48 protein-coding genes (1 of these 48 running past the window's edge) are annotated in these 57,671 nt (G+C 39.2%); 24 read left to right on the forward strand and 24 right to left on the reverse strand.

Translation table 11 applies throughout. The features are described from left to right. From IQ264_RS03605 to IQ264_RS03615, 3 genes are all read right to left on the reverse strand, one after another. Positions 1-1,038: serine/threonine-protein kinase (locus tag IQ264_RS03605; RefSeq protein ID WP_193978702.1), on the reverse strand; the 1,038-nt coding region annotated here is incomplete at its 3' end. Positions 1,039-1,225: 187 nt separating this feature from the next. Further along, on the reverse strand, positions 1,226-1,771 hold the full coding sequence (locus tag IQ264_RS03610; protein ID WP_193978704.1) for a GIY-YIG nuclease family protein: 546 nt from the start codon (positions 1,769-1,771) through the stop codon (positions 1,226-1,228). Positions 1,772-1,811: 40 nt separating this feature from the next. Beyond that, positions 1,812-2,549 carry a Uma2 family endonuclease gene (locus tag IQ264_RS03615; protein ID WP_193978706.1) on the reverse strand — a complete coding sequence of 246 codons (738 nt, stop codon included), beginning with the start codon at positions 2,547-2,549 and terminating at the stop codon, positions 1,812-1,814. Positions 2,550-2,834: 285 nt separating this feature from the next. Between IQ264_RS03615 and IQ264_RS03620 the strand changes: the two genes are divergently transcribed. Further along, the gene (locus IQ264_RS03620) at positions 2,835-3,464 is read left to right on the forward strand and encodes a Uma2 family endonuclease (protein ID WP_193978708.1); all 630 of its coding nucleotides are present in this window, start codon (positions 2,835-2,837) and stop codon (positions 3,462-3,464) included. A gap of 286 nt (positions 3,465-3,750) precedes the next feature. On the opposite strand, the gene IQ264_RS03625 is transcribed toward IQ264_RS03620, so the two are convergent. Further along, a complete protein-coding gene (locus tag IQ264_RS03625; protein WP_193978710.1) occupies positions 3,751-6,243 on the reverse strand; it encodes a caspase family protein in 2,493 nt (830 codons plus the stop codon). Between the two features lie 75 nt (positions 6,244-6,318). Here IQ264_RS03625 and IQ264_RS03630 point away from each other — a divergent pair, with 75 nt between their 5' ends. The 17 genes from IQ264_RS03630 to IQ264_RS03710 all read left to right on the forward strand — a co-directional run bounded on the left by IQ264_RS03630 (position 6,319) and on the right by IQ264_RS03710 (position 22,858). Beyond that, a complete protein-coding gene (locus IQ264_RS03630; RefSeq protein ID WP_193978712.1) occupies positions 6,319-6,687 on the forward strand; it encodes a CU044_2847 family protein in 369 nt (122 codons plus the stop codon). A gap of 313 nt (positions 6,688-7,000) precedes the next feature. After that, on the forward strand, positions 7,001-7,831 hold the full coding sequence (locus tag IQ264_RS03635) for an ABC transporter permease (protein WP_193978714.1): 831 nt from the start codon (positions 7,001-7,003) through the stop codon (positions 7,829-7,831). Between the two features lie 21 nt (positions 7,832-7,852). Further along, positions 7,853-8,731, forward strand: a complete 879-nt coding sequence (locus IQ264_RS03640; RefSeq protein ID WP_193978715.1) for a glycosyltransferase family 2 protein — start codon at positions 7,853-7,855, stop codon at positions 8,729-8,731. A 6-nt stretch (positions 8,732-8,737) separates the two neighbouring features. Next, the gene (locus IQ264_RS03645) at positions 8,738-10,024 is read left to right on the forward strand and encodes an ABC transporter ATP-binding protein (RefSeq protein WP_193978717.1); all 1,287 of its coding nucleotides are present in this window, start codon (positions 8,738-8,740) and stop codon (positions 10,022-10,024) included. A gap of 2 nt (positions 10,025-10,026) precedes the next feature. Continuing rightward, positions 10,027-10,800, forward strand: coding sequence for a glucose-1-phosphate cytidylyltransferase (gene rfbF / locus IQ264_RS03650; RefSeq protein WP_193978719.1), 774 nt, complete (start codon positions 10,027-10,029; stop codon positions 10,798-10,800). Further along, complete coding sequence (locus tag IQ264_RS03655; RefSeq protein WP_193978721.1) at positions 10,797-11,783, forward strand: GDP-mannose 4,6-dehydratase; 987 nt, start codon at positions 10,797-10,799, stop codon at positions 11,781-11,783. The genes rfbF and IQ264_RS03655 overlap by 4 nt, the downstream gene beginning before the upstream one ends. Beyond that, complete coding sequence (gene rfbH / locus IQ264_RS03660) at positions 11,750-13,123, forward strand: lipopolysaccharide biosynthesis protein RfbH (RefSeq protein WP_228061268.1); 1,374 nt, start codon at positions 11,750-11,752, stop codon at positions 13,121-13,123. The genes IQ264_RS03655 and rfbH overlap by 34 nt, the downstream gene beginning before the upstream one ends. Next, positions 13,120-13,686, forward strand: coding sequence for a dTDP-4-dehydrorhamnose 3,5-epimerase (gene rfbC / locus IQ264_RS03665; RefSeq protein ID WP_193978723.1), 567 nt, complete (start codon positions 13,120-13,122; stop codon positions 13,684-13,686). Before rfbH ends, rfbC begins: the two co-directional genes overlap by 4 nt. Next, positions 13,676-14,599 (forward strand): NAD-dependent epimerase/dehydratase family protein, encoded by a 924-nt coding sequence (locus tag IQ264_RS03670; RefSeq protein ID WP_193978725.1) that lies wholly within the window; start codon positions 13,676-13,678, stop codon positions 14,597-14,599. The genes rfbC and IQ264_RS03670 overlap by 11 nt, the downstream gene beginning before the upstream one ends. Before the next feature lie 40 nt (positions 14,600-14,639). Further along, on the forward strand, positions 14,640-15,734 hold the full coding sequence (locus IQ264_RS03675) for a glycosyltransferase family 2 protein (protein ID WP_193978727.1): 1,095 nt from the start codon (positions 14,640-14,642) through the stop codon (positions 15,732-15,734). Positions 15,735-15,768: 34 nt separating this feature from the next. After that, on the forward strand, positions 15,769-16,812 hold the full coding sequence (locus IQ264_RS03680) for a glycosyltransferase family 2 protein (RefSeq protein ID WP_193978729.1): 1,044 nt from the start codon (positions 15,769-15,771) through the stop codon (positions 16,810-16,812). A 144-nt stretch (positions 16,813-16,956) separates the two neighbouring features. Next, positions 16,957-18,063, forward strand: coding sequence for a glycosyltransferase family 4 protein (locus IQ264_RS03685; RefSeq protein ID WP_193978731.1), 1,107 nt, complete (start codon positions 16,957-16,959; stop codon positions 18,061-18,063). Positions 18,064-18,101: 38 nt separating this feature from the next. Further along, positions 18,102-19,010 carry a glycosyltransferase family 2 protein gene (locus IQ264_RS03690; RefSeq protein WP_193978733.1) on the forward strand — a complete coding sequence of 303 codons (909 nt, stop codon included), beginning with the start codon at positions 18,102-18,104 and terminating at the stop codon, positions 19,008-19,010. A 69-nt stretch (positions 19,011-19,079) separates the two neighbouring features. Next, a complete protein-coding gene (locus IQ264_RS03695; protein ID WP_228061269.1) occupies positions 19,080-20,069 on the forward strand; it encodes a glycosyltransferase family 2 protein in 990 nt (329 codons plus the stop codon). Between the two features lie 36 nt (positions 20,070-20,105). Continuing rightward, positions 20,106-20,816: a class I SAM-dependent methyltransferase gene (locus IQ264_RS03700; RefSeq protein WP_193978737.1), complete on the forward strand. Its 711-nt coding sequence runs from the start codon at positions 20,106-20,108 to the stop codon at positions 20,814-20,816. 15 nt (positions 20,817-20,831) lie between these two features. Continuing rightward, on the forward strand, positions 20,832-21,998 hold the full coding sequence (locus tag IQ264_RS03705) for a glycosyltransferase family 4 protein (RefSeq protein WP_193978739.1): 1,167 nt from the start codon (positions 20,832-20,834) through the stop codon (positions 21,996-21,998). 20 nt (positions 21,999-22,018) lie between these two features. Beyond that, positions 22,019-22,858, forward strand: a complete 840-nt coding sequence (locus IQ264_RS03710; RefSeq protein WP_193978741.1) for an FkbM family methyltransferase — start codon at positions 22,019-22,021, stop codon at positions 22,856-22,858. A 60-nt stretch (positions 22,859-22,918) separates the two neighbouring features. Here IQ264_RS03710 and IQ264_RS03715 read toward each other — a convergent pair whose 3' ends face one another. From IQ264_RS03715 to IQ264_RS03805, 15 genes are all read right to left on the reverse strand, one after another. After that, a complete protein-coding gene (locus IQ264_RS03715) occupies positions 22,919-24,349 on the reverse strand; it encodes a PP2C family protein-serine/threonine phosphatase (protein ID WP_193978834.1) in 1,431 nt (476 codons plus the stop codon). Positions 24,350-24,426: 77 nt separating this feature from the next. Beyond that, positions 24,427-24,600 (reverse strand): hypothetical protein, encoded by a 174-nt coding sequence (locus tag IQ264_RS03720; RefSeq protein ID WP_193978743.1) that lies wholly within the window; start codon positions 24,598-24,600, stop codon positions 24,427-24,429. 167 nt (positions 24,601-24,767) lie between these two features. Next, positions 24,768-25,187 (reverse strand): ATP-binding protein, encoded by a 420-nt coding sequence (locus tag IQ264_RS03725; RefSeq protein ID WP_193978745.1) that lies wholly within the window; start codon positions 25,185-25,187, stop codon positions 24,768-24,770. 74 nt (positions 25,188-25,261) lie between these two features. Continuing rightward, positions 25,262-25,594: an STAS domain-containing protein gene (locus IQ264_RS03730; RefSeq protein WP_193978747.1), complete on the reverse strand. Its 333-nt coding sequence runs from the start codon at positions 25,592-25,594 to the stop codon at positions 25,262-25,264. 85 nt (positions 25,595-25,679) lie between these two features. Continuing rightward, positions 25,680-27,803, reverse strand: coding sequence for a glycogen debranching protein GlgX (gene glgX, locus IQ264_RS03735; protein ID WP_193978749.1), 2,124 nt, complete (start codon positions 27,801-27,803; stop codon positions 25,680-25,682). Positions 27,804-27,835: 32 nt separating this feature from the next. After that, on the reverse strand, positions 27,836-29,332 hold the full coding sequence (locus IQ264_RS03740) for a PP2C family protein-serine/threonine phosphatase (RefSeq protein WP_193978751.1): 1,497 nt from the start codon (positions 29,330-29,332) through the stop codon (positions 27,836-27,838). A 160-nt stretch (positions 29,333-29,492) separates the two neighbouring features. After that, complete coding sequence (locus tag IQ264_RS03745; protein ID WP_193978753.1) at positions 29,493-29,885, reverse strand: anti-sigma factor antagonist; 393 nt, start codon at positions 29,883-29,885, stop codon at positions 29,493-29,495. Positions 29,886-29,966: 81 nt separating this feature from the next. Further along, positions 29,967-31,790 (reverse strand): AGE family epimerase/isomerase, encoded by a 1,824-nt coding sequence (locus IQ264_RS03750; RefSeq protein ID WP_193978755.1) that lies wholly within the window; start codon positions 31,788-31,790, stop codon positions 29,967-29,969. 65 nt (positions 31,791-31,855) lie between these two features. Next, complete coding sequence (locus IQ264_RS03755; protein WP_193978757.1) at positions 31,856-32,482, reverse strand: DJ-1/PfpI family protein; 627 nt, start codon at positions 32,480-32,482, stop codon at positions 31,856-31,858. A 37-nt stretch (positions 32,483-32,519) separates the two neighbouring features. Then, complete coding sequence (locus tag IQ264_RS03760) at positions 32,520-32,933, reverse strand: nuclear transport factor 2 family protein (RefSeq protein ID WP_193978759.1); 414 nt, start codon at positions 32,931-32,933, stop codon at positions 32,520-32,522. A gap of 91 nt (positions 32,934-33,024) precedes the next feature. Beyond that, positions 33,025-33,786, reverse strand: coding sequence for a nuclear transport factor 2 family protein (locus IQ264_RS32665; RefSeq protein ID WP_228061270.1), 762 nt, complete (start codon positions 33,784-33,786; stop codon positions 33,025-33,027). 58 nt (positions 33,787-33,844) lie between these two features. Continuing rightward, positions 33,845-36,268, reverse strand: coding sequence for an EthD domain-containing protein (locus IQ264_RS32670; protein ID WP_228061271.1), 2,424 nt, complete (start codon positions 36,266-36,268; stop codon positions 33,845-33,847). Between the two features lie 101 nt (positions 36,269-36,369). Next, entirely contained in the window at positions 36,370-37,944 is a 1,575-nt protein-coding gene (locus IQ264_RS03795) for an EthD domain-containing protein (RefSeq protein ID WP_193978761.1), read from the reverse strand. Positions 37,945-37,989: 45 nt separating this feature from the next. After that, positions 37,990-38,346 carry a carboxymuconolactone decarboxylase family protein gene (locus IQ264_RS03800; RefSeq protein WP_193978763.1) on the reverse strand — a complete coding sequence of 119 codons (357 nt, stop codon included), beginning with the start codon at positions 38,344-38,346 and terminating at the stop codon, positions 37,990-37,992. 86 nt (positions 38,347-38,432) lie between these two features. Beyond that, positions 38,433-39,095 carry a nitroreductase family protein gene (locus tag IQ264_RS03805; RefSeq protein ID WP_193978765.1) on the reverse strand — a complete coding sequence of 221 codons (663 nt, stop codon included), beginning with the start codon at positions 39,093-39,095 and terminating at the stop codon, positions 38,433-38,435. A gap of 1,650 nt (positions 39,096-40,745) precedes the next feature. Between IQ264_RS03805 and IQ264_RS03810 the strand changes: the two genes are divergently transcribed. The 4 genes from IQ264_RS03810 (at position 40,746) to IQ264_RS03825 (ending at position 49,822) form a co-directional block, all read left to right on the forward strand. Further along, the gene (locus tag IQ264_RS03810; protein WP_193978767.1) at positions 40,746-44,555 is read left to right on the forward strand and encodes a PAS domain S-box protein; all 3,810 of its coding nucleotides are present in this window, start codon (positions 40,746-40,748) and stop codon (positions 44,553-44,555) included. Positions 44,556-44,574: 19 nt separating this feature from the next. After that, on the forward strand, positions 44,575-45,906 hold the full coding sequence (locus IQ264_RS03815; protein ID WP_193978769.1) for a sensor histidine kinase: 1,332 nt from the start codon (positions 44,575-44,577) through the stop codon (positions 45,904-45,906). Positions 45,907-46,263: 357 nt separating this feature from the next. Next, on the forward strand, positions 46,264-49,290 hold the full coding sequence (locus IQ264_RS03820; protein WP_193978771.1) for a plasmid replication protein, CyRepA1 family: 3,027 nt from the start codon (positions 46,264-46,266) through the stop codon (positions 49,288-49,290). Between the two features lies 1 nt (position 49,291). Continuing rightward, positions 49,292-49,822 carry a DUF29 domain-containing protein gene (locus IQ264_RS03825; protein WP_193978773.1) on the forward strand — a complete coding sequence of 177 codons (531 nt, stop codon included), beginning with the start codon at positions 49,292-49,294 and terminating at the stop codon, positions 49,820-49,822. A 59-nt stretch (positions 49,823-49,881) separates the two neighbouring features. On the opposite strand, the gene IQ264_RS03830 is transcribed toward IQ264_RS03825, so the two are convergent. Together IQ264_RS03830 and IQ264_RS03835 are read right to left on the reverse strand one after the other, a co-directional pair. Continuing rightward, positions 49,882-50,829 (reverse strand): alpha/beta fold hydrolase, encoded by a 948-nt coding sequence (locus tag IQ264_RS03830; protein WP_228061272.1) that lies wholly within the window; start codon positions 50,827-50,829, stop codon positions 49,882-49,884. A 114-nt stretch (positions 50,830-50,943) separates the two neighbouring features. After that, on the reverse strand, positions 50,944-51,123 hold the full coding sequence (locus tag IQ264_RS03835) for a hypothetical protein (RefSeq protein WP_193978775.1): 180 nt from the start codon (positions 51,121-51,123) through the stop codon (positions 50,944-50,946). A 594-nt stretch (positions 51,124-51,717) separates the two neighbouring features. Here IQ264_RS03835 and IQ264_RS03840 point away from each other — a divergent pair. Together IQ264_RS03840 and IQ264_RS03845 are read left to right on the forward strand one after the other, a co-directional pair. Continuing rightward, positions 51,718-52,350 (forward strand): HPF/RaiA family ribosome-associated protein, encoded by a 633-nt coding sequence (locus tag IQ264_RS03840; RefSeq protein ID WP_193978777.1) that lies wholly within the window; start codon positions 51,718-51,720, stop codon positions 52,348-52,350. 62 nt (positions 52,351-52,412) lie between these two features. After that, a complete protein-coding gene (locus IQ264_RS03845) occupies positions 52,413-53,297 on the forward strand; it encodes a hypothetical protein (RefSeq protein WP_193978779.1) in 885 nt (294 codons plus the stop codon). 119 nt (positions 53,298-53,416) lie between these two features. On the opposite strand, the gene IQ264_RS03850 is transcribed toward IQ264_RS03845, so the two are convergent. The 3 genes in view from IQ264_RS03850 to IQ264_RS03860 are tightly spaced (at most 59 nt apart) and all read right to left on the reverse strand, a layout consistent with a single transcriptional unit that may run on beyond the window. Next, positions 53,417-55,129 carry a putative bifunctional diguanylate cyclase/phosphodiesterase gene (locus IQ264_RS03850; protein ID WP_193978781.1) on the reverse strand — a complete coding sequence of 571 codons (1,713 nt, stop codon included), beginning with the start codon at positions 55,127-55,129 and terminating at the stop codon, positions 53,417-53,419. Next, positions 55,122-55,589: a response regulator gene (locus IQ264_RS03855; protein ID WP_193978783.1), complete on the reverse strand. Its 468-nt coding sequence runs from the start codon at positions 55,587-55,589 to the stop codon at positions 55,122-55,124. Before IQ264_RS03855 ends, IQ264_RS03850 begins: the two co-directional genes overlap by 8 nt. 59 nt (positions 55,590-55,648) lie before the next feature. Then, positions 55,649-57,671, reverse strand: the end of a protein-coding gene (locus IQ264_RS03860; protein WP_193978785.1) for a PAS domain-containing sensor histidine kinase. Its footprint extends 3,092 nt past the window's final position; only the last 2,023 of its 5,115 coding nucleotides appear in the window; its start codon lies off the right edge, out of view; the stop codon is at positions 55,649-55,651.

Consider the following 57,671-nt stretch of genomic DNA (forward strand, 5'->3'; position numbering starts at 1 on the left):
CTGCTCCCCTGCTCCCCTGCTTACTTCTGGAGCGCGAGATTTTGCTAGTACAATGCCGAGAATAGATGCTGCGAGTATAGCTGCTGCGATCGCCACTTTCGCCCCTGTTCCCCAACCAGAGGAAGTATTGGGCAATGGCACAGTTTGTTTAGATGCCCTGCCGGGGGAAACTGCTACAGTTGCTTGTTGGGAAAGATTGTTGGGATTAACGGGGGTGGGGGAAGTTTGTAAGGCATCGAGCATTTGACGGGCGGTAGAATAGCGATCGCTGGGATGGGATTTGATCGATCGATCCAAAACTGCTGCTAAATTGGGATTAATATTTGCTGCATAGTGATGCCAAATAAGCTCATTTGTTTTGGGATCGATTGGTAATTCTTGCGGCAATTTTCCCGTCAGCAAATAGATAATTGTTAGCCCTAAACTATACAAATCACTAGAATAAATTGGTTTACCAGCTGCTTGTTCAACAGACATAAATCCCGGCGTTCCAATTACCATTGAGTTAGTTGGATTGCCTTGAGAATTTATCGTTGTCATCATAGTTTCTTTGAGTGCGCCAAAATCAATTAATACAGGTTTGTTATCCCGTTGACGCAAAATTATATTCTCTGGTTTAATATCTCGATGAATAATGCCTTGACTATGAATAAAATCGAGGACTGGCAGAAGATCGATGAGGATTTTTTGGACAGTGCGATCGCTTAATTTCCCGTCTTTTTGGATTTTTTCGGTTAAAGTTTCTCCCTCAATGAATTCTTGAACTAAATAAAACTCTTGATTTTCTTCAAAGTAAGCGTATAACTGCGGAATTCGATCGTGAGATGCGCCCAATTTCTCTAAAATAGTTGCTTCTCGCTGGAAACGCTGTTTAGTGAACTGATAGACTTGGGCGTTTTGTGCGATCGGTTTAAGTTGCTTGATTACGCAGCGGCGGCGGGAAGGTAAATGAGTATCTTCTGCTAAAAAAGTATGACCAAATCCGCCAGTAGCCAGCGATTGAATAATTTGATAACGATTGTTTAAAAACGTTGACATAATTGTAATTTACTTACTTTAATTGATTTATTTTTAGCAATCTTCTGTGCTTCTTTACTCTAACTTTAGATTTAAAACCCCAGATATAGTAAATCTCTAAAAAGGGAACAAGAAACTTTTTCTCTGTTTTTTAATCAAAGCAATAATATTGCCCAGTCCCTAGTCCCCAGTACCCAGCCCCCGCTCCCTACTTCAAATCAAGCAAACCGTTATCTTTTAACTTGGGATTAAAACGAATTTCCTCTTGACAACCGCGAGATTTGAGAGTTTCTAAAATTTCTGCTTCTACTCTGCGGGCGATATTCTTTAAAACTTTAGATTGTGCTAATTCTTCACCTGCGACTTTTTCATAATTCTGTTTTTCTTCTGCTGTCATTAATGGTTTAACATCAATAGCTTCTGTCCATTTTACTTTGTCTGCATCATTACCAACCGGAGTTGTAGCATTTTCCGCAATCCAAGAATTCATAGTATTTTCGAGGATGGTTCGATTAGGCTTTTCAATTGTTTGGACTTTTAACCAATAACAACTTTCTGGTTGACGAACAAGATGCTGTTTTAAACTGAGATAAACATCGCGAGAGTAACCGACAAATTGGAGAGTTTTTGCTCGATCAAAAATTGCATAAACCCCTATTTTACCCGATAAACTTGTCGGTAATTGGCCATTTTCATCGAGATAGCTAATTTCTGTTAAATTGGCGAGAGATGGCGAATCTGTTTGAGTAGACATAGTTGTTTACAAAAGAGAAAAGCAGAATTTTCCCGTTTAATTATAACTGTTCTGGGTCAATTCCTTGTTGGCGCAGTTTTTCGATTAAAGCTTGGTAACGCTGTTGTTCTTGTTCGAGTTGGGCGATCGCATTTTCCGCCCTTTGCCTTTCTTGTTCTGCTCTTTGCCTTTCTTGTTCCGCCCTTTGCCTTTCCACTTCTCGCAATCGATCCAACTCCACAGGAGTAAGAAACTTTTGTCCATCGGGGCGATAAATTAAGAGAGTATCTTCTTTTAGTTCAAATCGAATCCCTAAAAGAGGACTTACCCAACCGTTAATTTGTTCAATTGGTTCTAACAAATCGCCAGAACGGAGAAAGCCTGTTAATTCTATATCATCAGGATCATAAATGTAATATTCTTCTACTCCATAGCGTTGATAAAATATCGCTTTTTGTAACATTTTTCCAGTACGATTTCCTGGAGAAAGGATTTCAAAAACCACTTGGGGAGGAATGTTGTTTTCTGTCCATTGTTTGTAGGAACCTCTGTCACCTTTTGGTCTACCAAAGACTACCATTGCATCAGGCGCTTGACGAAGTTTATTATTTCCTTCGACGGGATACCAAAGCAGATCTCCAGCAACGAATACATCATCATTATTGGCAAACAAAATTTCGAGATTTTCTTTAATTACAACGATCCAGCGAAATTGTTTGGTATTGTCTGACATTGGTTGTCCGTCGCTGTCTGGGTAAATGATTTCTGGGGTAGTTTCGGTGGGGAGTTGTTGTACCATAGCCGTTTAATTTGTTGGGTTGGCTGGGTTTAATATCTTTTATTTTATCTGGCATTTATAGGTGATTATCATCTTAAAATTAATAGGTTAAGTTTAACTCAAATATTGTCCCAAGAGGCAGATCCTCTGTCTTTCGTTGCCAGGTTGAACCTGGCAACGAGATTTGGGAGCTTCTATCTCCCCTTCTGCAAGATTTGAGTTTAATAAGCTAAAACATAATAGGAGATAGTGTAGGCAAAATTGGCAAAAAATAATTTTACAAAGGCTCAAAATTATCTAAAAAAAATGACTCAATCTCAAGCTGAACTCAAATTATACAGCTTTGATGAATTTATAAGCTGGTATCCCGAAAACTCAGAAGTCCGGTACGAACTGCATGAGGGAGTAATTATTGAAATGCCCAAGCCAAAGGGAAAACATTCAAATCTAACAGGTTCCCTAATCGAGCAACTATTAATAATTATCAGGCAGATGGGCAAAGGCGGCATTTGGACTATTCCTAGAGAATCGATTGTTAAACCAAAACGGGAACAATCCGGTTATGAGCCGGATATTATTGTTTTAAACCAAGAAGTTCTGGAAGCTGAACCGCGATGGGAAAGCGAATCGATTATCCAAAATCCTGATTCAGTTAAATTAATTGTTGAAGTTGTTTCTACTAATTGGCGTGACGATTACTATAATAAACTTCGAGATTATGAGGAGATGGGTATTGAGGAATATTGGATTGTTGATTATGCAGCATTAGGGCCGAAAAAGTTCATCGGCAACCCGAAAAAACCTACATTTTTTGTTTGTAATTTGGAGGATGGGGAATATCAGATGAATCGATTTACGGGAAATACTGTGATTAGTTCTCCAACTTTTCCTCAGTTCAATTTATCGCCACAGCAGATTTTTGCTCTCGTTCTATAGGAAAGCTTTAATATGTAATATTGCTATGACTGAATACCTTAGATAATTATTGAAGTTTCGAGTGCCGCTGGTGAAGAAAATTTATTCGTTGACGAGGCTTTTTTCTTCATCGATGAGGTTAAAAGGCTCGTTTGAAAGTTTCAAAGACTCATCGATGAGATTCTGAGGTTGATGGTTGAGAGAAAACTTATTGAACTGGATTATTTTTGCTCCAAACATATTTTTTGCAGACTTCGCAGGCTGCTTTTTGTTCTTCGATTCGACTTCTGTGTAGATGAATAGTTAATTAAACTTTTGATTTTGTTTCATCCACTGGCTCAACTAATAGGGTAATACCTTTTCTTCCAACTACGAAAGCACTATCGCCAGGAAGCAAAGCAATTTCTTGTAAACACTGGGCATTCCAGTATGAATTCATAAAACGGACTCGTCCAATTTTACCAGGTTCTATTACTTCTTCTATAATTACTCTCCTTCTCATAGTAAAAAATTCATCTGCCCTACCTTGTAGCTGATAGGAAGTATTTTCTGGCTGTCCTCCCCATTGCTCATTTATTATATTACTCACCCAAGATAAGATATCTTTATTTATTTGTTCTCTAGCATCCTCTGACTGATTAAATAACTTATCTATAATTTTTGCCACTCGCTGTAAAACACTAACATCAGCTTTTTCTTTAGCATCGCTTTTCTTATAAAATTCTTTACTTAAAGAATCTAAATAGGGTTCAATTTCTGACCATCGCTTTCGTATATGAACTAAAAGTCCCCCCATTATCAAGAACTTTTCATCTTTCTGATTGTTCTTCCATTCACGATAAGCATCATCAATTTTGGTAACTAATCGACGTAGTTCTCGATTTTTTTCACGCCATTGTGTAAATTTTAACCATCCTTCTATTAAAGCTTCATGTGCTAAATCAATCCAAGCTTCTTCTTGCTGATTTTCTTTACCAGTGACTAACAATCGTCCGCAAATCAACTCATCTAAAACATCATTAATAACTTTCCCATCCGCTAAATTATCCTTAGCAATACCCAACAATTTAGCTTTCGGTTGCCTTTGCCTAGTATCCTTCTCCCCCTCACCCGTTCGCACCAACCTTAAAAATATCCGCTTTATCCATTCCTGTTCTTCCGCCGTTCTCTCCAACTGCGGCAAATCTTTCTGAAAATCCTTATATCTATAAACCTTTTCCGCGTGACGGTTCAGCGCCCCAGTTACTCCCCCCAGCACTTGATACTGTTCTAAAGTTAGCTGATGCTTTTGGTTATCACGTTTTTCCCAAAGTTCCGTCAGCGCAAACTGCAACAAAGGTAAACAGTCTTTCTCCTTCCCCACTTCATCCAAAATCGCTCCCAGCAAACCAGTTTCCAGATGATAACCTTGAAGATTAGCAGGTTTTGCGATTGCCTCTTCTAATTCTGCCCCCAACAAAGGCGGCATATACACCGCTTGATTTTGAATCAACCGAGTCAGCGACTCATAACTCAAACAATATTCCAGAAAATCCGCCCGCATTGTCGTCACAATTGCCAACCGCGAATCGGGAATTTCTGCTACCTTGGTGAGCAATTCAATAAATCGGCGTGTCTGTTCATCTTTATCCGAAGAACGAAGGGTAAACACCTCTTCAAATTGATCCACCACTAACAACAACCGCTTAGAACCGGGTAATCTTTCAATTACCGCAGGTAAACCAGCCGTTTCCATGAGAGAATAGATTTCTGGCAATTGCGATCGATCAAACCAACCATTAAAAGCCCGCTTCAATTCCGCCAACGGTTCCACCCCAGGCAAAATCGGTTCCGCTAACAATTCCCAGCCATTTTCCTTTAATTTAGGAATCAAACCTGCGCGAACTACGGAAGATTTGCCACTCCCCGACGCGCCAATTATCGGCACAAAATTCGCTTGTCCCAGCTTTTGCCATAGCAGCTGGATGACTTTCTCCCGTCCAAAAAAGAATTCCTTCTGTTCTTCCCCAAAATACCTTAATCCTTGATAGGGACAATCTTCCTTAACAACTTTTTCCTTCTGTTTTGGCAGATATTGAACTAAAGTAATCGATCGTCCCCACCCCATGCGAATCGGTTCTTGACCGCTACCCTTGAGTTCTGATGCGATAAAATCGAAAAGGCGATCGCCACTAACTCGCCCATCCTCATCAGCATTATCATCCCCCAATCCCTGCAAAACTGCCCCCGTAAAAACCCCGTGTTCCTTAGCTTCCAATGCCTTTTCAAACTCACGACAAGCAGTAATCAGGTAATAATCTTTTTGCCCAATAGCTTTCAAACTATCATTCAGAAGTTTTCGTTCTAGCGCATATCCAGCATGACAGCAATCTAACAAAATCACCAAATTGCTGAATTTTGACTTGCTAATCAACACATTCAAATCATCCAACAAAATCCCATTGCGTCCGTCGCTGCTACAATCTGAAGTTGCCAGAAATCCTTTCTTCTCATCCGTCCAACTGGCAACCTCTAAACCATGTCCGGCAAAATAAATTAGCGCCTCGTGGTTTTCCGCCTTCTTTAGCAAAAAGTCTTTCAGCGCCTCACCCAAATCTTTCCCCGTCAGTTTTTTATCCAGCGCCACTTCCCAACGGTTTTCCTCCTTTATCCACCGTCTTGGTAAGCGTTCCACATCCTGAAAATTGCCCTGTTTTTCGAGAATTTGGGCAATTGCCTCAGCATCAGTCGCAGCTTTGGGTAGATTTGGGCTAATCTTCTCATAGTTAGCAATACCAATCACCAGCGCATATCGAGCCATGAAACCTGATCTGGGATACGGGGATTTTAGAGTATCCTATCCAACATAGCAGTTACCAAATTACCAAAATTACTCATGTCAGAAGTAGAACGCCTGAGAATTAAAGATAATGGTCAAGAATACGACCTCTACATCCAGTCCAAAACTGATATCGATATCCCAGAACGAGAAGACGATGAACCTGTAACTCGCGGTGTAATGCCTATAGCTACAGTCAACATCCAAGACGTTCACAATCAGATTCGCAGTTACACCAAATTTGCGCTAGGAGCCTTCAAAAATTTTACTGAAGCGGAAATAGAAGAAGTCACAATTAAATTTGGCATCAAACTGGGTGGCAAAGCAGGCATACCTTTTGTAACAGAAGGTTCGGCAGAAAGCAACTTTGAAATAGAAGTTAAATGCAAATATCCTCAATCCCCACTAAATCAAAATCAACCTTAAGATAGATGTGTCAATTTCTGATGACTTAATAGAGGAGTCAAGGGAGATAATTTTCTGGGTGAATAGCTTGCGCCACGAAAATAAGTTTAGTTTCTCTCAACTTATGCTCAGTTCTGCTATCTTATTGTGGGATACGGACAGCAAGTAGGTTAACAAAGGAGCAAAACTATACAGAGCTTAATAATTTGTAGCTGGAACTGACTACTACGATCGGGTAGTAAAACTAGGGTTAACAGAGCGATCGCTTTTCCTACATACCCAGTGAATACACGCCTATACTTGAAAAAAGTGTTACTTATAATTCTTTACATTTATGGGTTCTCAAGCTAAAACAGAGTTGATCATCGAAGCAGGTCGTACCGAAAAGCAATATTGGAAAGACCTCTGGAGTTATCGGGAATTATTTTATTTCCTGGCATGGCGCGATATATTAGTCCGTTATAAGCAGACTACGATCGGTATTGCTTGGGCATTAATACAACCTTTTTTAACAATGATTGTATTTACCGTAGTATTTGGACAATTAGCCAAATTACCTTCCCAAGGTGTACCCTATCCCATATTAGTTTTTGCGGCAATGTTACCTTGGCAATTTTTTGCTAACTCCCTTTCTGGATGTAGTAACAGTTTAATTAGCAATGCTAACTTGATTTCTAAAGTTTATTTTCCGCGCTTAATTGTCCCTGCTTCGGCTGTAATTGTTAGTTTTGTCGATTTTATGATTGCTGGCATGATCTTGCTAGCATTGATGATTTGGTATAATTTTGTCCCTAGTTGGCGAATTCTGACGTTACCGATGTTTATTGCGATCGCATTTGCCGCAGCAATGGGAGGAGGATTATGGTTAGCCGCCTTAAACGTAAAATACCGTGATTTCCGCTACGTAGTTCCATTCATCGTTCAATTTGGTTTATATATCTCACCAGTTGGTTTCAGTAGTAGTATCGTTCCCCAACAATGGCGCTTACTCTATTCTTTAAATCCAATGGTAAGTGTAATTGATGGCTTTCGCTGGGCTATCTTGGGAAATACCAAACTTTACTTGCCGGGATTTACTCTTTCTCTAGCATTAGTTACGATATTAATCACTAGTGGGATCTGGTATTTTCGCAAAACAGAGCGCAATTTTGCTGATGTAATTTAGCCAGGATAGAAAGTTAAAAAAATGAACAACTCAAGCTATGACTTAGCAATTGCCTATAGAATATATCCAAAAGTGTCAAAAACACCTATAGTTTTTACTGATAACAAATATAAATTAGCCGAATTATGTTTAAGTTCCTTTAGAAAATGCTTGGGCAATCTAAAATTTAAAATGTGGGTTTTGTTAGATGCTTGCCCACCAGAATATAAAGATTTATTTAGAAAATATTTCGCTTCTAAAGATTTAGAATTTATTGAATTGAACGGAATTGGAGATGGAGGCACTCTTGGGTTACAATTAAAAATATTATCAGAACAAAATTTATCAGAAATAGTATACTTAGCTGAAGATGATTACTTTTATCTTGATACAGCATTTGAAAAAATGATTAATTTTTTACAAGAAAATGAAGATGTTGATTTTGTTTCTCCTTACGATCATTTAGATTATTATATAACAGATTTACACGCTCATAAATATAAAATAAAAATTTTTGGTAACAAGCATTGGAGAACAGCTAATTCTACTTGCCATACTTTTATTACTACTAGAAGTAATTTAATTGATACTAAAAATATATTTAACAAATATGCTATGGGAAGTTTAGATTCTTCAAACTGGTTGAGCTTGACAAAAGCTAAAATATTCAATCCATTAGAAATATACAAATTTTACTTAAAGAAAGATAATGAATGGTTATTTGAGTTTGTCAAAAGAGCGTGGATTTATAATTGGAATCAAATTTTATTTGGAAAGAAATGGAATTTGTGGGTTCCTATTCCATCTATAGCTACTCATCTAGAAAAAGTATGTTTAGCTCCTACGATCAACTGGGAAATTGTTATACAAAAAGAAATAGAAGAAATAGAAGCAAAACTAAGTAATTTGAATAGGAGCTAAAGTTAAGTGTCAGATAGTATAATTCGTGCAGAAAATGTAGGAAAAAAATATATTTTAGGACAAAACAAACAAGAGCGATATAAAGCTTTGCGCGATACCCTTGCCAATGGAGCTAAATCTTTAGGTCAATTACTATTTAAATCATTTGCTAAAAGGAATGTCAATTCAATTAATGAAGAGTTTTGGGCTTTGAAAGATGTGTCCTTTGAAATTAAGCCAGGAGAAGTTATAGGGATAATCGGGCGCAATGGAGCTGGGAAATCAACTCTTCTGAAAGTCTTGAGTCGGATAACTGAACCTACTACAGGACGTATTACTCTCAAAGGGCGGGTAGCAAGCCTTTTAGAAGTGGGAACTGGTTTTCATCCAGAGTTGACAGGACGAGAAAATATATATCTCAATGGTGCAATTCTCGGCATGAGTAAGATAGAAATTAAAAATAAATTTGATGAGATTATTGCTTTTGCTGAAGTAGAGAAATTTTTAGATACTCCCGTAAAGTATTACTCTTCTGGTATGTATGTTCGCCTAGCTTTTGCTGTTGCTGCCAACTTAGAACCAGAAATTTTAGTAGTAGATGAAGTACTCGCTGTAGGAGATGCTGCATTTCAAAAAAAATGTTTAGGTAAAATGGAAAATGTAGCAGCCCAAGAAGGTAGAACAGTATTATTTGTCAGTCATAATATGTCAACAATTAGTTTGTTATGTAATAAATGTATTTATTTATCTAATGGTCAAATACGCCAATTTGACATAACAGAAAAAGTTGTAAATACTTATTTGTCAGAAGTCTTGCAAAATGATAATCAAAACCTAAATCAAATCCGAAATTATGGGGTTGGTAAACATACCAGATTTACTGACATTAAAATTTTGTCCGATCGGGGAGAAAACACAATTATTTTTGGTCATTCGATTAAATATAAAATAATTATTGAATCAGACAAAAATGAAAATGATTTAACTATTGGAGCAACTATATTTAGCAGCCTAAACAATATTATTGGTACTTTAATTACCAGTCAAGTTTTCTCTATAAAAGCAAACCAAGAAATTACATTAGAATTAGTTATGAATCATCTAAATTTAGCCCCAGGGCTATATTATACTGGTCTAAGTATAGGAAGAGGTTTTGACCCTGCTAACAGACAGGATTTAGATAGTATTGTTGGTCAACCAAGTTTTCAAATTCTCCCGAATCCGGAGCAATATGAAACTATAACCAACTGGCACCATAGCTGGGGAAATATTGTTTTTAGAGATGTCAATTTAGAAGTTGTAGAAATTAAATAACTATGCAAGTAGCTATTCTCGCAGGTGGCTTGGGTACTCGTCTTCAGGAAGAAACAACTGTAAAACCTAAACCGTTAGTTGAAATTGGTGGTCGTCCAATTCTCTGGCATATTATGAAAATTTATGCTGCCAGCGGCTTTAAAGAATTTACTATTGCTTTGGGTTACAAGGGCGAACTGGTAAAAGATTACTTCATTAATTATTACTATCGTGCCAACAGTCTGTCTGTTAAGTTGAAGACAGGGGAAGTAGCTGTTCGCAACAATAATTGTGAAGATTGGACAGTAAACTTGCTTGACACAGGACTAGCTACTCAAACTGGTGGGCGAGTAAAACGATTAGCAGAGTCTATAGGTAATGAAACTTTTATGCTCACCTATGGTGATGGAGTAGCAAATATAAACATTAACAAGCTGCTAGAGTTTCACTACAGTCACGGATGTGTGGCTACAGTAACAGCGGTACGCCCGCCTGCTCGCTTTGGTGGTATTAGTTTTAATGGCGATTTAGTAGACCGCTTTGAAGAAAAGCCTCAAATTGGGGAAGGCTGGATTAATGGCGGTTTTTTTGTCTTAGAACCGGAAATTGCTAACTACATTGATGGAGATGACATAATCTTTGAAAAAGAGCCTCTAGAGCGACTAGCCGAAAAAGGTCAGTTGGTAGCCTATCGGCATGAAGATTTCTGGCAGTGCATGGACACTTTGAGGGATGTACGTCTATTAGAAAGTTTATGGCAGGAAGGGAAAGCACCTTGGAAAGTTTGGCAAGAATGAAGTTTAAATCTTGGCAAGGTTGCCGAGTTTTTGTAACTGGGGCAACTGGGATTGTTGGTTCCTCGTTAGTTAAAGAACTATTAATAAAAGGTGCCTATGTGGTAGCGTTAATTCATGATGGCGATCCACAATCAGAACTTTATCGTAGCGGCACTATTCAACAAGTCTCTGTAGTCAACGGAAGTCTTGAGGATTTCAGTGTTCTGGAAAGAGCTATTAACGAACACGAAATAGATACGGTCTTTCACTTAGGGGCACAAACTATTGTTGGTGCAGCTTATCGGAGTCCCTTGCCTACTTTTGAAGCCAATATCCGAGGAACATACAACTTGCTGGAAGCTTGCCGCATACATCGAGACTTAGTAAAGCGGGTAGTAATTGCTTCAAGTGATAAAGCTTACGGTGAGATTGATGTGTTACCCTATACCGAAGATCTGCCGCCCTTGGGAAGGCATCCTTATGATGTATCGAAATCTTGTACAGATTTAATTGCCCAGTCTTACTACTATACATTTGGCTTGCCAGTGGTAATTGCCCGTTGTGGTAACATCTATGGAGGTGGAGACTTAAACTGGAGCCGAATTATACCTGGCACGATCCGCAGCTTATTTTATGGCGATCGGCCCATCATTCGCAGTGATGGCACCTTTACCCGCGATTATGTTTATGTAAAGGATGCGGTAAATGCTTATATGGTTATGGCTGAAGCATTAGAGGAAAAACAGATCCAAGGGGAAGCTTTCAACTTTGGCCCCAAACAGCCGCGTACCGTGCTAGAAATCGTAGATGCGCTAAGACATCTGATGGGAAGAGAAGATATAGAACCCCTGATTCTCAACCAAGCAAAAGCGGAAATTCGGGATCAATACCTATCTTCTCAGAAAGCGGAACAAGTTCTGGGTTGGGTACCCCTCTATTCCTTGGAAAAGGGTTTGGGGGAAACGATCAAATGGTACAAACAGTTCTTAAAAAGGGAAAAATGAAGCCAGAAGAGTTACGCCAGCAAATCCTGGAATTAACCCGTCAATATTACCAAATGCAATGGCCTGGTAAACCGTTTACTCCGGGTAAAGATCCGGTACCAGTCAGTGGTAAAGTTTTTGACGAAGAAGAACTGGTACACTTGGTTGATGCCTCTTTGGACTTTTGGCTGACTACCGGGAGATATGCAGAGCAGTTTGAGCGCGAATTTGCCCGCTTTATGGGAACTCGCTTTGCTTTGCTGGTAAATTCAGGCTCTAGTGCTAACCTGTTAGCTGTTTCTGCTTTGACATCACCTCTGTTAGGCGATCGCCGCCTCCAACCTGGAGACGAAGTACTCACAGTAGCGGCTGGTTTTCCAACCACAGTTAACCCGATTATCCAGAATGGTTTAGTACCTGTGTTTCTGGATGTAGACATCCCCACCTACAATATTGATGTTACTCGTCTGGAAGAAGCTATTTCTCCCCGCACCAAAGCAATTATTTTAGCTCACACCCTTGGTAATCCTTTTAACTTGGATGCCATTAAAGCAGTTGTCCAACAACACAATCTTTGGCTAATCGAAGATAGCTGCGACGCGGTAGGCGCAGAATATCAAGGTCAAAAAGTAGGTACTTTTGGCGATCTGGCTACAGTAAGTTTTTACCCAGCCCACCATATCACAATGGGTGAAGGCGGTTGTGTATTAATCAACAGTCCACTATTGAAACGAATAGTAGAATCTTTGCGGGACTGGGGACGCGATTGCTGGTGTGCCCCTGGTGTGGATAATACTTGCGGTAAGCGTTTCAATTGGCAGTTAGGAGATTTGCCCCCTGGGTACGATCACAAGTATACCTACAGCCATATCGGTTATAACCTCAAGCTTACAGATATGCAAGCGGCAGTTGGTGTGGCACAACTGAAAAAATTGCCCAAATTTATTGAACAGCGACGGCAAAACTATGCTTATCTTTATACTGCCCTCAAGCCGCTAGAAGAATATTTGATTTTGCCGGAAGCTACAGCCAATAGCACTCCCAGTTGGTTTGGATTTCCGATTACGGTGCGCGAAGAGGCACCAATTAGCCGCAACCAGCTGATTCGACATCTGGAAAGTCATAAAATTGCCACTCGTTTGTTATTCGGAGGTAACTTGCTCCGTCAACCTGCCTATGAGGAGATTAAATATAGAGTGGTAGGAGAAATGAAACAAACAGACAGAGTGATGAATCAAACTTTTTGGGTGGGGACTTATCCTGGTTTAGATGAACCTAGACTAAATTATATAGTCGATCGCATTCACCAGGCTCTCACTGGCAGCATACAAGATTTTATTTCTTCTGGGGCAGGAGCGTGAACATCCAACCAACTTCTCTACCAGGTTGTTACGAAATTCAGCCTAATATTTTCGAGGACGATCGAGGAAAATTTGTCAAAATCTTTCATCAAGAAGTATTTGCTGAATATAAATTAGAAACACATTTTGCCGAGGAATATTATTCAGTTTCACACCAAAGAGTTTTGCGGGGATTGCATTTTCAATTACCGCCTTATGAACATACAAAATTGGTGTATTGTGTGGTTGGTCAGGTAATGGATGCTGTAGTAGATTTGCGAGTCGGTTCGCCTACCTACGGGAAATATGCCACCTTTGAACTAAGCGCCCAAAAAGCAAATTTGATTTACATCCCTCCTGGTTTTGCACACGGTTTTTATGTGTTGAGCGATCGGGCCGTATTAATATATAAAGTGACTACTGTATATTCCCGCGAACATGATGCTGGCATACTCTGGAACTCAGTCGGTATTCCTTGGTCAGATAAGCAGCCAATTATTTCAGCACGGGATAGTAGTTTTGTAACTTTTGCTGATTTTTTAACTCCTTTTCGTTACTCAGAGGAAGCTACTGATGGTTGCTAACCAGTCATCCCTGACTGCGCTCGTAACAGGTGCTACTGGCTTTGTGGGATCGCATTTAATAAGTCGATTGGTTTCTATTGGCTGGCAAGTACATATAATCATCCGTCCCAACTCTAAGCTACAACTGTTAGAGTCTGTCCGGGATAGAATTACTATTCACACTCATGACGGTACTACAGAAGACTTGTTTAGGATTATGGAATCCGCCAAGCCAACAGTTGTCTTTCATTTAGCATCTATATTCCTGGCACAACATACTCCAGAGGATATAGCACCGATGCTGCAAAGCAACATTACCTTTGCTACTCAGTTAGTTGAAGCAATGGTAGCCCAGAAAATTTACTATTTGATCAACACAGGCACTTCATGGCAGCATTACGAAAACAAAGAGTATAGTCCTGTTTGTTTGTATGCTGCTACTAAACAAGCTTTTGAAGCAATTATTCAATTTTATATAGAAACAACACCCTTGCAAGTAATCACTCTCAAACTATTTGATACTTACGGGCAAAATGACCCGCGCCAAAAATTATTCGCCTTGCTAGAAAAAACCGCTAACCAAAAAGAACTATTAGCAATGTCTCCTGGAGAACAGCTAATTGAACTTGTGTATATTGATGATGTTATTGATGCTTACATTCTGGCACTTGAGCGTCTGTTATCTGGAAAAGTTCAGGGGCATGAAAAATATCAAGTATCAACTGGTTCTCCGATAAAGTTAAAGGAGATAGTAGAGGTTTATGAGCAAGAAACTGGTACAAACTTGCCTATTCAATGGGGAGGTAGACCTTATCGGCCTCGCGAGGTAATGGTACCTTGGAACCAAGGTAAACTATTACCGGGATGGAAAACAAAAATAAGCATAAGAGAAGGCATTAGAAAAGTAAAGGGTAGTGTAAAACCAGCTTCATAGAGTAATTAGTAAAATAAATACTATTTGAGCGAGAAGTTTAATGACATTAAAAAACACTAAGTTCCAACAAATAGAACATCAAAATTTTGCTCCTCCCTCAATCAACTCTGTAGCAGAAAATTTTAACAGACCATTTTGGTCAGTGATGATTCCCACTTATAACCCAAAGAAATATCTTGAAGAAACTTTACGGAGCGTCATAGAACAAGCTCCCAGCTACGATCAAATGCAGATTGAGGTAATAGACAATTGTTCTTCTGAAGTGGATACGGAAGCAATTGTTAAAGAGATAGGTAAAGGAAGAGTTGCCTTCTATCGACAATCCTATAATGTGGGCATGGCGGGGAACTGGAATACGTGCATAAATCGTGCTCGCGGTCATTGGATTCACATATTACACGATGACGATCTAGTTCTCCCTGGATTTTATAGCTATTTAAGATCGGCTTTAGAAAAAGATGAATCGGCAGGAGCAGCTTTCTGTAGGCATATTTATATAGATTATGATGGTCATTGGACAAACTTCTCGCCACTGGAAATGAAAACAGCAGGAATTTTTCTTAATAGCTTAGAGCGTTTTGCTGGAGGTGTTTCGGTTCAATGTGCTTCTATAGTAGTCAAGCGTAGTGTATACGAAAAACTAGGCGGATTTGATGAAGAATTAAAATATATGCCTGATAATGAGATGTGGAAGAGAATAGCAGTACATTATCCAATTTGGTATGAGCCTCAACCCTTAGCCTGCTACCGTTCCAACCCTTACTCAGTTACGGCTTCGTTATTTAAAACTAGGCTGATTATCGCTGATGGATTTAAGGTAATCGCCAAGTTTAATTCTTATCTTCCTGAGACAATAGCTCCCCAATTAATAGAAAAAACCAAAGAAGAAATGGCATCATTATCTATTTCTCAAATCCGATGCACAATTGCCATGTGGGATCTTGGGGGGGCAATGGCTCAAATTCAAGAATTGCTCAGATCGAATCATTCTTGGAAAGCAATTAAGCAAACAATTCCTCTGATTGTTTGGATTGGGATACGGTGGTTGCGTAGCTCAATTTTACCTAGTTGGCTAAAACAAAAGATTCGGCGAATAATTTCGCGGGCAAAAACTCAACTACATGATATAGCTTGACTTTAGTTCGTATTTAAATAAAACTATTAAACCGATGTCCAAAAGTTCAGCATCTTTGCCGATCGCATATCCACAAATTCATCCAGTTACAGAAGGAACTACCAGGCCACTTTGGTCAGTGATGATTCCGACATACAACCGCACTCTGTATCTAGAACAAACAATTAAAAGTGTCCTAGCTCAAGGTTATAGTCCTGATGAAATGCAAATCGAGGTAGTAGACAACTGTTCCACAGAAAATGACATAGAAAGACTAGTAAAAGAAATAGGCAATAATCGAGTTTATTTTTATAGGCAACCGCAAAATGTTGGGATGAATGCTAACTGGAACACTTGCCTAAACCACGCTCGTGGTCATTGGGTTCATATTTTACATGATGATGATGTTGTGCTGGATGGTTTTTATAGATATTTGCAATCTGCTATTCTCCAAAAACCGACTATTGGATTAGCATTCAGTCGCTACATTTTCATGGATGAAGAAGGTCATTGGCAATCTTTATCACCTCTAGAAAGTAGAACACCTGGTATTCTTACTAACTTGCTAGAACGCCTTGCAGTGGAAAGTGTAATATATGCTCCTGCTGTGGTAGTTAGAAGGGATGTTTACGAGAAATTGGGTGGCTTTTGCTCAGAAGCACGTACTGCTACTGATTGGGAAATGTGGAAAAGAATATCGATACACTATCCTGTTTGGTATGAGCCTAAACCTTTGGTATGTTATCGCCAACATTCCTCTTCATATACTTCTGATAGCATGAAATCAGCAACTAACTTTGCTGACGCAAGGAGAGCTATAGAAATATCTCAATCTTATCTACCTGAAAATATTGCTGTTGAATTATCCAACAAAGCCAGAGAAAATTATGCGATGTCTGCTCTTGATTTAGCATATTATAATCTTGCTGTGGGTGAGGTCAATGTGGCATCTGCTCAAATTAAAGAAGGGCTTTTGTGCAGTCGTTCGTTTAGAGTTATTAGAAGGGTAGCTTACATATTTATCTGGTTTATTATGCGATCGGTATGGCACAGCTTACGAAATGCTGTATCTATGGCAAGTAAAAATGATAAAATCTAGAGATATTTTAGGAGAATTCACTGGTTATATTTGGCTGTGATAATAAACTTAAATGCTGAAGAAAGTTTAATTCAGAAACAGTGGTTTTTGATTTTTATTAAATAATTATCCAAACTGACTAAGTAAGATTTTGATTAATAATTTATGCGAATTCTTTATGATGGACAAATATATACTTTCCAAGTAGCTGGTGGGATTAGTCGTTACTTTGCTAATCTAATTGAGGGGTTGCCAGAAAATTTTATGCCTTGCTTAACTACGTTAAGTAACTACCACAAGCATAAAATTACTTATCCAGTTCATCCAAATCTAAGGATTTTCCAGTATAAAAGATTCGGATTTCGCCCAGGACGATTATCTTATTGGCTGGAGAAATATTACTTTGAAGCAATTAGTGTCTTGAATAAGTTTGATGTAGCCCATCCTACTTATTATTCATTACTAAGTAGACAAGAAATCGACAATTATCGTTGTCCGGTTGTCATTACTGTTCATGATATGCTCCATGAACTTTTTCCTACTAAATTTGAATTACATGATAACTCAGCCGCAGCGAAAGAAAAAGCTATTTTGAAAGCACAGGCAATTATTTGTGTGTCTCAAAATACCAAAAAAGATTTACTCCAAATGTATAGCATTCCTGAAGATAAAATAACTGTCATATATCATGGTTCGGATATTAATGCTAGTAAATCATACGGGGATGAACCAGTTCCTTCCTGTCCATATTATCTTTACGTAGGTAGCCGCTCTAGTTATAAAAATTTTGATGGTTTATTATCAGCATTTGCCAAAGCTGTCTCTGTTGTGCCAGAAATTGCCCTATGTGTTGCTGGGCTACCATTTAATGATGCAGAAACAAAATTGATTGAAGATTTAAATTTAACCAACCATATCATACAATACTCTTATGTTACAGATAGGCATCTAGCAAAGCTTTATCGTTGTAGTATCGCTCTGGTTTATCCTTCTCTATACGAAGGGTTTGGTATTCCTCCTTTGGAAGCCATGTCTTGTAGAACTGCTGTGATTGCTTCTAATACTTCCAGTATTCCAGAAGTGGTGGGTGATGCAGGATTGCTATTTAATCCGTCATCAACAAATGATTTAGTAGATATGTTGCTATTACTACTCAATTGTCCTACAGAACGCGATCGCCTAATCGAAAAAGGATATCAGAGAGCTAAACTATTTAGTTGGGAGAACACAGTAGCTCAGACTGTTGAACTTTATCGATCGCTATGTAATTAATACCATATTTTTTTGTTGATTATCTGGGGAAATTTGTAGTGAATAAAAACATACCTAAAATCTCAATTGTCACGCCTTCTTTTAATCAAAGTGAATTTATTGAAGCCACTATCGAAAGTGTTTTGGGGCAAAATTACCCAAATCTTGAATACATTATTATTGACGGAGGCTCAACAGACAAAAGTATAGAAATTATTAAAAAGTATGAGAAATATCTGCACTATTGGTGCAGCGAACCAGACCAAGGGCAATATGATGCTATTAACAAAGGTTTTGTCCATTCTACAGGTGAAATTATGGCATGGTTAAATAGCGATGATATGTATTATCCTTGGACTTTTAAAACCGTATCTAGTATATTATCTCAACTTCACGAAGTAGAATGGTTAACTACTCTGCAACAGGGTGCCTGGGATTGGGATGGATTCTGTGTAGGATTTAGTTTAGTTCCTGGGTATTCTAGAGAAGCATTTCTGGATGGTTGTTACCTTCCTTGGAATAGATGGGGCAAGGGAGGAATCAGCTGGATTTCCCAAGAGTCTACCTTTTGGCGGCGCAGTTTATGGGAAAAAGCGGGTAGTCATGTTCGCACTGAGTTTAAGATAGCAGGTGATTTCGATCTTTGGTCGCGCTTCTTTTTGTATGCTGATTTATACGGAACAGCCACGCCTTTAGGTGGATTTCGGATTCAACAAAATCAAAAAAGCCGTCAAATGGAAGAGTATGTCATGGAAGGAGAAAAGTCACTAGCTATAATGCGAGAAACATTAAAATGGTCGCCCAACCTTCTGAGAACTATGGTGTTGCAGTTAAAATTATATAGACTTCCCAAAGTAAGGGAGATGGTGCAATCAATATGCGGCTATGAGAGTAAATCAATCAGTAAAAATAAAATAGACTCACCCGATGGATGCTGGGAAGTCAAAAAATACAAGTTTTGTTGGTAATATAAACACCAATCAATAAGCTCCTATCTCTTATTTATTATTATGTCGATCGCCTACCAATCTTTGACCATGAAAAACTTACCCTCTCCGCCACCAGACAAAACTGGATGGCCGTGGACAGAGGACAATCAGCCTCTACCGCAACGAATGACAGATGGTTCTGAATGGCCTAAAATTAGCATTGTTACACCCAGCTACAACTACGGACGCTTTATTGAAGAAACCATTCGTTCTGTTCTATTACAAGGCTATCCTAATTTAGAATATATCATTATTGATGGTGGTTCTACAGATGAAACAATTAACATCATTAAGAAATACGAAAAATATCTAAGTAACTGGGTAAGTGAACCAGACAAAGGTCAGACAGATGCTATTAATAAAGGGTATGAACACTGCTCTGGTGATATCTTCGTTTGGTTAAATGCAGATGATGCTTATGCTATCTCAAATTGCTTACAAAGAGTAGCAGAATTTTATATGCAAGGCTACCAGTTAATTTGTGGAGAGTTCTGTGCTTTAGATTTAAATGGCAACGAAATTATTGAATATAGAGATTTTGGCAAATCTTATCCAGTTAACTTTGATAAATATTTAAAATTCTGGTCATGTAGGCACTTGCCGCAGCCAGCAGTATTTGTTGCCACTGAACTTGCTAATAAATGCTTTCCTCTAGATATAAAGTTGCAAGTAGTCATGGATTATCAATTTTTTTTAAGAGTTCTCAGCCAAAAACCAAAGGTAATTTCGGTAAATCAAAAATGGGTAAACTTTAAATATCATGGTCAAAATAAATGTTTAGGCAATTTATCGGAAGATTTTAATGAATTATCTGAAATTAGTCATGTAGCTTTATTAGAGGCTTCCCAGCTGCCTTGGGTTTTCAGAAAAAACTTTGAAATTGATACAGGCGACTATAAAATAATCCACTCTTTAATTCGTAGCACTAAACCACTAACATTCTTTCAATTTTTCTTTCAGTTAATCTCTAGACCCACATTAGCTCGTTGGCCGCTCTTTTGGAAGACATTTGCCAAAAATTTGCTTGGAAAAAGATGATGTTTTATAAAAGTATTTAATAGACTTGATATAAAAATGACAATTCCACTACACAAATTAAAACCAGATAATTTTCTTGTTGTTCCCAATACCCAATGGAATGCTATTTATTTTCAGAGAAAATTACTTCTAGAAGCATTATTAACTATACAACCTTTAGTTAAAGGCGATCTGATAGACATTGGCTGTGGCACTCAACCATACCGTTCCTTATTTACGCAAATAAAATCATACAAAGGTGTAGATGTCTCCAATAGTTGTCACACCTTGCCTCCTGACACAGTGTTATATGATGGTGAGTCGATCCCTTTTCCTAATAATTCCTTTGATTGGGCTATGGCTACGGAGGTACTAGAACACGCCCGCCGTCCCGAAATACTACTTTCTAGCATTTATAATGTCTTGCGTCCGGGAGGTGGTTTTTTTCTAAGTGTGCCTTTCTTAGCAGGCTTACACGAAACACCGAATGATTTTCGCCGTTGGACTAATTTCGGTTTAATAGATGAGTTAGAAAAAGCAGGATTTGAAAGAATCGAAGTTCTTCCCTTGGGAAATTGGCACACTGCTGCTGCTCATTTCTTGGGAGCTTACGTGGCACATTGTAAAATGCCTTGGTGGACTAAATACTGGTTGCCTCGTTTAGTATGGTTGGTGAAAAATTTAATTGCCCAATCAAATTTAGAAGTACCACCAACCATGTGTATTGGTTGGTTTGCTATTGCTTATAAGCCACTGATAACTAACTAAGTGGAATTTGGAATAATGAATCGACCTTTAAAAATACTAATGGTTCTACACATGAATTGGAATCGCAATTTTGGCGGTTCGCGAGTGCAATTAGAATTAGCAGATGAATTTCGGGCAATGGGGCATGAAGTAGAAAAATTTGATTATGGTGATGCCTTTCCTAAAGCCAATACCTCTGTGTTAGAAAATTTCACTCGCCCCAGCTTTTCAGCCAAAGCAAAATCTTTTGTGCAAGCAAATGCCCATAGATTTGATATTATTGATGCTCATCAAGGTAACTTACCTTTTTCTAAACAAGAACTGGGAATTAAGGGTTTATTGGTTGCTCGTTCTGTAGGTTTATATGCCTTTTATAATGAATTTGCTCATTTGGAAAAGACTAAATGGCCTCCGAAAAGAAAGAGAACTCGGATTAAAAATTGGTTGCAGTCTTGGCAATCCAAGAAAGGAAATTATGAATGTCTGCGTAGTTTGCAAACCTGTGATTTAATCAATTTACCTAATCATGATGAACTCTCTTATGCCCGTGATGTTCTGGGTTTAGGTGAGAAAAGTTTTGTTTTTCCTTTTGGACTTTCTCCGGAACGACAACAGGCATTTGCTGAAGTTATACAACCTGCTGCGGTGCGTTTAAATAACAAACAAGTAGTTTTTATTGGTACTTGGGGAACACGCAAAGGTTCTAGAGATTGGGCAGAAATTATTAAGAGTGTTAAAGCAAAAGTTCCTGATGTTCGTTTTTTGTTTCTAGGTACAGGTTTTAGTGCTAAATTTGTTTTAGAAGATCTGAATTTAACAGCAAATGAAGATATCAAAGTAATACCGGAATTTACCAGTGATGAATTGCCTAAATTGTTAAGTGGTGCCACTGTAGGTGCATTTCCTAGCTATATCGAAGGTTTTGGTTTTGCTGTACTGGAAAAACTAGCTTGTGGTCTTCCTACTGTAGCTTATGATGTACCAGGGCCAAGAGAAATGCTGGGTAATTTTGAGGAAAAGTTTATGGTTGTACCTGGAGATAGGGCAGGTTTTAGTAATCAAATAGTTAAGCTACTGACTTTGGACGAAAGTAGATATTCTCAGCTTTCTCAACGCTGTGTGGAAGTGGCGCAAATGTTTTGTTGGCGAAAGATTGCTCAAGATACTTTAAAGGTTTACATTGATTTTTGGGAAAGGTTGTAGTCACAAAAAGGTGAAATAGTATGAGAATAAAGCAAGAATTGATTAAAGGATTTATTAAATTAAATTATTATATTTTAGGTAAGAACAATACTCTTTTTGGACTAAAGTATTTGCTGCATATTCTACCTATCAAATATGCTGCTCCAATTAATTGGTTAGCTTTGGCTGAAATTCCTTTAGATTCTGCAACAGAATTATTGTACACTTACGGTTCTCCTCGTGAATTTCCTCAGACTAAAATTAAGGTTAACCCTCTTTGTTTACACGCTAGATTTTTTGTGATGAGTGGGTACTATGAAGAGTCTCTCACTCAAGAAATTTTATCGAAAGAACGGAAGGGGCTGCTAGTTGATATTGGGGCAAATTTTGGTTATTACTCAGTTTTGTGGTTGCAAAAAGAGGGAACTAGAGTTATTGCTGTTGAACCAGTTACAGAATATGTGGAATTATTGCATGAGAATTTAAAAGATTATCAGTCGAGATATGAGATTTTTCCGGGGTGTATTGGCGATCGCAACGGTACGGCATTATTAGATACCTTCGGCGATCCCACGATGTTAACTAAAGTAGTTACAGATGAACATCAAGAGGGTGTACGTCGATCGGAAATGTTAACCCTAAACTCCCTTTTAGAAAAATATAATGAAACCAGAATCGATGTTTTAAAAATTGATGCCGAAGGATACGATTTAAAAATTCTAGAAAGTTGTAAATCTCTATTTGCTGCCAAAGCGATCGAAACAGTTTTTTGGGAAACAGCGAACTCTCCCGAAGAAACAGAAATGATGCAATTCTTAGAAAGTTTAGGCTATGTGAAAATATTATCTCAAGGCGCAACAGGTTATCAATTAATTAATTGAGGTACTACGCACCCAGATCCTCGACTTTTTAGAGAAGTCGGGGATCTAGAATCAGCGCAACTATTTAAGCCAATGTATTGACAACATCGTAATATCATCAAATTGTGTTGCCTCTCCAATGTGTAGCCGCAAATTTTCTTCTATGCGATTAAGTAAAGCATTAGCTGAAGGTGCTTGTTGTTCTACCAAAGCTAATAAGTTTTTTTCCTTAAAAAACTCTCCTGTGGGGCTATGGGCTTCTGGGACACCATCTGTGTAGGCTAAGAGAATATCACCTGGTTCTAGTTGTACTTGTTCAATTTTAAACTTCACATTTGGCATCATGCCTACGGCTGGCCCTGTTTTTGAAAGCCGTTTCTTAATTCCCTCTTTGCCAATAATTATGGGGAATTCATGACCGCCATTAATATATGTTAGTACCCCTGTAGTCGGATTTAATACTCCAAAAAACATGGTAGCAAACATACACAATTGACAGTGAATTTTGGCGATATAATTGTTAGTTAAAGATACCGCTTTTAAGGCATCAATTTCTGCTGAATAATCAGCTCTGTGCGGGTTAATTGGACAATTTTCTAAGGCTTCAGAAGTTAGTACATCTGATTCTTGTAATTGAATTTGACCAGAAAAGATGCGAATTAAGCTGCGGAACAAGGCCATAAATAGTGCTGCACCTACGCCTTTATCGCAGACATCAGCGATTACTAAACCTACATATCCGCCCGGAAGTTCAAAGGCATCATAGAAGTCACCAGCTACATCTCGTGCTGGGGAAAAGTAAGCTGCTATTTCCCAACCAGAAGGTTGAATTAATTTTTCAGGTAAAAAATCGTTTTGTATTTGTTTACCTTTTTCTAATTCATTTTCCAGTGCTTTTTTCGTAGTATCTAATTTGGTGTAAAGTTGAACATTTTCTAAAGCCAAAGCGATTTGATCTGCTGTTACTTCCATCAAATGCGCGTCTTTTTTGGTGAAGTGTTCGCTTTGTGAGTGCAGTAATGTGAGAACACCGAGTAACCTGTCGCCGCGAAGAATGGGTACAGCCAATGCGGAACCTACTTGATAAGGTTGGTTTGGTAGATCTACCCAGCGATCGTCTTTTTTCGTATCATAAATTAGTCCGACTTCCCGATGACGACTTACCCAACCTGCTAGTCCATCTTTTAACACTAAACCAATCAGTTTAGTACTTTCTTCTGGGGTAGCGCCGTCGCGAGTCAAAATACTCGCAACCACAGCGCCACTGCTGTTGTAGATGAACAAACTACCTCTTTGTGCGCCCGTGAGTCGAGTGGAGACAGCCATCGTATTTTTTAAGGTGGCTGTGAGTACTTCCTTTTCAGATGAAGACCGCGCCATTGCTACCAAGTTTTCCAACAGTTCGCTTTGTGCATGGTAAGCAGCTTGTGCAGTTTTAAGCTCGTTTACCTCTTGGCGCAAAGATTCTAGTTCTTGGTGTAGTTGTTCTATAGATTGATGTTGCACGATCATACTCACTTGTGCCTCTAGTTCAACTTGTCTTTTGATTGATGATATAAATATTAAGATCGCGATTTTTTACTCGTTGCTCAAGAAATCGATCGACTCCTTGTTATAACGAGATACACTCTCAGTCCACCTATTTCCTGTTCATCTAATGCTAAATCTAAATTATTTGCAGGTACTTTTTGAGTGCGATCGCAAAATGGAGCAGTATCGTCAATGATAATTGTTAGGATTTCCTCATCAATAGTTGTTGTCAAGTTATTGGTTCCATTCTAAGGGATTATTGATTCGCTTTGGCGTAATTTTGGATTTTCAACTTAATTTTGTTGTAGTAATGTGTGGGTTTTATTTAATACTTATCTCTTTGTAGAAGAGGTAGTAGAATAATATCCCACTACCCTGCACCCTAACTTACTACCAATAGCTAATGAAGATGGACAACAAAGATGTTGCGATTGCGATCGCCACTTCTCTCATACATAAACCGATCGACACCTTGAATCGCTAGATAAACTCCTAATCCTCCAATCGCTCTTTGTTCCATTGGTAGATTAATTGACTCTTCTTCTAGCATAAATTTTGTTGTGGGATCGAAAGCACCAGCATTATCTTCCATCAGGATAGTCAAACTAGAGTCATCAATTTTAGCTTGTAGATCCAAATTTCCTTGAATTTTAGCATCTTCATAACCGTAGATTATTACATTTGTCGCAATTTCATCTACTGCTAGACGCAATCTATAAGTTGCCTTTTTATCCAATCTAGCAGCGGAAGCAGCGGACAAGACATATTTAGAAATTTCACTCAAAGAGTCTAAAGTTCCGGGTACCGTTATTTGTTCCATAGCATAAGTTTTGGGTGTGATAATTAGTGGTTAGTTATAGTTTTCCCCCTCACTAACCACTAACAACTAGTGATTTATACCTTTTCAATTTTTGGTGGATTGTCAACTACTATTACACTTTGGTCAAACCCAGTTTTTACCAACGTTTCCAGCACCATTTCCTGTGGTTTAACCACATAGATATCTGTATGTGCACCCATTTTTTGTTTAGTGTAAATTAGTACCCGCAACCCAGCACTCGCCATATACTCCAAGTCTTCCATCATCAAAACTAGAGTTTTCACTTTTCCCGTAGGAACTTTCTCAATTTCTTCCTTAAACTTTGGTGCAGTACTAGCATCCAATGCACCATTTAAAGTGATGGTAGCAGTGGTATTTTCCATTTCTAAAGTTACATCAAAAGCCATAATTTTCTCCTGTTATCTAGATAATTTTCCCGCAATTGAACGAGGCAAAAAATTCATATTTTTGCTTTTTACTTGTGGCAAATTATTACTTACCGACAAGGATAACGACCGATCGATCGCGCACCAACAAACCCGACTGATCTTCCAACAACCCTTCCTTACCAGGTTCACAAATATCCAAGGGAGAAGCAACGCCAGTATTAGCAAAAACGTGCCACTTCATGCCATCTTTCAAACCAGGAACTTCAAACCAAAGCGTTTCCCAGTGCATATTCATGGCAACGTAAACATAGTTATCCTCCACCATTCCCGACTTCGCGTGTTTCCCACACAGCATAAAAGCCAGAACCCGGCTAGAATCAGACCAATCAGCATTCCAAGCTTGTGTACCATGCCAGGTAATATCGGCATAGCCACTATTCTTGTAATCTCGATTGCTAAAGTGATACTTACTCCTCAGTACTGGGTGGGCATTGCGAAAACCAATGCAATGCTTGAAAAAGCGGAATAACTCAGCATTTTTCTCTAAAAGCGTCCAATCCAGCCAGTTTAATTCATTGTCGTGGCAATAAGTGTTATTGTTCCCATTCTGAGAACGTCCCACTTCATCGCCCATCAAAATCATTGGCACACCAGTAGACACCATCAGCATCACCACAGCATTCTTCATTTGCCGTTGCCGCAAAGCATTAATGCCCGGATCGTCCGTCCAACCTTCCGCGCCACAGTTCCAACTATCGTTATCGTTGGAACCGTCATTATTGTTCTCTCCGTTAGCTTCATTGTGCTTGCCGTTATAGGAAACCAAATCAGCTAAAGTAAAACCATCGTGGGCTGTAATAAAATTAATCGAAGTTGCAGGGCCGCGACCTTCCCAAGCATAAAGGTCTGGAGAACCTTGCAGACGTTGTGCCATATCGCCCACTCGCCCCGCATCGCCTTTGAGGAACTTGCGAATCCCATCGCGGTATTTGCCGTTCCATTCTGCCCAACGTCCGTAAGCGGGGAAAGAACCAACTTGGTACAGTCCGCCAGCATCCCAAGCTTCGGCAATTAATTTGCATTTCGCCAAAATTGGGTCAAATGCGAGTGTTTCCAACAATGGGGGATTTGCCAAAGGAGCACCCCAAGGATCGCGCCCTAAAATAGATGCAAGGTCAAAGCGGAAACCGTCAATGTGATATTCACTTGCCCAATAGCGCAAACAATCTAATACAATATTCCGCACGATCGGATTATTGCAATTTAAAGTATTGCCGCAACCACTGAAATTGAAGTAATAACCCTCCGGTGTCAGCATATAGTAGGTTCTATTATCAATTCCCCGGAAAGAAATTGTTGGCCCGTGTTCATTGCCTTCTGCCGTGTGGTTAAATACCACATCAAGAATTACTTCAATGCCATTTTTATGCAGGTCTTTAACTAATGCTTTTAATTCATCTACCTGCATTCCTAATTTGCCAGTTGCCGCATAGCCCGCTTTCGGCGCGAAGAAACCGACTGTACTATAACCCCAATAATTTACAAGTAATTCATCAGGATTGTTGGGATTAGGACGAGAATTTTCAAACTCATCAAACTCATAAATTGGCATCAACTCGATCGCATTAACACCCAACTCTTTGAGATAGGGAATTTTTTCTCGAATTGCCGCAAACGTTCCCGGATGTTTCACCTTTGATGAAGCATGGCGAGTAAAACTACGAACGTGCATTTCGTAGACGATTAAATCTTCCGGGGGAATTTCTAAAAGTCGGTCATTTTCCCAGTCAAAATCATCAGGAGCAATTCTGGCACGATGATGATAAATATCTTCCCAATCTGGTGTTACTCCCCAAACATCCCGCCCGCCAATAATTTTGGCATAAGGGTCCATGAGAATTTTACTCTTGTCAAACCAATGACCTTCTTGAGGATTAAAAGGCCCTTCCATGCGATAACCATATTCGATATTTTCGTAATCTACATCGAATACAATCATGCAAAAAACATTACCAATCCTGAATTCATCAGGAAAGGGAATTTCCGCCATTGGTTTTTTAGCGTGCTTTTCAAATAGCACCAGAGTACAGGATTTGGCGTGGGAGGAAAAAATCGAGAAGTTGACTCCACCAGGAACTACAGTTGCCCCAAAAGGGAAAGGCCGCCCAGTGCGAAGTTTAAATTTGCCGTAAGTGTGAGTAGGATGACTATCAATTCTTAAGTCCATAAAGTTTGAGCATTAGGTTGGTTAATTAAACATTAAAGAAGAATAGACGATCGCTGTAAATCAGAAATTTTGCTCCTTTCATTTGTTGATAATGGCAAATTTTGTCGCACAGCCAGCATAGTAATATCATCAAAAGGATCTGCTTCCGCAATATGAGATTTGATCTCAGTTTTAATGCGTTCTACCAAAGAAACGGCAGAGGAGGCAGGTTCTTCTAATAGTGAGAGCAATCGGTTTTCAGTAAAGGGAACATCTTCTAAAGAACGGGCATCGGGGACACCATCTGAGAAACTCAGCACAATATCTCCAGGTTCTAGCTGTACTCGTTTGACTTCGTAATCAATGTTATAGATGGTGCCGACGGCTGGGCCTGTAGGTTTGAGACGTTCTACAGTTCCAGAAGCACGGACAATAATTGGCGGTACGTGCCCACCATTAATGTAAGTAAGTACCCCAGTTGTAGGATTGAGAACCCCAAAAAAGATGGTGGCGAACATACACAAGCGTTCGTGATTTTGGGCAATGTAATTGTTAGTTAGTACGATCGCCTTCAGCGCATCAATAATTTTAACCGTATTCGGTGGAACTTCCGCTAATTCACTATCTGTTGTTAGCGGTAGTACTACATCAGCAATTTTTTCGTTAGTTCCGTTGGGTAATTCAAAGGAGTAATAACCGGAAAAAATGCGTAATAAACTGCGAAACAAGCCCATAAATAAAGCTGCTCCCACACCTTTATCACATACATCTCCGACTACTAAACCAATAGAACCATCAGGAAAGCGGAAAGTATCGTAGAAATCGCCAGCCACTTGCCGCGCTGGATAAAAACAAGCCACAAATTCCCATCCTGGTACACTTAGCAGTGGATTAGGCAGAAAATCTCGCTGAATTTCCCTAGCTCTTTCTAGTTCTTGTTTGAGTTGATTCGAGTAACTGTCTAGTTCGTCATAGCAGCGAGCGTATTCTGTAGCTAGGGCGATTTGCCTAGACATCGACTGCATAAAGTTAGCAATCACAGCACCGAAATATCCCGGCTGAGAGTGCATCAAGGTGAGGACAGCGAGTAATTTGCCTTTTCTCAGGATGGGTACACTGAGCAGTGAGCGCATGAATGGGGGTTGATTAAAGAGCAATCGCAAATGTTCAATTTCCAAAACATCTGCTGTTGGCACAACTTGGCGATGGTTATCAGCCCAATTAATGTAAGCAGGACTAGTGAGAATCAACTGCACAGAAGTTAAATCTTCCTCTTGGGGGATGCTCTTTTGCACAGCACTATTTGAACCTAAAAATACCAAACAACCACTTTCCGCACCTGTGAGTTTGCAGGAAATTTCATAAGCTTGTTGGAGAATAGTTTCTAATATGTCTCCCGGCTTAGGACTTTCTGCCATATTTAGCAGATTTTCCAGCATCCGATTTTGGGCTTCAAGGGCGATTCTGGCAATTTTCAGTTCAGCTACTTCTTGTTGCAGTGCTGCCATTTGTTCTAATAAATTTTCCGTCGCTTGATTTTGAGCATCCATAACTACTTCAGTTGTTAATATTTGTACCTTAGATCTGTATTATTCCTGAAGCAGAAGCTATTGTGCCTGTAACTTTTGAAATAGGTGCTAAAGCTAAGATTGCTGTAGCACCTATTTTGCCTTGGAGTATTCTCACCTATACAGCTATTGAACTTATCTCTTATAGCTCTGCTTTAGAGCCTTTGTCTTTCTCCTGGTGAGAAGCGTCTGGTGTTTGTTTGCTAGAGAGTACCTTTAATGCTTCTTCCTGGTTATCTGATGTGGTAAAAAAGTCCAGAAATCCAGTAATTGACATAGTATCCTTAATTTCCTCGGAAAGCCCCACCAGAACCAGCCGACCATCCTTAGCACTTACCTGCCGATAAAGAGAGAGTAACATTCGTAAACCAGCACTAGAAGTGTATGGAACTTCAGTCATATCCAGCAAAATTTTACTTTCTGGCTTTGCCAAGGGTAAAACTTCATCCTGAACTTCGGGCGCTGTATTTGCATCGATGTCGCCTTCTAATTTGACGACAGTTACATCTTCCTCATTCTCAATCTTAATGTCCATCTTGTTTTTTGATGAATCGTCAACAGCTGATTGTAGATGGCAAATTAAAGATTTTTTCAACTTGCCATCTCAAACCTCTTTCTAGCGAGGAACAATTTGCACCTTCACTTTGACCTGTTCCTGAGTATCTGGTAATTTCACGGTCAAAGCCTCAGCATCAAAATTGCTGTATTCTTCTTCATTTATCCAAACTTTGCCAATGCTGATACTTCCCGGAGGTAAAATATCGGGTGAAACCCGCAAGATATTATCTTTAAATGCTCCTGGCATTGGCTTAAAGTAAAAGTCCGTTGGGTATTTGAAGATCAGCAAGTTTTGGTAGACTGCTGACAAATAGCAGAGTTCTGTTGAGTGATAAGCACTCATGGAGTGACTACCTTTAAAGCGTTCTGTACCCATTAAGAAAGGCAAGCCACTTGCCAAAGTATTGAAGTATACACCACCGTCATCATGATCGAGGAAGTGAGCATTATAGAAAGCAGAAGCTTCACGGGCATGGCGCAAGTATTCAGGATTTTGGAGAGTACCATTCAGAATTAAGTAAGCTAAGATTGCTTGTTCTTGTTGCCACCACGCTTTGCGATCGTGCCACACAAAACGGTGATGTTCTTCACCTTCTGCTAACACCCTTTCTACCACATCGTACCAACCACCGCGTTGTTTATCGCTACCCACATCTGGCATTAATTGAGCAATCTTTTGGGCCAAAGCAACATATTGATCCTTGGGTTTTAAGCTTTGCATCCGCATTAAATTCCAGGCAATTTTCAAGTTATGCCCCACAACGGCGCGGTTTTGTTGCCATCCCCATTCCTGATCTTTGCTCCAATCTTCGTGGAACTTTTCTTGCACAAATGGGCTATTTTCGTAGTCGGGGAAATATTTCTCGATCGTGTCAAAAGTATACTCCAACATATCAGCATACTTTTGTTCACCAGTTGCCAACCACAGGTTAATTAAATAAGCTGGAGCATGATCGCCCACAGAGTTCCAATTTTTCCGGGCGCGGTTACGTCCCAAAGACTCAGCACGAGGATTTAAAGTAATTGGATCGATGTGTGAAAAATAGCCGCCTTGCTCTTTATCTAAATAGAATCTGTCAAACAAATCTACCGTCATTTCCGCATCTTTTAAAATGCGAGGATCGCCAGTAATTCTGTAAGTTTGAATTGGCCCAGCTAAAGCATAAATTTGTTCATAAGCGGGGATACAATCGATGTCATCACTAAACTCAGAAACTAACAGTTTTTGTTCCCGTTTACCCTGAACTTTAATTGCGTGATACCAGTAAATCAAATTTTCATCAGTATCATAAAACCTCATGTGTTCCCGCAGGTAATTAGTACCTTTTTCCGCAGCTTCTAAAAAGCGGTCTTCGCCTGTTAATAAATAAGCAGAAGCTAACCCATAAACTAAGCGGGAAATCGTATCAGTTTCTTGTAGATAATCATCAGGTTTTTTCTCACCAGCTAAATTCAGCATGGTGCGATAGTTATGATAATCGATTTCTTTGTCGGGATAACCAAATTGCCATTTTAGATAACAATCAGCGATCGATCGAATTTGTTTCACCCACCAATCAGGTTCTTCGTGGCGATATTTGTCAGGTGCTTCCCCAGGAAACACAAAAGATTTCACTTCAAATTTGTGTCCATCTCCTTGAGGATAAAAAACACCGTAAGCAAATACGTGCTGTCCAGGTGATAGTAATTCAGCCAATCTTTGGGTAGCATCAATGTAAGATTCACCCAAATTTTGGGCAATTCTTCCCCAAGCAGTCGGTGTTAAATATGCTGTATATTCTCGCCCATCTGATGTTTTGATGCCAAAGGATTTACTTTGGCGATCGAAGTGAGTAACATACCCACCAATAGTATCAGAAAAGGTAAAATTCATCCGTTCCATTTGGAATTGCCTCTCAAGATAGTTGAACAAAGTTGCTAAAGCTAATAGCCAACAAAATTGGAATTTTAAACCGCTACTTTTTGGGCTTTTTCCGTTTTTTCAATCTCCACAACGAAAGCTTCCATAAATTCATCAACTACTCCCGGATGCTTCCCGGTAATCAAATTGTCATCAATAACTAAATCTACGGTTACATCACCGTCAAAAACTACATCCGCCCCCGCATTTTCCACATCACAAACAATATTGTGGGCGCAAGTAACTTGACGACCTGTGAGCAAATCGCGATCGGCACATAATAGCCATAAACTATGACAAATAGTGCCTATTTTCACATTTCCCGCATCCATAGCTTTTCGGATAAATGCCACCGCTGGCGCTTGATTTTTCTGCCCTTTCTTAACATTTACTTGATATCTTAAACGATCCATTGCATAAGCACCGATGCAAATTATCCCTTTATAATCTGCCGGGTCAATGTCGTTAACTTCTGTAGTCACGGTGACATGAAATTCAATTTGGTCATTTTCAGGATTAGAACCAAAAGTTAATGAAGAATTACCCCACAAATGAGAGATATATTCTACTTCATAACCTTGTTGTGGAAAGTATTCATTGAACTTTTTATACTCAGTTGGGTCAAAATGTTCTTCAATGAGTACGCCGATTTTACCTTTAGTTTGAGTTGCCATTTTTCCAAACCCCTTATTAATAAATTACTGGTTGATTTTACGCAGCAAACACCGGAGAAATATCCATGTAAACTCGCAAATCGCTAAATAATTCGCCTTTCATCCGAATAATATCTGTACAGGGAAGCGTCACAACTTTGCTATCATGACGAGTATAAGTAACTTCCATTTCGCAGACAACTACATCTCCCATTTCCCACATTGATTTAATATCGTGGGAGACAGATTTAAGTTTTTGGCGAAAGGCAACTGAAGACTCATGAATAGCTTTACGTCCGGTAACTGTTGGAGCATTAGCAAATCGGAAAGATGCGTCTTCAGTAAAGTAAGAGGCAAATTCATCAGCGGTTCTGGTAGTAGTTAAAAAACGCTGAACAATATTTGCTCTATCTCCGGGAAAAATCACTGCTGTCGAATTTTTTACGCTTAGTTTATCTTGCTGTTCAGCCATTCTCTTTAATCTCTCAAGACTGGGGAATAAAAACTCGGTTTCTGATTAACCAGTTGTCTGAGTAAGAAGCTTTACAGAAACCGGATTTTATTTATGAAAATGCGGGATTAGCATCAAGGAAAGCTTGATATTCCTTAACTTTGTTACCTTGGAATTTGATGATATTCAAGCAGGGGAATTTAAACACTTTTCCGTCTTTGCGGAAGTAAGTAACATCTAATTCAACTGTTACTGTGTTTTCATCAACTTGCCACATATTATGTACATCATGGGAAACTTTGCTGAACATTCCCATAATTGGTAGAGCGAAGTCTTTGATTGCTTGTGGGCCGATTATTGGGGGATTATTGGCAATTTTGTAAGCGCCATCGGGAGCGAAATAAGTAATGTATTCTTCGACATTATTTGCTTCCACAGTTGCGATCAAATGTTTGGCAATATCCAAAATTGTTTCTTGCTTAGTTTCCGGTGCCACAAATAGGGGAGATGGGTCCATATAAACCAGCATTTCCTTCACTTTGTCGCCTTCCATGCGGAAAATATCTGTGCAAGGAAGTGTTAACACACTACCATCATTACGAATGTAATTAATTTCTAATTCACAAATTACAGAATCGGCATTTTCCCACATAGATTTAATATCGAAAGAAATGCCTTTGATATAGTCAAGATGACTTGCCATTGTTGCTTCCCGAATGGCTTTTTTACCAATAGCAGGTGGATAATTGCCAAAACGATAATGTGCGTCTTCAGTAAAGTTATTCAGGGCTGTATCTACATCCATTCTTTCAAACAACCCAATCAAATTTTTGATGATGGATGCTCTAGTTCCGGGAAACATTGTAGTAGTCATAATTCCTCCGCGACGTAGTGTTTATCTTTTAAGTTGGCAAATTAATTTAAATGCGGGATTATGGAGTAGTGAACATTGGAGTAACGTCCATAAAAATTCGCAATTCGCTGATTTTATCGCCTTGAAAACGCACGGTATCGGCGCAAGGAAGAGTAAACACTTTGCCGTCATGACGGACATAAGTGACATCCATTTCCACAATTACTAAATCTTCAGATAGCTGCCACATATTTTTCATGTGGTGATGCAGACCTTCACATTTTTCCAGGAAACCTACGGAAGAGTCTTTAATACCTTGATGTCCGTAAACTACTGGGAAATTACCAAATTGGTACAAAGCATCTTCAGTAAAGAAGTTGACGAAATTATTGATATTCATTGCTTCGCCAGCAAGGAATAATTGCTTGAGAATATCAATTTTAGAGCCGGAATATTTAGGCCATTTTTTAGTATGAGGCCATTCCCATTTGGTTGCTGTTGCTGTCATCATAGTTCCATTCTCCCTAATTGCGTCTGATGCCCAAGGAAAGTTTCTTCCAGTTTGTTGGTTATATTCTTGTTGCGCCCGTTTAAAGTTTTTCAGGGCGGTTCTTCTGACTTGGTTAAATTCTAATTGTTCGCCATTTGGCCCTTTGCAATAAAATAATGCCCAGCCGTCAAAGTCGCCGGGAAATTCAGTTTTAGCAAAGGAATGTCCGGCTTTTCTTCTTTCGGCTTCGGAGTTAATATGAATAGTTTTGTTAACTACAACGTTGGTCATTCCCCGCTTTTGACATTCGTCTTCTAGCATTTGGGCGAAATCGTTTAAATCAACATCATCTTTGACGTGAAAAGAGATGTGGGGTACGTTTGCAAAACCAACGGAAGAAGGGACTTTGCTAAAAACGTTGGGGGCTTTTGGTGATAGTTTGGCATCCCGGAAGTGAATCACTTCTACACAAGTGTTGCCGAAGGAAATAAACCTAACATCTAGGGATTCTTGGGTATTATCTCTAATGTTGGGAACGCCAACACTGCGGGGGTTGATCCCTTTTTGCAGGGCTTCTATTTCATCTTTTTGGAAGAGGAGATTATGCAAATCTTCGCCATAAAATCCGTCGCCTCCGATCGCAATTTTTCCCCCCAACACCTCAGTGTAAAACTCTATAGCTTTGTCCATATCGTCTACAGTTATCCCGAAGTGTTGTACACCTTGGAGGTATTGCGCTAAACTGGATTTTCCATTGGAATTGCCGTTGCTTAAAGGTGATTCTGAACTGTAATTATTAGTACCGACATTTGCGATCATTTCTGTTACCTTGGAACTACCTTTTCCTATTTGTGTAATTTGTCCTGCGTCAACAAAAGTGTAAGTAGCTCGCTCTGGTAGAGCGTTGATTTCTTTGATATAATTTCCCTGGTCTTTAGTAGCAGCTAAATAGTCTTTTGATGTAAAAAACTGCTGCATTTGATGATAGTTGGCAAAAGCAATTTCAAAAGCTGCTTGATATTGCTTTTCTGGTGGTTCATAATGTGGATCGCTAGGAGCATGAGGACGAGGGTCAAATAAATGCAGCCTAAATTTTAAAATTTCTTGATTTTTGCTAATAGCTGGAGCAAAGGTGTCGCTCATGTATTGGCGAAATTCTGCTAAACTTGCGCCATCTGTTTTTTTAATTAAAACATGGAGTTTAATTGCGTCTATTGCTCCATTTGTATCGGCTTTTTCTAGGCGATCGACATAACTAACCGAATTTCCCGGACTAGTTGTATAACCAACTGCTTTACTAAACAAATTCTTGCCATCATTTTCCAGAAGATAAGCTGATTGAAAATAACTTTGTCGATCGCTCTCACTAGCAAAAGTTATTTCGGAAATTCCATCACAACGTTCTATTTCTGTAGCAGTTGATTTTATCCCATTTAAAGTAGGCCAAATATCAATAGGTTGCGGATCTAGATGATGTTGCCAATTTTGATATTGACCTGGTAATTTTGCTCCTAATGAGCCATTAACATTTCTCCAATAATCGCTGAAAAGTGCTGTATTTAGATCCTGCTTTTTCCACAGGAGAGCGTAAAAGGCGACTGTTTGTTGGCGATCGCGTATTGCATAATCAGGTATCATTATTGCCGTCCCCTGTCCGCCGATTTTACCAAAAATTTCCTTAAGTGCGCCGAAGCAACCTGCAACTTTATTAAACCCCGCGTACACGCACATAAATAATAGTAATTCTTCGATTTCTTCGCGAGTTGCTCCCTGTTTGAGAGCCATATCTATGTGTGCAGGAAAGGGGTTGCCGGGACCATTATGGCTTTGATTAACTATGTCGATCGCGATCGTAATTAACGCTTTAGTTTTTTGGTCAATTAAGGGCAAACCCCAGACTTCACCAGCTACGCGAGTAACAAAGTCACCAAACTTCGGATTAATTTTTTTTAAACCCTCTTGCAGTTCTTTATCATCTAAAACCGCATTTTTATAAGATTGGTTATTTGTCATCTTAAGTGCTGATTAAAAAAGTAGTGAATTTTGAGTTTTTATTGGGGACTGGGGACTAGGAAAGTTTTGAGTTTTGAATTCTCCCCATCCCCCCATCTCTTCTATGTGGTGATTAATTGAATTAACTCATTAGGTGCGTAAACATCACGATAGAAAGTCAATTGTTCGGTTTTCAAATAACAACCTCCGCGATGTCCGCGACGTACCCAAGTTACATTTCCTTTGGCGAGTGTTTCGTTAGTTTCGTCGTCTACACACTTCCATTCAAAGTAGGTAACTTCGCCGTGAAACATCACAATAGGCCAACACATTGTTACCCCTGGTTGTGCAATTAAAGCCCACCAATGTTTTTCCCGTTCTTTTTGTTCACCTAAGCCAAAATAAGGCCCGTCTTGACACAAATAAACTAGGTCATCGCGATATTCACCTGTTAAGATATCGCCTCTGCCTTGTCGCAAAGCTTCGCAGTGAGTCGGCCACCATTCGCGGTTTTCTCTCTCAATTTGTTCTAAGGTGTAATTGGAGCTAATTTCGGGCATAATTCGCTCTTTCATTGCCACATATTTTTCGGCATCTTCAATCAATTTTTTGGCAACGTAAGAGCTAACAAGTCCGGGGCGAGAATAGTCTGCGGAGAGGTCTTTGTAATAATTTTGGCGCTTTCTGACAGCTGTTTGTCCATTTTGAGAAGTTTGGTGTCCGTTGGTAGAACCATTGCCATTTGTAGAGGTGGAATTTAATTGTTGGTACAGCATAAGCGATTCGATATCCTGTTGTAATTGGTTGGTTGCACCGATGTTGGAAATTAATTCTGCGACTGAAGAACTGCGTTGTCCTGCTAAGGTCATTTCGTCGTTATAGACGAATGCGTAAGCTGTTCTTTCGGGAAATGGTCTAACAGCTTTCACATATTTGGGCAGGTCTTTGACTATGGTTTGACATTCTGGAGAATTTAAAACTATTTCCAGATCCAAGCGATTTCCAAAAGCAATTTCAAAAGCAGCGTCATAAGATTTTTCTCTGGGTTCAGAGTGAGCTACTCCGGCTGCATCTGGGCGGGAAAGATCGACTTCATCAAATAGATGAAGGCGGAATTTTATGACTCTGGGATGTTTAGCAATGGCGGGAGCAAAAGTTTCTTTTAAGTATTTCCGAAATTCTTCTACGCTTGCGCCATCAGCTTTTCTCACCATGACGTGGAATTTTTCTGCATCAACTTTGCCGTTGGGAACGCCGTTATCAATGCGATCGACATAAGTGATAGAATTACCTGGACTGCTGTTATATCCGATCGCTTTACTAAAGATATTGTGTTCGTCATCCATCAAAATGGCAGCAGATGTAAACCAAGTTTGACGGTCTTGTTCGCTTCTAAAAGTTAACTCGGCTATTCCATGAAATTGTTCATCTTCAGAGGAAGCTTGCACCAGACCACCTAAACTAGGCCACAGACCGCCTTCATTTGGGGCAACGTGAAATTGCCAATATTGATGTTGTCCAGGTAAGCGGGCGCAAACTGGGCCGTGAACGTTTCGCCAATAGTCGTCGAAAAGTTCTAAGCTAATGCCTTTTCTTTTCCACAACAGCACGTAAAAGGCAACTTTTCCTTCGCGATCGCGTGCTGAATAATCAGCCTTAGTAATTGTTGATTCTAGTGATTGTTTCGCCAACAGCATAAGCGTAATTTTGGGAATTTACAAGAAAATAAATTTGATTTCTGCTTAGGATTGTGAACCTAAAATTTCATTCAATGCCCCAAAGCAACCTGCCACTTTATTGAAGCCTGCATAGACGCACATAAATAACAGTAATTCTTCTATTTCGGCGCGAGTTGCTCCTTGCTTCATCGCCATATTAACGTGCGCTCCAAAAGGACTTCCAGGCCCTACTTGGTCTTGAATTACTACATCAACAGCAACAGTAATTAAAGCTTTGGTTTTTTGATCGATTAATGGTAAACCCCAAGCTTCTCCGGCTACGCGAGTTACGAAATCCCCAAATTTTGGGTTAATTTGACTCAATGCTGCTTGTAGTTCTTTGTCGTCTAATACGGCATTTTTGTAAGGCGTTGTCATCATAGTTTCACGCTTGTTGCTAATAGTTTTTATTTGTTCTTTTGCACATTATTTTGGCAAATAACGAGGTGTGAAAAACTTAAAATTTCCTAAATTTTGAAGGGTTCACCGTAGCTTTCGCTGTAACAAACCTGCTCAATTTTAAAGCGTCCTCCGTATAATTTAAATGGTTCGGTTGCATAACCAAGGGGTAACAAACAGCACACATCTAAATGTTCTGGAATGTTGAAGGCTTCTTTAACTTGGGCGGTGATAAATCCTTCCATTGGGCAACTATCTACCCCAAAACTTTTAGCCACAATCATAATATGTGCAACTGCTAGCATTGTGTGGCGATTTGTCCAAGCTTCTACTGATTCAAAGCAGGGGTGATATTGAAACAAAACTGGGATTTGCTCTCGCATATAATTGGCGAAAGCTTCATTCATTGCTTGAGCTTCTATGCCTAGTTTAATAATACTTTCAATGTATTCTGGTTGGGAAACTAGGCGATCGCCACAACAAATCAAAACTACAGGGGCTTCACTGATTTGACGTTGATTAAAAGCACAGGCTTTTAGCTTCTCCTTGTTTTCTTGTTGCTTGACTACAATAAAGCGCCAAGGTTGCAAATTATATCCTGAAGGTGCTCTTACTCCTAAACGTAAGATTTCTGAAAGTACTCCTTCAGGAATCGGATCGGGGCGAAAACTCCGGGCTGCACGTCGTTCTTCAACAGCTTCTTTCAAGCCTACGATCGGTTGTGCTTCCATGCTACTCCTGATTGCTAGCTGCTCTTTACTTGAAGTATTCAAAGGAATCGGGAAGTTTTGGGGAAATCGAGAATTTGTTTTGCTAAGTTTCTATAGGTTGTCAAAATGGGAAAATCGGTTTCCGGTGCAATTTCCTCTGCTTTATCTGTCTATAGTTATATATGTATTCCAACTAACAAAAATTCTGTATGGAATAAAAACTGGGATACTTGTTTGTAAGACAGAAAGCGGAAATTGGCTGGAAATTGGGTGATGATTGTCTGCTTTTAATTTCTAGAAACTGATTCAAAATTACGCCGATCTTATTAAGATAAGCATGGCTGGTGAACCCACAAATTCTTAAATTAATCTGAAGAATTTACTCACAGCATTATTACTCCCTATCTCTACAACAGGCAACAAACTACACTACTCACACCATCAATTCAGGAAATTTTTTGGAAAAGTCTATTATCTGCATTTGAATTTTATTGTTTGCTTAGAGGTAACTTTCTCACTGGTTCTAGCTTCTAGGATTATTGAACCGAACACAGTGATTACCATCACTTATGTATAAGTTTTTGCGATCGCCTTTTTAGGTTCAGCATTAAAAAATTTGTTAGGGTAATATCCTAGTCCACAGTCAGACAAAATGCAAGAGCAACAAGTCTTACTAGGTATTAATTACTGTTGCTTGGATTGCAGAAGTTACAGGAAAACTAGAAAAACTTTGTTGCAGAATTACACTTCAATTTTTCATCCTTACCTATTACCTGTTACCCAAGTGACAACTTATACATACTTTGGTTCTAAATAAAAGTTTATGCAGGTTGTTTTCCTCAAAGTTATTGATTATTGTTAAAGATTTACCATAAGAGTTAGATTCGTTTCTAATAATTTTCTTTAAGCTACTCTCTTCTTTAACTAAACTTAATCTTAATTACACTTAATTATTCGGAATAGATATTAACAAAACAATTAACAACCATAAAGTTACATGGTTATTAAGCAATTTTACATAGTTCTCTAACTTCTCTAAGAAGTTGGGGGTCTCGCTTAAATTACAAAGTTTTGGGATAAGTATCGGTGCAGACAAATAGTAAAAAGAAAACTGAAGCCGATCGACTTTTACAGCAATTTCGGGGGATGCTGACAATTCTGTGGGAGACTAAGGCAAGGCGATCGAATATCATCAACAAAGTTTAGTTATTGCACGAGAAATGGGTAATCACCAAGTTGAAGGAAATTCACGAGGAAGCCTCGGCAATGCTTACTATTCCAAATGGGGGATAGAAAACAGGGAACAATAACAGTGATAATTGTTCTTGTTTTGGTTAATTATAATCACTAGGTATAAAAGAGCTTATTTTGGATCTATCTTTAGAAATATTTTGTCTTTTGTAAATTAAATAACAGTGATGATGTATTAGCAAAAAAAAGTGTTAAATAAGGGAAATTACGGTTACAAAAAATGTTCAATTGTATAAAAATAAAGGTAACTGAAGTGGTTGATTTTGTAAGGATAAAATATAGGGGATAAATTTTGGATAAGTCGTTAGTTTTTACTATTTATGAGAACTCTTGATTGTAAGGGAGCAATTTGAGCAGTTTGTCTTAGTATTTCTGATTGAACTATATTCTCGAAATTATTAATGATATGTAGGAAAAAGCATGAGCAAGAACTTCCAATCTGGAAATTCGCCAGCGCCAGAGCAACAGGAAATAGTGAATGAAACGCTAGAACGGTTAGTTGCAGAGCGAACTGCTGCACTGGAAGAGGAATTATTCCAACTTCAGGCAGAACTTAGGGTGCGTAAAGAACGGTTTGAAGCGTTTTTCTCTGCTATGTCTCAGTTGGTTTGGGTGGCGGATGTGAAAGGAAGAGTACATGATACAGTGAGTTGGAGGGCTTTCACTGGACAGACGGAAGCAGAAGCTAGAGGTTTGGGTTGGTTAGATGCCATTCATCTTGACGATCGCCAAATAGTTGTGAAACTTTGGCAGCAAGCGGTGGCAACACAAAGTTTTTACAATGCAGAATACAGACTCCGCTCTAAAGATGGAACCTACCGCTATTTTATGGCGCAAGGTGTTCCGGTTTTAAATGAGGATGGTAGCATTCGGGAGATCGTGGGAATTTCTACAGATGTTCACGAACGGCTTGCCACGCTTCGGGAACGCAAAGCCGCAGAAGATGCTCTCAAACAAAGCGAAGAACGTTTCCGATCTTTAATGGAAGCTACTGCTCAAGTTATTTGGAACACGAATGCTGAAGGCGAACTAATTAACGAACAACCGACTTGGAGCAAATTCAGCGGACAGACTTTTGCCGAGTATCAAAGCTGGGGTTGGCTCGATATAATTCATCCAGACGATCGCAAATATGTTGCCAATCGTTGGGCGAAAGCTGTTAATGAGCGATCGTTATATGAAGTTGAATTTCGGATGCGCCGCCATGATGGTGAATATCGCTACATGAGTTGTCGTGCTGTACCAATTTTAAATCCCGATCGGACGATTCGCGAATGGATAGGTGCAAATACAGATATTACTGAACGTCAGCAAGCTGAAGCAGCATTAAGGCAAAAAGAATCGCAATATCGGAGTATTTTTGAATCTGTTAAAGATGGGATTGGGATTTATGAATTAGAAAGTGGAAACATAATTGCTGCCAACCCTGCACAGGCAAAAATACACGGCTATACAGTAGAAGAATTTCTGAAATTAGCACCCGGAACTTTTATTCATCCTGACTATTACTTTCTGTTTCCAGAGTTTATTAAAACTGTAAGGGCGGGTAAACAATTTTCCTGCCAAGCTATTGATTTATGTAAAGATGGTACTCCTATTGATGTTGAAGTTACAGCAGTTCCTTATTGGCAAGATGGTAAGCTTTATGCACTGTCGGTAGTGCGGGATATTACCGAGTCCAAACAAGCAGAAATCGCCCTGCAACAAAGCGAACAGAGATTTCGATCGCTAATTGAAGCCACCGCTCAAATCATTTGGAACACAAATGCTCAAGGCGAACTATTCCCCAATCAATCTGCTTGGACTAACTTCACAGGACAGAGTTTTGCCGAATACAAAGGCTGGGGTTGGTTAGATGCGATTCATCCAGAGGATCGAGCGCACACAGCTAAAGCTTGGTCAACCGCAGTAGCTAACCGCACCCCTTACCAAGTTGAGCATCGTTTGCGTCGTTATGATGGCGAGTATTGCTACATGAGCGTCAGAGCAGTGCCGATTTTAGAAGCTAATGGTAGCATTCGTGAGTGGATTGGGGTACATACTGATATTAAAGAACGTCGGCAAGCTGAAATTGCCCTGCAACAAACCGAACAGAGATTTCGATCGCTAATTGAAGCCACCGCCCAAATCATTTGGAACACAAATGCTCAAGGTGAACTATTCCCCAATCAATCTAGTTGGAGCAACTTCACAGGACAGACTTTTGCCGACTACAAAGACGGGGGTTGGGCCAAGGTAATTCATCCAGAAGACCTATCCCGCGTTGCTAAAGCTTGGTCAACCGCTGTTGCTAACGGCACACTTTTCCAAGACGAGTTTCGTATACGTCGTCATGATGGCGAGTATCGCTACATGAGCGTCAGAGGAATACCAATTTTAGATGCTGATGGTAGCGTTTGCGAGTGGATTGGTGCAAGTACCGATATTACAGAACGTCGGCAAGCTGAAATCGCCTTGCAACAAAGTGAACAGAGATTTCGATCGCTAATTGAAGCCACCACCGATATCATTTGGAACACTAATGCTCAAGGCGAACTATTCCCCAATCAATTTAGTTGGAGCAACTTCACAGGACAGACTTTTGCCGACTACAAAGGCTGGGGTTGGCTTAAAGCCATTCATCCAGACGATCATCCCTATACTAGTAAAATTTGGTTAGCCGCAGTTGCTAACAGCACACCTTACGAAGTTGAGTATCGCGTGCGCCGTCATGATGGCGAGTATCGCTACATGAATACCAGAGCGGTGCCGATTTTGGAAGCTGATGGCAGCGTTCGCGAATGGATTGGTATATGTGCTGATATTACAGAACGCAAGAAAGCAGAAATCGCCCTTACTAAAGCTAAAGAAGCAGCGGAAACAGCTAATCGGGCAAAAAGTGAATTTCTCGCCAATATGAGTCATGAGTTACGGACTCCACTTAATGGGATTATTGGTTATGCTCAAATTCTGTTGCGGGGTAGAACTTTAATTGAAGAAGATCGATCGCGCATAGAAGTAATGTACCAATGCGGTTCCCATTTACTCACCTTAATTAATGACATTTTAGATTTGTCGAAAATCGAAGCGCAAAAAATGGAATTATTGCCAACTGATTTTCACTTTCCCGCATTTCTCCAAGGGGTTGCTGAAATGTGCCGCATTCGCGCCGAACTTAAGGGAATCCAATTTTATTATCAATCTGCTACTGAATTGCCGATCGGGATTCACGCCGATGAAAAACGGTTGCGCCAAGTATTAATTAACCTGCTGACAAATGCGATCAAATTTACCGATACAGGTAGCGTCACCTTCACCGTTAGCTTCGCAGCACCAGGAAAAATTCGCTTTCAAGTCCGCGATACAGGTATTGGCATCGCCTCGGAAAAATTGGAAGCAATTTTCTTACCATTTGAACAAGTAAGTGATGCAAGAAGACAGTCGGAAGGAACAGGATTAGGATTAGCAATTAGCCGAGAACTTGTCGGATTAATGGGTAGTCAAATTCAGGTGCAAAGCGAAGTTAATGTTGGTAGTATTTTCTGGTTTGATGTTGATTTGCCAGAAGCAACTGAATGGATTAAAACCTCTCAAACTGATGAGCAAGGACAAATTATTGGAATTAAAGGCGCTCAACCTATAATTTTAGTCGTTGATGATAAGTGGGAAAATCGATCGGTAATTAATAACTTACTTAGTCCGATCGGTTTTAAAGTCTTTGAAGCCACAAGTGGACAGGAAGCTTGGCAAAAAATCCTCGCACATCAACCAAATTTAATCCTCACTGACTTATTGATGCCCAAAGGAGATGGATTTGAACTAATTAAACGCATTCGCCACTCAGAAACATTCCAAGATTTAAAGATTATCGTTTCCTCTGCCAGTGTCTTTGAATCAGATCAATACAGAAGCATAGAAGCTGGAGGGAACGATTTTCTCCCAAAACCAGTCATGGCAAAAGAATTACTCGAAAAACTTCAAAAATATCTCCAACTCCAATGGATTTACGAAGAAAAAATAGCTTTACCTGCAACCACTCTGGAACATCAGGAATTAATTTCCCCGCCAGCAGAAGAACTGGCAATTCTGTATGAATTAGCTATGAAAGGCAATTTCAAGCGAATTATTAAACAAGCACACTTGCTGGAAGAAATCGATCGGAAATACACACTTTTTGCCAAAAAGTTGTGTCAACTAGCAAAAGGATTTCAAGACCGAGAAATTTTGGCTTTAATTCAGTCCTTCAAGTAAAAATATGAGGTTAGCTAATATGCAAAATGCTACTGTTCTGATTGTTGATGATAACCTAGCCAATTTAGGAGTATTATCTGATACCTTGGATCAGGCTGGACTAGAAGTTTGGGTAGCACAATCAGGCAAAGTAGCTCTAGAAAGAGTTCAATATGCCTTACCCAATCTGATTTTATTAGATGTAATGATGCCAGAAATTAATGGCTTTGAAACCTGTCGTCAATTAAAGGCAAATCCCCTAACTCAAGATATTCCCATTATCTTTATGACAGCACTTTCTGATATTGCCAATAAAGTTGAAGGGTTTCAACTTGGAGCCGTTGATTATATTACCAAACCATTTCAGCAAGAAGAAGTCTTAGCTCGTGTCAAATTACATCTCAAGCTCTATGAATTAAACACCAACCTAGAAGAAAAGAATGCTTTGTTAGAGCAGAAAGTTGCTGAAATAACTCAAGCTTACAGTGAATTACAACAAATGCAAGTGCAACTTATTCAAAGTGAAAAAATGTCTGGTTTAGGACAAATGGTAGCAGGTATTGCCCATGAAATTAATAACCCAATAAATTTTATTTATGGCAATCTCACTTATGCAAAAGATTATATTCAGGATATTTTGGGACTTATAGAAATGTATCAAGAAGATTACCCAGAACCAACACCTCGGATTCAAGCTGAACTCGAAAACATTGAGTTAGATTTCATTAAAGATGATTTATTAAAACTTCTAAATTCAGCAAATACTGGAACACAACGAATTCACGAAATTGTCAAATCAATGCGAATTTTCTCTCGCGTAGATGAAGCAGCAGTTAAAGCAGTGAATATTCACGAAGGAATTGACAGCACCCTGACAATTTTACATCACCGCTTAAAGGCTAGACCAGAGCATCCTGGAATTAAAGTTATTAAAGAATATGGTCAATTACCTGCAATTGAATGCTATGCAGGACAACTGAATCAAGTATTTATGAATATTCTGTCTAATGCTATTGATGCCTTAGATGAATATTATCAACAATGCTGTTCTATAGGTAACATTCATCAACCTGGGACGATTCACATTTCTACCCAGATTATCAAAGATAACTGGATGAGAATTTGCATCAAGGATAATGGCCCAGGAATAAAAGAAGAAGTAAAATCCAAACTTTTTGAACCTTTCTTTACTACTAAATCTGTGGGTAAAGGCACTGGTTTGGGATTATCAATTAGCTACCAAATTGTAGTCGAAAAACATGGTGGTAAATTGCACTGCCAATCTGTATCGGGCGGGGGTACAGAATTTATTATTGAAATTCCCATTCAACAACGGGTTGAGCAAGCTATGCCAGCGCACTGTGTTGCTTAGTGTAGAGAAGATTGGGGATGAAGGAAGTGATGGGCAACCAGTAATAGAAGTGCTTTTCTCTCAAAATGCCCCCTATTTCCCTATCTCTGAGAGCTTGCACCACGAGGCGGAGCCTCTATTTCTCGTTCCCAGGTTCAACCTGGGAACGAGGTCTTGGGAGGTTCTACCTCGGCTGCTGCAAGCCCTATCTCCCCACCTTCCCATCTCTTCTTCCCTTGAGTTAGACAGACTCTACCTATAGCGTGTTATCATACAAACCCCACCCGCAGCACTCTATAATTAGTGTTGACGGGTTGACTTTCTTATGTTCTGAAACTGAAGTTCAGAACCGATAACTCGCGTCCTTAAATAGCCTCCATGAAGTGCAAACCTGACTACATCGAACAAAACCATTGGAATGATTGGGTTGCTAGCGGTGTAGACCCTGACTTAATTTCCCTTTGCGTCACCAGTCTCAAAGGTGAAACCATCTACAACTACCTCTGCTACTCAACCGAACTCCCGCGTAACAGTGCGGTTAGACTATCTCTTGGTTTGATCAAACGCTACGAGCACGCTACAAATGGCGGTTGGTGGTGCAATGGCGTTGATCCCGAAACTGGGGAAGCGATCGAATGGGGATGTTTTAAACCTAATCAACCGCGTTTGGGTGCAAAAAATAAGTTGATTAAATATGAACATCCACCGAAAATTGCTACTAGGGCTTTTTTCTTACCTGTAACTTTGCAGATTTGGCTCAAAATTGCGGAAAGATTTAATTTAGTAATTCCGCAAGATATTGAGATTACAAAAACAGGTGAAGCGTTAGGTTTTTGGAATTGGGTAATTACACAATCTCGGCTACCTATTATTATTACTGAAGGCGCAAAAAAAGCTGCTGCACTTTTAAGTGTCGGTTTTGTTGCTATTGCTTTACCAGGAATTTGGAACGGTAGAAGAGTAGACAAATTTAGTAAAACTGCTACTTTAATTCCTGATTTACAATCCTTTGTCAAAGATGGGAGACAATTTGCTTTTTGTTTCGATCGAGATACTAAAGAACAATCTGCTAACGCAGTTAATTTAGCGATTAAAAAAACAGCCCAGCTTTTAATTAATGAAGGTAAATGTCCAGTTAAAGTAATTACCTGGAACACTCCCCAAAAAGGTGTAGATGATTTAATTGTTGCTGAAGGTGAAGCAGCATTTGAGCAAGCTTATAATAATGCTTTGTCATTAGGACAATGGAATTGGTTAATTAAAAAACAAGCTAGTTTAACAATTCCTGCGACTGTAAAACTTAATGTTGCTGATTTATCTACTATTGGTTTAGAGTTACCGCAAACGGGAATTATTGCGATCGCTTCTGGTAAAGGTACGGGGAAAACTAAATTAATTGCTCAAGTTACTGCGGAAAATGAACGGTTATTATCTTTAACTCATCGTATATTTTTAGGTCGTTCGCTTGCAGAAAGATTGGGTTACACTTGGCGCACTGATGCAGATAAAGGTAATGGTTATTATATTGATGAAAATGGTTATCCGACTTGGCGGTTGGGTTTATGTGTTGAATCTTTGTTAGGAATTCGTCCGTTTCAATTTATGGGGGCGACGGTGGTAATTGATGAAGTTTGCCAGGTTTTCCGGGCTTTACTTACTAGCAGTACTTGTAATAAAGAAGGTAGAAGACCTGCAATATTATCTAGGTTTGAAGAGATTATTAAAGTGGCGGCGCGAGTAATTATTGCTGATGCTGATTTGGACAATTTTGCGATCGATTATGTTAAAGCTTTACGTGGTGAAGATGAGGTTTTTCTGATTCAAAATCAATACCAAACTGCGGGATATTGTTGCACTATTTATAATTCTTTAGATGATAGTGCGATGATTGCTGATACTGTAGAAATGGCGACAGGTGGGAAAAGGTTATTTATTGCTACTGATTCGTTGAAAAGTTCCAATGTTTTGGTTAATTTGTTGGAGGCGGGAATTAGTCGCGATCGCATCCTAGTCATCAACTCCGAAACCGTAAATCTTAATGAACAACGAGAATATGTCCGACAAATTAATGAGAAATTACCGCTTTATGATATCGTCATTGCTACCCCTAGTATGTCCACTGGGGTAAGTATTGAAGCAGAATGGTTTGATGCAGTAATTGGCATTTTTTATGGCGTAGTTAATGACGCAGATATTGCCCAATCTTTAGCCAGGGTTAGACATCCTGTACCCCGCTATATTTGGGTGGCTAATTGTGGAAAAAACTTCTGTTCGGTTTCTAAATCTGAATCTCCGTTCGTAGTTTTGCGGGAACTAAAATCTCGTTGGGATTTGGAAGTGGGATTAATTAGAATGAGTTTATCCCCGGAAATGTTGGCGGTTGTAAATACACCGATCGATTGGGAAAAGTGTTGTCATAAAAAACTATGGGCGCAAATAGAAGCTAATAGTAATGCAGCAATGTGGAACTTAAGAGAGGCGGTAATTGCTAGGTTAAAATATGAAGGAAATTACCTGAAAATTATTACTGTTAATTCTAGTCCAGTTTTCCAAAATTTGACTAAAAAGGTGAGAAACAAAATTCAAGTTGCACATTACCAAGCTGTTGCTAATTCTCGTCTTTTATCTTCTCATGAAAAACAACAATTAGAATCTCAAGAAGTCATCACCGCAGAGGAGAGATTAAACTTAGAAAAAACCCAAGTAGCGGAATGGGCGGCGGTACAAAAAGAAGTAGAAATAACCCCGGAATTAGTAAAAGTTTATTCTCAGTTATCTGGGGCTATTTCCCGTTATGAAGACTTGCGTTATGGACTAGCTGTTGAAAGAGACGAAAAAACGATCGCACTTCAAGCAAAATGGAAACTCGGTTTATTTATTCCCAATATTTACACTAAAGAACAAGAACGGATTGTGCGAGAACGTTTGGGACTTTTGCAATGGATCGATCGCCTATTAAGCGGCGAAACTTTAACTAATGAAGACTTAGAACCCTTAGCTAAATTAGTATGGAAACATTACAAACAAGTTAACCTAATCTTAGGTTTGAATTTAAATCCCAATTCCCCTAAACACTCCAATATTTACATTTTTAATCAACTAATTAAACAACTGGGAATTCCTCTGGAAACTATCCGTTATCGTCAAAATAAAGCAGCGACAGTCAGCTTGCAAAAAAAACGTTGGGCACTCATAGAAAGTATTTTCCAACGCCGTAAATTCAGGAGAAATAATCAAGTTATCCCCGAAGCAGAATTGGCAAAATCATCCAATTCTAACAACTCATTTTTTATTCCTTGCTTGACCAACTTTTCTTTGTTCTCTAGCTTAGAAAATCAGCTAAACTTAGAAAAACTGTTAAAACCGCAACTACACAAACAAAGTCAGCCGACAAAGACTCATTAGAATGGGTATAAAGCCATCTGAGGAAGAAACTATGAACCTTCCACTCATCGACCTATACGAAACGGATTTTTACGCTTGGACTCAAAAACAAGTAGAGTTATTGCGTCAGCGTGACCTAAATAATCTTGATATTGAGAATTTGATTGAGGAAATAAATTTTTTGGGTAAACAGGAAAAACAAGAAATAGTAAATCGTCTGTCCGTTCTACTTGGACATTTACTGAAGTGGGAATATCAACCTGATAAAAGAACTAAAAGCTGGATCAGAACAATTCGTGAACAGCGCAAAAAAATTAAAAAACTAATCAAGGAAAACCCTAGTTTAAAACCTTTCCTAGATGAAGCTATAGAAGAGGCTTATTCAGACGGGGTAGACTTGGCTGTTGATGAAACAGATATGGAAATACAAGTTTTTCCTTCTCAAATTCCCTATTCTTGGGAACTAATAGACAACCCAAATTTTTTCCCCGGTCGTTGCATAGATTCAGACAGAGATTTACTTGCAAGTTACGGGATCTCACCAATGCTTTAATAGACAACTCCAAAAAAGTAGAGACGTTGTATACAACGTCTCTACAGGGTTTTCACTTTTCAAACCTTCTTTAAAAACTGCAAAACTGCTGCGTTAACCGCATCTGGAGAACCCGAAGAAGCATCATGATTGCAATTGGGAAGAATTTTTAACTGCGAACCGGGTAAAAGTTTAGATAACTTTTCGCCATGTTTATAGGGAAACCAACTATCTTGTTGACCCCATAAAATTAATGTGGGACATTTAATAACAGTCAAATTTTTTTGAATTTTACTGATTAAATTTGGCTGTTTATTTTGGTTTCGCTGAATCTCTTTTACCGCAATTTGAATGTCTTCTGCTGCTTTTGTCAAAGTTCCGGGAAACTGAATATAAGGATAACTCATCCAATAAGCATCTGTTTCTGTAAATTTTGTCGGATCGAATAACACCGATCGCCTTTCGATCGCCAAAATTTCTTTTACCAAAGGTGCAAATAAAGTAGTGATGCGACCTAAATCAGCTGCTTGTAATAATTCCAAGGGAATTTGTGATAGTAACGACATCCCCCAATGAGGTAAATTATCGGCAAAAATGGGAACATTTACTACAATCAAATCGGAGATTAATTCGGGATAATCCTGTGCAACTGCAAGACTGATTAATCCTCCTAGCGATTCTGCTACTACGATCGCAGGTCGATCGCAAAGCGCACTAATAATCCTTTTGAATTCAATAATTTGATGATTGTTTTTTTCGCGATATAAAGGTTTGTCTGAAAATCCATAACCTTTAGCATCAAAACAAATTACCCGGAAATACTTGGCAAGAGTTTCTATATTATAACGCCAATTATAACTCCAGCCGCCAATACCATGAATTAAAAATAACGGTTTACCCTCTCCCTTTTCACCATAAGCGATAGAAACAGGATATCCACTAGCATCGGTAATTTTTATAATTTCCCGACCTTTAGGAAATGTGCTTTTCCACCAGTCTTGCATAGATGTTTTACTGTAATATTTCATAATTATACCAAATCGCTGCCTATACTTAGAAAGCCTCTAGCATAATTTATGCTGAGGCTTTCTGTATTTTTTAAAAGCTAACTTGGCTGATTAATAGTGAATAATATTCAAGGATTAAGCTGCGTCTTCTTGACCTAGTTGCTGTTCAACTTTGTCGATCGCAGCATTAATACCAGCCAATCTAGTTTCCAAATCATCGCGCATCCATTTCAAGAATCTTAGCTTTTGTTCTAAGCGACCTCTGCGAGAAACACCTTCATTACCGTAACAGTTATAACCCCAAAAAGGAAACATAATTAACCTCTGTTTATTTAATTCTTTTCTTATTATGTCTAAATATTTTTTAACATAGCTGTCAGCAATTAGTAGCAAAAACCGACCTGAGTTGTAGGGTTTTTACCCTGCGATTGAGTTGCTGTAAAATCGGTAATACTTTTAAAAGAATAATATTATTTATATTAAGTATACAAAAAATTACAGCGTTAAGCTGTTCCGCAATTAAATTAGATTGTTTGGAAACAGAAGAAAATTGGTCTAATTCTCTCCTCAGCGCCCCTGCTCCGAGATCCCCCCTGCGATCTCAATAAGTGATTTAAATGCGTGACAGCTTAACTAACTCCATTGCCCAGTTTGCTTGACATAGCCAGACGAGAGTATTAAAGGCGAATAATTATTTTTAAGTAGCGTTAGTCTGAGTGATTCACCAAAAAATACCTCCTAAAAATTTGGTTGTTGTAGTTAATTGTGATTCATACTTTTGATAGACCAGTAAATAAAATATCACCACCATTAGTCAGAGGAAACTAACTTTTTCTCTTTTTACTATTGAGTCAATAACGCCAATGTGAAATAAAACTTTTAATCAAAAGTATTTGCCGAACTCAGCCTATGAAAATCGCACCAGAAATTACCTACAGGAACGTAGAAAAAACCGTTGCTATTGACTCATTAGTTCAAGAGAAAATAGACAAACTGGAGAGAGTTTGTAATTACATCAGTAGTTGTCATATTGCTATTGAAAAAATTCACGACCGCCCCAGTGGAGGTTCCCCCTATCGAGTGCGAATTGATATCACTATACCGCCAGATCAAGAAATTGTTGCTGAAAGTAATCCAGGGGAAACTAATCAATACGTTGATGTTGATACTGTAATCCGAGATGCTTTTAAAATGGCACAACGTCAAGTTAGAGAGCTTGCTAGGCAACAAAGAGAAAGCGATAAAGCCAAGGATAATAATCAAGCAGATGACACTATGGGACTAGTGACTAAGCTGTTCCGGGAACAAGGATATGGGTTTATTAAAACCATAGATGATGGACAAGACATTTATTTCCATCGCAACAGTGTTTTGCATGATGATTTCGATCGCATAGAAATCGGTACAGGTGTTCGCTTTTTTGCTACAGAAGGCGATCGAGGAATGCAAGCAAGTACAGTACAAATTGTCAATAAACCAGGTCATAGTGTTGGTCAAGCAGAAGAAACTTTAATTGCACCACCATTGGGTTGGCAAGAATAATCAATCTACTTTTCATTCGGTTTTAGCTAACAAAAGTTCCACCAAAAATACAGGAAAAAACAATGAGCAAATCACAGCAGAAAAAGTCAGCTAATAAATTACTTAGCTTTACAGGAATTATCAGTGCTACTGTTTTAATGAGTTTTCCCGTATTAGCATTAAATAATTCTAACTCCAATCTTTCAACGACAGGAAACACACAATTACTAGCTCAAAGTACTGGTACTGGCGCTGGAACTGGTACTGGAGGCGGAACTACTGGAACTACCGGAACTACCGGAACTACCGGAACTAATGGCACTGGAAGTGGCGTAAATGGAACTACTGGAACTGGTACTGGCGTAAATGGAACTACTGGAACTGGTGTCAATGGAACTAATGGAACTACCGGAACTACCGGAACTAATGGTACTGGTGTCAATGGAACTAATGGTACTGGTACTGGTGTCAATGGAACTACTGGTACTGGTGTCAATGGAACTAATGGTACTGGTACTGGCGTGAATGGAACTAATGGAACTGGTACTGGCGTGAATGGAACTAATGGAACTGGTACTGGTGTCAATGGAACTACTGGTACTGGCGTGAATGGAACTAATGGTACTGGTACTGGCGTGAATGGAACTAATGGTACTGGTACTGGCGTGAATGGAACTAATGGTACTGGTACTGGCGTGAATGGAACTAATGGTACTGGTGTCAATGGAACTAATGGAAACAGAAGTAATAGCGGAACTAATTCCACTGGTAATGTGCAATCTGGCAACTACACCCGCTACATGAGAATTGGGTACGCAGCAACTCAACAGAGAGATTATCAAACTGCGTTGATAAACTTTAGAAGAGCGTTGGAAGAACGTCCGGGAGATAATTATGCTTCCAGAGCAATACAGAATGTAGAGGGGTACATTCGTCGCACTAACACTGCTAATCAGGCTAATCAGTAGACTCAGATCTTGCAGCAGGGGAACCTGGGAACGAGTAACAGAAATTATTTTCTCCCCATCTCCAGGAGCTCTTGGAGCTCTTGGAGCTCCCCTGCATCCCTGCAACCTCAATAAGGAATTTAGATGTGTGAGAGCTGACGAATCCAATTAACAATTTCTTTTGGAGGGAGTGGTTTAGAAAAAAAGTATCCTTGCCCATATTCGCAGTGAAGCGATCGCAAAATGTCCCTTTGTGCTTGCGTTTCCACACCCTCAGCGATTACATCTAAATCCAAACGATGCGCCAAAGTAATAATTGTTTCCATAATATCTAAATTTCTACTATCTTCAGTCATTTGATTGACAAAAGATCGATCGATCTTTACAGTATCAATTGGTAAAATATGTAAATATGCCAGGGATGAATACCCAGTTCCAAAATCATCAATACAAATTTGGATACCATTGGCTCTCAATTTTGCCAGAGTTTCGATCGCTACTTCGCCATTTTTCATTAATACGCTTTCTGTAACTTCTAACTTAAAATAAATTTTTTTAGAAGAATATTTTTGATATAGCTGTTCAACAACGCTAACTAAATTAGTTTGAGTAAGTTGTACTCCTGAAAGATTAACAGCAATGCTCAAAGGCAAAGCTCTTGCTAATTCTTTTTCCCACAAATTCATTTGCCGACAAACTTCGGTTAACACCCATTCACCCAGAGGAATAATCAGTCCAGTCTGTTCTGCTAAAGGAATAAATTCTCCCGGCGAAACCCATCCCCGTTCTCCATGATGCCATCTTACCAATGCCTCAAAACCTACAAGGTTGTTATTATTTAAACAAATAATTGGTTGATAATTTAAATGCAATTGTTGCTGTTGAATTGCTTGTTGTAAATCAGCTTCTAGTCGCAGCCGCTCTAGCTCTTCCGTCTGCATTTGAGAATTAAAAATAAGAGTATTTCCCACTTGTTTTTTAGCATTATAAGTAGCAGTATCGGCTGCCCGGAAAAATTCTTCTGCCTGATGGTAAGCCATTGTACTATCGACAACGCCAATGCTAACTGATGAATAAATTAATGATTTGTCTACTTGAAAAGGGAGTTGAAGAATTTGATGAACTTGAGCGACTTTTTCGCTTAGTTCATCCAAATTGTACAAATTTTTCAATAATAAACCAAAGGCATCTTCCCCAATACGAGCTAGTCGATCGCTTGGTTGAATCCAAGCTGCTAATCGTTGCGCGACTTTAACTATAAATTGATTACTTTTCAGATGTCCAAACCCATATTTGACACTTTTGTAGCGATCGATATCTAGGTAAATCACACCAAATAAATTTGGCTGTTGTTTAAACTCATCAATGCACTCTTGTAAATCTTGGAGAAAAAGTGTGCGATTTGGTAATCCGGTTAGCTCATCATAAAATGCCAGCATTTGAATATCTTGGAGAGCTTGTCTCCGTTCCCGTCGCACCTGTGCTTCTCGCAATTCTCGTTCAGCAGCTGGGACTAATCGAGATAAACTATTCTTAAGCAAATAGTCGTGAGCACCTGCACGCATTGCGGCTACAGCAATTTCTTCTCCAATTGAACCAGAAACTATAATAAATGGCAAATCTAAATTCTTTTCCTGCATTAAAGAAAGTGCAGCTAGAGCATTAAATTGAGGTAAAGAGTAATCAGCCAAAATCATATCCCAAGTTTGGCGATCGAGGGCTGCACTCATTTGATTCGTGTTTTCTATTCTTTCCCAGATGACTATATAGTTACTCATTTCTAGTTCGAGTATCATCAATTCTGCATCATCTGGATTGTCTTCAACTATTAGCACCCTAATTTCGTTACTCATAAGCAGCAGATAAAGGCGGAGGAGAATTTATAACCAACCAATACATACCTAATTGCTGAATAACATTGAGAAACTGATCGTAGTCTACTGGTTTCTGAATGTAACTATTGCAACCCAGGCTATAGCTTTCTACTAAATCTTGTTGTTCGTTTGATGTAGTCAAAATTACAACTGGAATCAGCTGAGTTTGAGGATTGTGCCTAATCCTTTGTAGCACTTCTAACCCATTAATTCTAGGGAGTTGTAAATCTAACAAAATTAAAGCTGGCAAGTTCTCTGCTGGTCGATCGCGATAAATTCCTGTTCCAAACAAATAATCTAATGCTTCTACGCCATCTCGCGCTACAACCACTGGATTAGTGATTCCACCTTGCTCAAATGCCATCAGCGTTAGTTCTTCATCATCAGCATTATCTTCGACTAACAGCAGTAAACCTGGTGTATTTATAGAATATGGCATGGCAATAAATCCTAATCAAAGATTAATAATATTTCATCATTGGTGTAAAACTTTTTGTTTCACTCCAAAGAAAAATAAAATATTGCGCCCTGATTGATAATTCCCTCTGCCCAAACTTTCCCACCATGTCGATGAATAATTCTTTGGACGATCGCTAATCCCACACCCGTACCGGGAAAGTCATTAGTGGAATGTAAGCGTTGAAAAGCAATGAATAGTTTATGAACATAAGTCATGTCAAAACCGACACCATTATCTCTAATAAAGTAAGCTGGTGTATTGTCCGAAATTAGGGTAGTACCAAATTCAATTTGTGTTTGTGTACAATTTGAAGTAAATTTCCAAGCATTACTCAATAGATTTTCTAATACAATTCTTAACAGTGCTGCATCACCCAAAACTGTAATTTCGGGAGCTATATTCCATTGTACAGAACGTTGTGGTTGAGATTCGCTTAAATTTTCACTAATTTCTTGCGCTAACGCACTTAAATTTACCGGAACTCGCTTCATATCGGCGCGAGTTACCCGTGAGAGCATCAGCATATCCTCTATCAACTCGCCCATGCGTTGCGTACCTGCGCGAATGCGATCGAGGTAATGTTTACCCTGCTCATCCAATTGATTAGCATAACGTTCTAGAAGAACTTTGCTAAATCCATCAATCCCGCGTAAAGGTGCGCGTAAATCATGAGAAACTGAATAAGAAAAAGCTTCTAATTCTTGATTTGCCGCTGCGAGTTCTGCCGTTCGTTCTTTGACTCGCTGTTCCAATGTTTGGTTAAGTTGGATAATCTTTATTTCAGCTTTTTTCCGCTCACTAATATCAATACCCACGCCCCAAGCTGTCCAACCAGGAACCGGAAAAAATTCAGAAATGTTTGACCAAGCAATAGTTTTAATTTCGCCATTTTTGCTAAGTAAATTCCATTCCCAATTGCGATAATTATGACCTATAGTTAGCCATTGAGTTAACATTTTTTCACGATAAATTGGCTCAGGATAAAGTTTTTCCCAGGCTTGGGGATTGTGCATAATTTCCTCAGCCGAATAACCTGTAACTCTTTCGCATTCTTGATTCCAAACAATAATGTTACCATCAGCATCAACGGCATCTAACATTACGGGCATATTTTCCAAGATGGAACGTAGCTGTTTTTCACTGGCAAGTAATGCTGCTTCAGTTTGTTTGCGATCGCTAATATCTGTATGTGTACCAAGGATTCGTATTGGTTTGCCAGACTTATCCCACTCTACAACTTTACCTACAGACAGAATCCACTTCCATTCACCTGTCTTAGTTTTTTGTCTACATTCCACTCGGTATTCATCGCGTTTCCCAGCAATATAATCAGCATAAACTTGATAAACAGTTTCTCTTTCTTCTGGGTGCAAACGTTCTCTCCATTTAGCATTTGTTTCCTGCAATTCCTCCAGTTCATAACCCAATATTCGGGTATATTCTGCACTGACGATCGCATCTCCAGTTTGGACATTCAAATCATAAAATCCCTGATTGGTAGCCTGCAAAGCTAACCGCAAACGTTCTTCACTTTCTCTAAGATCAATTTCTGCTTGTTTGCGATCGTTAATATCAATAATCACACCCAGCATTCTGACAGGTTGCCCGGATCGATCGTAAATGGCTCGTCCTTTAGCCATTCTCCAATGAATACTGCCATTGGGATAAACCACCCGATATTCTGTGTCATAGTCGATGCGGGTTAAGAGAGCGTGACGAATAGTAGCTTCCACTCCCTCAATATCATCGGGGTGAATGCAATCGCGCCAAATTTCATAATTTACTTCCGCAGTCTTTGGATCTAAACCCAACAACCGGAAATGGTTGTGATTCCAGATAATTAGATTCTCCTGAATATGCCAATCCCAACTACCAATTTGAGTAAATTCTAGAGTCAGACGCAGTTGTTCTTCGCTCGCTTGCAAGGCTTCTTCAGCTTGTTTGCGATCGTTAATATCAATAATCACACCCAGCATTCTGACAGGTTGCCCGGATCGATCGTAAATGGCTCGTCCTTTAGCCATTCTCCAATGAATACTGCCATTGGGATAAACCACCCGA

It is taken from the genome of [Phormidium] sp. LEGE 05292, from assembly GCF_015207735.1.
Lineage (GTDB): Bacteria > Cyanobacteriota > Cyanobacteriia > Cyanobacteriales > Aerosakkonemataceae > Floridanema.

Excerpts from the sequence above, each read along its gene's own strand:
- IQ264_RS03610 (WP_193978704.1), bottom strand. The coding sequence starts at position 1,771 with ATGTCTACTCAAACAGATTCGCCATCTCTCGCCAATTTAACAGAAATT.
- IQ264_RS03615 (WP_193978706.1), bottom strand. The coding sequence starts at position 2,549 with ATGGTACAACAACTCCCCACCGAAACTACCCCAGAAATCATTTACCCA.
- IQ264_RS03620 (WP_193978708.1), top strand. The coding sequence starts at position 2,835 with ATGACTCAATCTCAAGCTGAACTCAAATTATACAGCTTTGATGAATTT.
- IQ264_RS03625 (WP_193978710.1), bottom strand. The coding sequence starts at position 6,243 with ATGGCTCGATATGCGCTGGTGATTGGTATTGCTAACTATGAGAAGATT.
- IQ264_RS03630 (WP_193978712.1), top strand. The coding sequence starts at position 6,319 with ATGTCAGAAGTAGAACGCCTGAGAATTAAAGATAATGGTCAAGAATAC.
- IQ264_RS03635 (WP_193978714.1), top strand. The coding sequence starts at position 7,001 with ATGGGTTCTCAAGCTAAAACAGAGTTGATCATCGAAGCAGGTCGTACC.
- IQ264_RS03640 (WP_193978715.1), top strand. The coding sequence starts at position 7,853 with ATGAACAACTCAAGCTATGACTTAGCAATTGCCTATAGAATATATCCA.
- rfbF (WP_193978719.1), top strand. The coding sequence starts at position 10,027 with ATGCAAGTAGCTATTCTCGCAGGTGGCTTGGGTACTCGTCTTCAGGAA.
- IQ264_RS03655 (WP_193978721.1), top strand. The coding sequence starts at position 10,797 with ATGAAGTTTAAATCTTGGCAAGGTTGCCGAGTTTTTGTAACTGGGGCA.
- rfbH (WP_228061268.1), top strand. The coding sequence starts at position 11,750 with ATGGTACAAACAGTTCTTAAAAAGGGAAAAATGAAGCCAGAAGAGTTA.
- IQ264_RS03670 (WP_193978725.1), top strand. The coding sequence starts at position 13,676 with ATGGTTGCTAACCAGTCATCCCTGACTGCGCTCGTAACAGGTGCTACT.
- IQ264_RS03675 (WP_193978727.1), top strand. The coding sequence starts at position 14,640 with ATGACATTAAAAAACACTAAGTTCCAACAAATAGAACATCAAAATTTT.
- IQ264_RS03680 (WP_193978729.1), top strand. The coding sequence starts at position 15,769 with ATGTCCAAAAGTTCAGCATCTTTGCCGATCGCATATCCACAAATTCAT.
- IQ264_RS03685 (WP_193978731.1), top strand. The coding sequence starts at position 16,957 with ATGCGAATTCTTTATGATGGACAAATATATACTTTCCAAGTAGCTGGT.
- IQ264_RS03695 (WP_228061269.1), top strand. The coding sequence starts at position 19,080 with ATGAAAAACTTACCCTCTCCGCCACCAGACAAAACTGGATGGCCGTGG.
- IQ264_RS03700 (WP_193978737.1), top strand. The coding sequence starts at position 20,106 with ATGACAATTCCACTACACAAATTAAAACCAGATAATTTTCTTGTTGTT.
- IQ264_RS03705 (WP_193978739.1), top strand. The coding sequence starts at position 20,832 with ATGAATCGACCTTTAAAAATACTAATGGTTCTACACATGAATTGGAAT.
- IQ264_RS03710 (WP_193978741.1), top strand. The coding sequence starts at position 22,019 with ATGAGAATAAAGCAAGAATTGATTAAAGGATTTATTAAATTAAATTAT.
- IQ264_RS03715 (WP_193978834.1), bottom strand. The coding sequence starts at position 24,349 with ATGATCGTGCAACATCAATCTATAGAACAACTACACCAAGAACTAGAA.
- IQ264_RS03725 (WP_193978745.1), bottom strand. The coding sequence starts at position 25,187 with ATGGAACAAATAACGGTACCCGGAACTTTAGACTCTTTGAGTGAAATT.
- IQ264_RS03730 (WP_193978747.1), bottom strand. The coding sequence starts at position 25,594 with ATGGCTTTTGATGTAACTTTAGAAATGGAAAATACCACTGCTACCATC.
- glgX (WP_193978749.1), bottom strand. The coding sequence starts at position 27,803 with ATGGACTTAAGAATTGATAGTCATCCTACTCACACTTACGGCAAATTT.
- IQ264_RS03740 (WP_193978751.1), bottom strand. The coding sequence starts at position 29,332 with ATGGATGCTCAAAATCAAGCGACGGAAAATTTATTAGAACAAATGGCA.
- IQ264_RS03745 (WP_193978753.1), bottom strand. The coding sequence starts at position 29,885 with ATGGACATTAAGATTGAGAATGAGGAAGATGTAACTGTCGTCAAATTA.
- IQ264_RS03750 (WP_193978755.1), bottom strand. The coding sequence starts at position 31,790 with ATGGAACGGATGAATTTTACCTTTTCTGATACTATTGGTGGGTATGTT.
- IQ264_RS03755 (WP_193978757.1), bottom strand. The coding sequence starts at position 32,482 with ATGGCAACTCAAACTAAAGGTAAAATCGGCGTACTCATTGAAGAACAT.
- IQ264_RS03760 (WP_193978759.1), bottom strand. The coding sequence starts at position 32,933 with ATGGCTGAACAGCAAGATAAACTAAGCGTAAAAAATTCGACAGCAGTG.
- IQ264_RS32665 (WP_228061270.1), bottom strand. The coding sequence starts at position 33,786 with ATGACTACTACAATGTTTCCCGGAACTAGAGCATCCATCATCAAAAAT.
- IQ264_RS32670 (WP_228061271.1), bottom strand. The coding sequence starts at position 36,268 with ATGACAAATAACCAATCTTATAAAAATGCGGTTTTAGATGATAAAGAA.
- IQ264_RS03795 (WP_193978761.1), bottom strand. The coding sequence starts at position 37,944 with ATGCTGTTGGCGAAACAATCACTAGAATCAACAATTACTAAGGCTGAT.
- IQ264_RS03800 (WP_193978763.1), bottom strand. The coding sequence starts at position 38,346 with ATGATGACAACGCCTTACAAAAATGCCGTATTAGACGACAAAGAACTA.
- IQ264_RS03805 (WP_193978765.1), bottom strand. The coding sequence starts at position 39,095 with ATGGAAGCACAACCGATCGTAGGCTTGAAAGAAGCTGTTGAAGAACGA.
- IQ264_RS03810 (WP_193978767.1), top strand. The coding sequence starts at position 40,746 with ATGAGCAAGAACTTCCAATCTGGAAATTCGCCAGCGCCAGAGCAACAG.
- IQ264_RS03815 (WP_193978769.1), top strand. The coding sequence starts at position 44,575 with ATGCAAAATGCTACTGTTCTGATTGTTGATGATAACCTAGCCAATTTA.
- IQ264_RS03820 (WP_193978771.1), top strand. The coding sequence starts at position 46,264 with ATGAAGTGCAAACCTGACTACATCGAACAAAACCATTGGAATGATTGG.
- IQ264_RS03825 (WP_193978773.1), top strand. The coding sequence starts at position 49,292 with ATGGGTATAAAGCCATCTGAGGAAGAAACTATGAACCTTCCACTCATC.
- IQ264_RS03830 (WP_228061272.1), bottom strand. The coding sequence starts at position 50,829 with ATGAAATATTACAGTAAAACATCTATGCAAGACTGGTGGAAAAGCACA.
- IQ264_RS03835 (WP_193978775.1), bottom strand. The coding sequence starts at position 51,123 with ATGTTTCCTTTTTGGGGTTATAACTGTTACGGTAATGAAGGTGTTTCT.
- IQ264_RS03840 (WP_193978777.1), top strand. The coding sequence starts at position 51,718 with ATGAAAATCGCACCAGAAATTACCTACAGGAACGTAGAAAAAACCGTT.
- IQ264_RS03845 (WP_193978779.1), top strand. The coding sequence starts at position 52,413 with ATGAGCAAATCACAGCAGAAAAAGTCAGCTAATAAATTACTTAGCTTT.
- IQ264_RS03850 (WP_193978781.1), bottom strand. The coding sequence starts at position 55,129 with ATGAGTAACGAAATTAGGGTGCTAATAGTTGAAGACAATCCAGATGAT.
- IQ264_RS03855 (WP_193978783.1), bottom strand. The coding sequence starts at position 55,589 with ATGCCATATTCTATAAATACACCAGGTTTACTGCTGTTAGTCGAAGAT.